General features: G+C 38.8%; 43 protein-coding genes and 1 pseudogene (1 of these 44 running past the window's edge). 22 read left to right on the forward strand and 22 right to left on the reverse strand.

All coding sequences use genetic code 11. From position 1 onward, the window contains the following. Positions 1-123 precede the first annotated feature (123 nt). From IQ236_RS13720 to IQ236_RS13730, 3 genes are all read right to left on the reverse strand, one after another. Positions 124-1,200: a serine/threonine-protein kinase gene (locus tag IQ236_RS13720; protein WP_193869781.1), complete on the reverse strand. Its 1,077-nt coding sequence runs from the start codon at positions 1,198-1,200 to the stop codon at positions 124-126. A 43-nt stretch (positions 1,201-1,243) separates the two neighbouring features. Then, a complete protein-coding gene (locus tag IQ236_RS13725) occupies positions 1,244-2,302 on the reverse strand; it encodes a carotenoid oxygenase family protein (protein ID WP_193869782.1) in 1,059 nt (352 codons plus the stop codon). Positions 2,303-2,393: 91 nt separating this feature from the next. Beyond that, entirely contained in the window at positions 2,394-3,755 is a 1,362-nt protein-coding gene (locus tag IQ236_RS13730; protein WP_228041622.1) for an AAA-like domain-containing protein, read from the reverse strand. A 284-nt stretch (positions 3,756-4,039) separates the two neighbouring features. Here IQ236_RS13730 and IQ236_RS13735 point away from each other — a divergent pair, with 284 nt between their 5' ends. The 5 genes from IQ236_RS13735 (at position 4,040) to IQ236_RS13755 (ending at position 14,889) form a co-directional block, all read left to right on the forward strand. Further along, the gene (locus IQ236_RS13735) at positions 4,040-5,092 is read left to right on the forward strand and encodes a C39 family peptidase (RefSeq protein WP_193869783.1); all 1,053 of its coding nucleotides are present in this window, start codon (positions 4,040-4,042) and stop codon (positions 5,090-5,092) included. Between the two features lie 82 nt (positions 5,093-5,174). Next, positions 5,175-5,687, forward strand: coding sequence for a hypothetical protein (locus IQ236_RS13740; protein ID WP_193869784.1), 513 nt, complete (start codon positions 5,175-5,177; stop codon positions 5,685-5,687). 88 nt (positions 5,688-5,775) lie between these two features. After that, complete coding sequence (locus tag IQ236_RS13745) at positions 5,776-6,417, forward strand: lysozyme (protein WP_228041623.1); 642 nt, start codon at positions 5,776-5,778, stop codon at positions 6,415-6,417. A gap of 73 nt (positions 6,418-6,490) precedes the next feature. Continuing rightward, positions 6,491-8,614 carry a caspase family protein gene (locus tag IQ236_RS13750; protein ID WP_193869785.1) on the forward strand — a complete coding sequence of 708 codons (2,124 nt, stop codon included), beginning with the start codon at positions 6,491-6,493 and terminating at the stop codon, positions 8,612-8,614. 113 nt (positions 8,615-8,727) lie between these two features. Further along, the gene (locus IQ236_RS13755; RefSeq protein ID WP_193869786.1) at positions 8,728-14,889 is read left to right on the forward strand and encodes an nSTAND1 domain-containing NTPase; all 6,162 of its coding nucleotides are present in this window, start codon (positions 8,728-8,730) and stop codon (positions 14,887-14,889) included. 7 nt (positions 14,890-14,896) lie between these two features. Here the strand turns inward: IQ236_RS13755 and IQ236_RS13760 are convergent, their stop codons facing one another. Continuing rightward, entirely contained in the window at positions 14,897-15,157 is a 261-nt protein-coding gene (locus IQ236_RS13760; protein ID WP_193869787.1) for a hypothetical protein, read from the reverse strand. Between the two features lie 574 nt (positions 15,158-15,731). Here IQ236_RS13760 and IQ236_RS13765 point away from each other — a divergent pair. The 3 genes from IQ236_RS13765 (at position 15,732) to IQ236_RS28330 (ending at position 17,039) form a co-directional block, all read left to right on the forward strand. Then, positions 15,732-16,076 (forward strand): hypothetical protein, encoded by a 345-nt coding sequence (locus IQ236_RS13765; protein ID WP_193869788.1) that lies wholly within the window; start codon positions 15,732-15,734, stop codon positions 16,074-16,076. 122 nt (positions 16,077-16,198) lie between these two features. Next, positions 16,199-16,585 (forward strand): nSTAND1 domain-containing NTPase, encoded by a 387-nt coding sequence (locus IQ236_RS13770; protein ID WP_407676154.1) that lies wholly within the window; start codon positions 16,199-16,201, stop codon positions 16,583-16,585. Positions 16,586-16,718: 133 nt separating this feature from the next. Further along, complete coding sequence (locus IQ236_RS28330) at positions 16,719-17,039, forward strand: IS630 transposase-related protein (RefSeq protein ID WP_193869813.1); 321 nt, start codon at positions 16,719-16,721, stop codon at positions 17,037-17,039. Between the two features lie 34 nt (positions 17,040-17,073). Here the strand turns inward: IQ236_RS28330 and IQ236_RS13780 are convergent, their stop codons facing one another. From IQ236_RS13780 to IQ236_RS28430, 5 genes are all read right to left on the reverse strand, one after another. Then, the gene (locus IQ236_RS13780) at positions 17,074-17,253 is read right to left on the reverse strand and encodes a macro domain-containing protein (RefSeq protein ID WP_228041624.1); all 180 of its coding nucleotides are present in this window, start codon (positions 17,251-17,253) and stop codon (positions 17,074-17,076) included. Between the two features lie 189 nt (positions 17,254-17,442). Continuing rightward, positions 17,443-18,117 carry a hypothetical protein gene (locus tag IQ236_RS13785; protein ID WP_193869790.1) on the reverse strand — a complete coding sequence of 225 codons (675 nt, stop codon included), beginning with the start codon at positions 18,115-18,117 and terminating at the stop codon, positions 17,443-17,445. Then, complete coding sequence (locus tag IQ236_RS13790; protein ID WP_193869791.1) at positions 18,096-18,833, reverse strand: hypothetical protein; 738 nt, start codon at positions 18,831-18,833, stop codon at positions 18,096-18,098. The genes IQ236_RS13785 and IQ236_RS13790 overlap by 22 nt, the downstream gene beginning before the upstream one ends. Positions 18,834-18,878: 45 nt before the next feature. After that, positions 18,879-19,139 carry a response regulator gene (locus tag IQ236_RS13795; RefSeq protein WP_193869792.1) on the reverse strand — a complete coding sequence of 87 codons (261 nt, stop codon included), beginning with the start codon at positions 19,137-19,139 and terminating at the stop codon, positions 18,879-18,881. Between the two features lie 119 nt (positions 19,140-19,258). Next, positions 19,259-19,456, reverse strand: a complete 198-nt coding sequence (locus IQ236_RS28430) for a hypothetical protein (RefSeq protein WP_193869793.1) — start codon at positions 19,454-19,456, stop codon at positions 19,259-19,261. A 286-nt stretch (positions 19,457-19,742) separates the two neighbouring features. Between IQ236_RS28430 and IQ236_RS13810 the strand changes: the two genes are divergently transcribed. From IQ236_RS13810 to IQ236_RS13815, 3 genes are all read left to right on the forward strand, one after another. After that, complete coding sequence (locus IQ236_RS13810) at positions 19,743-20,546, forward strand: ABC transporter transmembrane domain-containing protein (protein ID WP_228041625.1); 804 nt, start codon at positions 19,743-19,745, stop codon at positions 20,544-20,546. 139 nt (positions 20,547-20,685) lie between these two features. Then, the gene (locus IQ236_RS27755; protein ID WP_228041626.1) at positions 20,686-20,868 is read left to right on the forward strand and encodes a hypothetical protein; all 183 of its coding nucleotides are present in this window, start codon (positions 20,686-20,688) and stop codon (positions 20,866-20,868) included. A 17-nt stretch (positions 20,869-20,885) separates the two neighbouring features. After that, a complete protein-coding gene (locus IQ236_RS13815; RefSeq protein WP_193869795.1) occupies positions 20,886-21,590 on the forward strand; it encodes a hypothetical protein in 705 nt (234 codons plus the stop codon). 293 nt (positions 21,591-21,883) lie between these two features. On the opposite strand, the gene IQ236_RS13820 is transcribed toward IQ236_RS13815, so the two are convergent. Next, positions 21,884-23,392 (reverse strand): sigma-70 family RNA polymerase sigma factor, encoded by a 1,509-nt coding sequence (locus tag IQ236_RS13820; protein WP_193869796.1) that lies wholly within the window; start codon positions 23,390-23,392, stop codon positions 21,884-21,886. A gap of 57 nt (positions 23,393-23,449) precedes the next feature. Here IQ236_RS13820 and IQ236_RS13825 point away from each other — a divergent pair, with 57 nt between their 5' ends. Further along, positions 23,450-26,065 (forward strand): beta strand repeat-containing protein, encoded by a 2,616-nt coding sequence (locus IQ236_RS13825; protein WP_193869797.1) that lies wholly within the window; start codon positions 23,450-23,452, stop codon positions 26,063-26,065. Positions 26,066-26,067: 2 nt separating this feature from the next. Then, a complete protein-coding gene (locus tag IQ236_RS13830; protein ID WP_193869798.1) occupies positions 26,068-28,725 on the forward strand; it encodes a CHAT domain-containing protein in 2,658 nt (885 codons plus the stop codon). Between the two features lie 36 nt (positions 28,726-28,761). On the opposite strand, the gene IQ236_RS13835 is transcribed toward IQ236_RS13830, so the two are convergent. Further along, entirely contained in the window at positions 28,762-29,535 is a 774-nt protein-coding gene (locus IQ236_RS13835; RefSeq protein WP_193869799.1) for a DUF928 domain-containing protein, read from the reverse strand. Between the two features lie 275 nt (positions 29,536-29,810). On the opposite strand from IQ236_RS13835, the gene IQ236_RS13840 reads away from it, so the two are divergent. From IQ236_RS13840 to IQ236_RS13865, 6 genes are all read left to right on the forward strand, one after another. Then, complete coding sequence (locus tag IQ236_RS13840) at positions 29,811-31,106, forward strand: DUF1822 family protein (protein ID WP_228041627.1); 1,296 nt, start codon at positions 29,811-29,813, stop codon at positions 31,104-31,106. Continuing rightward, positions 31,099-33,453, forward strand: coding sequence for a CHASE2 domain-containing protein (locus IQ236_RS13845; protein WP_193869800.1), 2,355 nt, complete (start codon positions 31,099-31,101; stop codon positions 33,451-33,453). The genes IQ236_RS13840 and IQ236_RS13845 overlap by 8 nt, the downstream gene beginning before the upstream one ends. 145 nt (positions 33,454-33,598) lie before the next feature. After that, a complete protein-coding gene (locus IQ236_RS13850; RefSeq protein WP_193869801.1) occupies positions 33,599-33,955 on the forward strand; it encodes a stress protein in 357 nt (118 codons plus the stop codon). A 320-nt stretch (positions 33,956-34,275) separates the two neighbouring features. After that, a complete protein-coding gene (locus IQ236_RS13855; RefSeq protein ID WP_228041628.1) occupies positions 34,276-35,631 on the forward strand; it encodes an alpha/beta hydrolase family protein in 1,356 nt (451 codons plus the stop codon). Positions 35,632-35,728: 97 nt separating this feature from the next. Continuing rightward, the gene (locus IQ236_RS13860; protein WP_193869802.1) at positions 35,729-38,476 is read left to right on the forward strand and encodes a substrate-binding domain-containing protein; all 2,748 of its coding nucleotides are present in this window, start codon (positions 35,729-35,731) and stop codon (positions 38,474-38,476) included. Next, positions 38,430-39,203, forward strand: coding sequence for a glycoside hydrolase family 19 protein (locus tag IQ236_RS13865; protein ID WP_193869803.1), 774 nt, complete (start codon positions 38,430-38,432; stop codon positions 39,201-39,203). The genes IQ236_RS13860 and IQ236_RS13865 overlap by 47 nt, the downstream gene beginning before the upstream one ends. A gap of 173 nt (positions 39,204-39,376) precedes the next feature. On the opposite strand, the pseudogene IQ236_RS13870 reads toward IQ236_RS13865, so the two are convergent. The 10 genes and pseudogenes from IQ236_RS13870 to IQ236_RS13910 form a co-directional block, all read right to left on the reverse strand. Continuing rightward, positions 39,377-39,915 (reverse strand): annotated as a pseudogene (locus tag IQ236_RS13870) (IS630 family transposase); the annotation flags it as partial. A gap of 273 nt (positions 39,916-40,188) precedes the next feature. Then, entirely contained in the window at positions 40,189-40,344 is a 156-nt protein-coding gene (locus IQ236_RS28205) for an element excision factor XisI family protein (RefSeq protein WP_322744162.1), read from the reverse strand. Further along, complete coding sequence (locus IQ236_RS13875; protein WP_265578690.1) at positions 40,292-40,555, reverse strand: element excision factor XisI family protein; 264 nt, start codon at positions 40,553-40,555, stop codon at positions 40,292-40,294. The genes IQ236_RS28205 and IQ236_RS13875 overlap by 53 nt, the downstream gene beginning before the upstream one ends. 71 nt (positions 40,556-40,626) lie before the next feature. After that, on the reverse strand, positions 40,627-41,229 hold the full coding sequence (locus IQ236_RS13880) for a hypothetical protein (protein WP_193869804.1): 603 nt from the start codon (positions 41,227-41,229) through the stop codon (positions 40,627-40,629). A gap of 300 nt (positions 41,230-41,529) precedes the next feature. Continuing rightward, positions 41,530-42,660 carry a patatin-like phospholipase family protein gene (locus IQ236_RS13885; protein WP_193869805.1) on the reverse strand — a complete coding sequence of 377 codons (1,131 nt, stop codon included), beginning with the start codon at positions 42,658-42,660 and terminating at the stop codon, positions 41,530-41,532. 193 nt (positions 42,661-42,853) lie between these two features. Then, on the reverse strand, positions 42,854-43,255 hold the full coding sequence (locus IQ236_RS13890; RefSeq protein WP_193869819.1) for a hypothetical protein: 402 nt from the start codon (positions 43,253-43,255) through the stop codon (positions 42,854-42,856). A 223-nt stretch (positions 43,256-43,478) separates the two neighbouring features. Further along, positions 43,479-45,764 carry a Vps62-related protein gene (locus IQ236_RS13895; protein WP_193869806.1) on the reverse strand — a complete coding sequence of 762 codons (2,286 nt, stop codon included), beginning with the start codon at positions 45,762-45,764 and terminating at the stop codon, positions 43,479-43,481. Between the two features lie 168 nt (positions 45,765-45,932). Beyond that, positions 45,933-47,564: a tetratricopeptide repeat protein gene (locus IQ236_RS13900; RefSeq protein ID WP_193869807.1), complete on the reverse strand. Its 1,632-nt coding sequence runs from the start codon at positions 47,562-47,564 to the stop codon at positions 45,933-45,935. After that, positions 47,504-48,388, reverse strand: a complete 885-nt coding sequence (locus IQ236_RS13905; RefSeq protein ID WP_228041629.1) for an RNA polymerase sigma factor — start codon at positions 48,386-48,388, stop codon at positions 47,504-47,506. The genes IQ236_RS13900 and IQ236_RS13905 overlap by 61 nt, the downstream gene beginning before the upstream one ends. Positions 48,389-48,792: 404 nt before the next feature. Continuing rightward, positions 48,793-49,947, reverse strand: a complete 1,155-nt coding sequence (locus IQ236_RS13910) for a response regulator (protein ID WP_193869808.1) — start codon at positions 49,945-49,947, stop codon at positions 48,793-48,795. Positions 49,948-50,259: 312 nt separating this feature from the next. Here IQ236_RS13910 and IQ236_RS13915 point away from each other — a divergent pair, with 312 nt between their 5' ends. From IQ236_RS13915 to IQ236_RS27760, 3 genes are all read left to right on the forward strand, one after another. Then, the gene (locus tag IQ236_RS13915) at positions 50,260-50,577 is read left to right on the forward strand and encodes a hypothetical protein (RefSeq protein ID WP_193869809.1); all 318 of its coding nucleotides are present in this window, start codon (positions 50,260-50,262) and stop codon (positions 50,575-50,577) included. Positions 50,578-50,601: 24 nt separating this feature from the next. After that, on the forward strand, positions 50,602-51,063 hold the full coding sequence (locus tag IQ236_RS13920) for a hypothetical protein (protein WP_228041630.1): 462 nt from the start codon (positions 50,602-50,604) through the stop codon (positions 51,061-51,063). Positions 51,064-51,149: 86 nt separating this feature from the next. Beyond that, positions 51,150-52,739, forward strand: a complete 1,590-nt coding sequence (locus IQ236_RS27760; RefSeq protein WP_228041631.1) for a C39 family peptidase — start codon at positions 51,150-51,152, stop codon at positions 52,737-52,739. Positions 52,740-52,939: 200 nt separating this feature from the next. Here the strand turns inward: IQ236_RS27760 and IQ236_RS13935 are convergent, their stop codons facing one another. Continuing rightward, positions 52,940-57,671, reverse strand: partial view of a CHAT domain-containing protein gene (locus IQ236_RS13935; RefSeq protein ID WP_193869810.1) — the 3' portion only. Its footprint extends 203 nt past the window's final position; only the last 4,732 of its 4,935 coding nucleotides appear in the window; its start codon lies beyond the right edge, outside the window — the gene reads right to left on this strand; the stop codon is at positions 52,940-52,942.

The following is a 57,671-nucleotide window of genomic DNA, read 5'->3' on the forward strand; positions in this document are numbered from 1 at the left end:
TTCTCTCATTTCTTTCAGCAATCTTTCTTTTTGCCCTTTAGATAGATGATTTTTCGCTGGCATTTGGGACTATCTCCGTTGAAACGCTTAATTTTCTATTATACAATCAAGCTGCGTAGCAGCTTATTGATCAAATTTCCCGGAAATAAAATACCCTCGTGCTTGTAAGATCGGTTTATGAACTTCATTAACAATAGAGGTTTTGCCAATCCCTGAGTAACCCGAAACAAGCATGATCTCGGTTGTTCCTTGAGTAACTCTGGCAAACGCATTTAAGATAGCTTCCACTTCTTGCTCTCGTCCATAAAGTTTTTGCGGGATAAGCAGTTGATTACCGCGATCGCGCCGACCGAGTACAAAAGTTTCAATTTTTCCGTTCGTTTCGAGTTGCAACAAACATTGTTCTAAATCAAATTTAAGTCCCGCAGCACTTTGGTATCGATCTTCAGCATTTTTCGCTAAAAGTTTCAGGATAATATTTGAAATAGCTTCAGGAATATTTGCTATTTCTGAAGGGGAGACTGGCTGTTTGGCAATATGACAGTAAACTAATTCAATCAGATCGGAAGAATTAAAAGGTACAGTTCCAGTAACAATTTCATAAAAAGTAATCCCCAAAGCATAAAAATCAGTTCGGTAGTCAATATAACGATTCATTCTCCCCGTTTGTTCAGGTGAAATGTAAGCAAGGGAGTCTTCTAGTAATTTATGATTGCTAATTGTTTGTTGCTCTTTGGGTAGAGTTATCGCCTGACTAAAGCCAGTTAGCTTTACCTCATTTGTTTTTGGGTTAATGAAAATATTGCTAGGTTTTATATTTTTATGAATAATCGATAGATTATGAAGTTGAGTCAAGGTTTCTGCTAGAGAAATAGCAAGGGTTAGAAAATCTTTGATAGACAGTTGATTAGCTTGGATTAACTGAGATAGAGGTTGACCGTCGAAATCTTCTAAAACCAAAGCTAAACCATTTTTATAATTCTCCAGTTTATAAGGTCTGATAATTCCTGTGCAAGCTAAATTTTGAGTGATTTTATATTCTTGTCTAAAGCTAGTAAGATCTTCCAGTGTTGGATATTCAATTTGCTGAATTTTAATCAGGACAGACTGTTCATTTTGTAGATTTAGCCCTCGGTAATAAATAATTTTTCCTTCAGCGTATACTTTTTCTTTGATGTTATATCCGAGAACTGTAATCATAATGACAGCCTGAGATTGTTGTACTTTATTGATATAAGAAACGCTATATTTCTTCGTTCTCTTGTAATTTATTGCGCTCAACAAGATAGAGTATGGTATCGGGTGACGGTATAAAGCGGGCTAACTCTTTGATTAGGGGAATTTCAGGAAAGTTAGAGATTACCTGCTCAATTCCAGTCGCAAAGGCTGTATCCATAAGCACTACATAATCTTGAGTCACTCCGATTTGATGTATACTTTGCCGAATTTTGACGGGTGAGCCATTCAGGTTTATTAGCTGCCATTTTTGCAGGGAGTTTACGCCATCCCATCTCATCAGATTGGCAAAGTTATTAGTCCATAAATTCGATTCAAATATTATCTTTTTTAATAAAGCAAGAGCTATTTTATATCTTTCTTGATCCGTTCCTCTGGATGTCTCATCTAATTTTTTATTAAAAACATCAAGGATTTTATCTATTCCTAAAATATTAGGGAGTGACCTGCTATAATTCACCGTAAACATCTCGGATTTATGCGGATCAAAAGCCGGATGTGCCGTGCTTAAAATAGGTTTAAAGGGATATGGAGGTTGATTGATCAGTGGTTCCCATTCTTTCATTTCCCCAATTGGAGTGACTGCTTCGAGAGTTTCTGTGTCAATTTCATAGGGGCGACCTGCATCATAAGTTACGAGTAAACGTTCATGGGGATCTCCCGGAAATTTTATAGGCAAAAAAGCTGTATTTAACTCATTGCGAAAGCCCAGCAAGTCAGAAAATCTCACAAGGCCATAATTCCGAAATTTTAGCAATTCATTATTATTATCATGGGTTACTTTGTCAGCCCAGTAATCGGGTGACTTGGCAATTTTTCGCTTCAAACTCACTTTTCCTTTCTGATCAAAATCAAGCCGATAAATCATTCCGTCACCATTCATAAATGTGTTGCCATTTTTATCTGGCAAACCTTTAGAACTGACAGTACCAACGGGTGCAACAATAAAAATGTGACCCTGCAAATCATCTGGCAGATTTCCATCAAAGATTTGCATTTCGATAGCAGATTCATCCCGATAGGCATTCATAATTGATCGCGGGACTTTAGGAAAATCACTAACCATAGCTTTATCCTTTAAAACTACAAGGCTAACAAATGTGTTTTAAGTTAAGTGAGAAAAGGTGTATCATATAACTTGTAGCTAATCAGCAATCTCATCTTTTTCTTAAGGTTTGCTGGAAATACTCTCGGTACAACTGATAACTGGGCATTGCTTTATTGCCATCTAGTTGAATTAACCCCATGCTGCTTAACTTGTAAGCTAGGATAGGTTCTAATGGTACGGGGTCAGGAGTAGTCATAGCCGTATTAAAAGCGATCGCTAACTCCTGCTGTTCTTCCAAAATTGCTTGATGACGCCGCAAGTGGCTGGAATAAACCCCAGTGGATGTGGGCGCAGTTTGCAGCAGTTGGGTGAGGGTTACATCCCCACGACTTAGATGATAGATAGCTGTGTGTACGAGTGCTGGATGTCCTCCTACCATACCCATCAGAAGTTTTGCGTCTTCTCCATCAGCCCAGTTAAGCCCATAGCGTTTGGCTAACTCCTGCACTTCTTCTAAACTGAAACTGTTTAACTGAATGGGTAGTCCCACATTAAAAGGGGACTGCTTAAGCTGTAGGGGGACATAGATTTCTGTGGAATGAACTACAATTAGGCGCAACTTCTTCCAAACAGGTAGCCTTTTCGCTTCTTCATACCAAGAACGCAGTAAAGAAAAAAAATCTTTCGCCACTTCAGGATATTCAAAAATTTGGTTGACTTCATCCAACGCCAGAACAAGAGGAGAATCGATGGTTTCTAGCAAATAATTTCGTAAATAGAGAGTGCAACTAATTTTGCTGCCAATATCTTCATCCCAATAATTATCTAAGTTAGAGTCTTTGCCAAGCTGACGGGTAATACTGGCGCACAGCCAGCGCAAAAATCGATTTACATCTTTCAAAATCGCTTGGTCAACTTGCTGTAGATTGAGATTAACGGTGCGATAGTCCAAGCGATGGGCATAGTCTAGAACTCTAAGGAGTAGAGATGTTTTACCCATTTCTTGAGGTGCTTTAATTCGCACCAAGGCTCCTGGTTTACAAATTTCTGCATAAACTTGCTCTTGAATGGGGGAACGTTCTATATAAAATGGGGAACCCAGAGCAACGGCTCCACTGGGAAAGCAAGGTGATAAATCCGGCAAAGTCGTTGCAGAAAAGCTGACTGGATTTTGACGGGGTAACGTTTTCTCAGGTATGCCCCAGGTAGCAACATAAGATTCCAAAAGTGCCCGACAGTTTTTTTTAGTAACCCGTTCGTTCGTAATTTCCGAAAGTCGTCGGAACAACTCCGGCGCAACCACATTAGTAAAGTAACCGGGGCTGTAGCCCGCTTCTTCAGCAACGACGTTATAGGTCTTGTATTCCCAAATGCCTCGCAGTATTAGATCTTCTGCCGTATTCAGGGGAGGGTTTTGACTCTCAATCAGCTTACGGTTCACGATTTTAAGAACAAAATCTAAGTTCATCATAGGCTTGTAGATTGGCTTAAGGGTTATTGGAATATTCTTTTGTAGGCAAGTATATACTGATGGCGGATTTTATCATGAGCTTTTCAGTGATGTTTTTTATGAGATTTATAGGTTGAATAAGTTCGAGGTTAAAAGCTATCTTGTTTACAAATCAATTTAATTCCTAAAAAACAATTCAATTAAAAATAAAATTTTTAATTGAACGGGAAATGATTTAATTTCTAATATCTTTAGTCAATTATCAGTCAGTGCTAATTTTTTAAAATTCAAACTGAGGATACAAAATGAATTTGCAATCTTTCTTGGAAGCTAATCTAAAATATGACTTCTATCATCTTCAACAAGATCAAGATCTAAGCTCACAAATTCAGGAAATTCTGATTAATCAAGGGTTTCTTTCCTCCAATTTAGAAGATGTCTTTGGTACTGTTTCTATTGCAGCTTTGCAGCGATTTCAAAACCTAAAACGCTGTTATGAACCTGAATTTTTAGGAAGCAGAACGGCTCAAGAATTACTGGAATCTGATCAAGTATCAGCACGAGGCGGAGAAAGTGCGGCACTCATTCAGATTAAAATTATCAAAGATACTCTCCTAAAAACAAAACCCTTACAATCTAATACCCTACTAGCAATCGAAAAACAGGAGATCAAAGTCGGTAAAACCCTTAAAATTACATCATTTGAGGTAGAACGGGGTCATTTAAAAATTACCTTAGCAGATACACCCATTAACAACAGTTGGACTTGGTACGTTTTTGGAGAACACGCCGAGATTTTAGAAGGCAATACTAAAGTTTATCCAAGACGGGATGAGATTAAATTACCTGTTCCTTACAAATCTCAAAATGATAACTTCCATAACCCGACGGGTTCCTGCAATGTTACCTCGATCGCAATGTGTTTAGAGTATCTCAAAATCTCTCGAAAACAGAGTCAGGGACAGTTTGAGGATGAGCTTTATCAATATGCGTTAGATCAAGGATTAAGTCGTCATTCCGGTGATGATCTGGCTGTGATTGTTCGTAATTATGGAGCTAAAGATAAGTTCACGACAACAGCAACCATTGAACAAGTAAAAGATTGGTTAGTGAATGGAAATCCAGCCGTTGTACATGGCTTTTTTACTCGAAGTGGACATATTATCGTCTTAGTTGGATATGACAGCAAAGGGTTTATTGTTCACGATCCCTATGGAGAATGGTTTGCAGAAGGTTATGATATCAATGACCCCTATGGCAACAATAAAAAGGGTGAATTTCTTCATTATTCCTACGGAATGATTAAAGATACCTGCATTCCCGACGGACAGTTTTTTGTACATTTTATTTCCCGTTAGATAGCTTGGCTGCTATTTTACAGTTCTTCATTGTCTTGAATAGAACTAATTCATTTGATCCCAGAAACCGAAGGAAAAATTGATGATTATTACTAATGAATTCGCCCAAAAACTCATAGAACTGGATGAAGATACCCTCAAGGCACAACTCGCCATTCAGGAACAAGAACTCGCCAACGAATCAACCTCTCGTTCTGCTTCATCTTTAGATAGTTTAGAAGCTGCCTTAACTGCAACTCCTAAAAGCGGGTTTGATCAAGAAACGATTAATGCAGGCGATCGCTTCTTTCAAAAATTAAACGTCAAAGCTTATCAGTTGATGTGTAGTGATCTATTTGGTGATCAGGAATTGAAGCAAAAAATCCAAGCCATTTACCAAGAAAATTCCGAGAAAGCTACGGTTTTATTAGCACCTATTTTAGCCAGTCATTTAGGATTAGCATCTTCTATTGCTGTGATTTTGGCTGTGCTAATTATAAAAACCATTTCTTCAGCCACCTCTGGGATTTCATCAGCGACCTCTGAAACCGTTTGTGAACTGTGGAAAACTAAAGTTGATAATTCGACCCCCCAACTAACCGAAACCGCTAGTTAATCAACTGGTTTTGACTAGAAGTAGCAATACACCCAGTTAATCAAATTCTCAATCACCCTTTCAGACAACAATAACCCAGGAGAAAACAATGGAACGTATGCTAGAAATTTTTCCCAATGGCACTATTTATGAATATAAAAATGGTTTAGCCGTTAAAGCCATTTCAACTGAGGGAGAAATCAAATTACTGCAAAAAGCCTTACAATTCTCACTCGCTGAAACCTTTACGATTGCTTCTGTTGATCAAGTTCCTCCCGTTGTTACTGATGTTGGGACTCGTGGCGGAATGGCAATTAATTCTCAAGGAGTAAAGCTCATTAAATCCTTTGAAGGAATGGAATTAGAAGCCTATCAAGATGCTGTTGATGTGTGGACAATTGGATACGGACACACCAAAACCGTAGAACCTGGAATGATTATTACAGAAGCAAAAGCAGAAGAATTACTGCGTCAAGATTTAGAAGAATTTGAAGAAGCCGTTACAGAAGCAGTGGAAGTTTCGATTAATTCTAATCAATTCTCAGCCTTAGTTTCTTTTTGCTTTAATCTCGGTGCTGGTTCTCTGTTTCAATCAACCTTATTAAAGCTGTTAAACCAAGGAGATTTTCAAGGCGCGGCGGATCAATTTCCCCGATGGAATAAAGCTGGGGGTCAAGTTTTAGAAGGACTAACTCGACGCCGAAAAGCAGAAAGAGCCTTATTTTTAGGGCAAGATTGGACAGTTTTTTAAATCTTCAAGTTTTCCCTCAACTCACTAATCAACATTAACCCCATTCTTAATTAAACCCTAAAGGCTGAAAAATATGGCTAACACAAGCAACTTAACTTCCTCTAATTTCCACGCTTTACTCATCGGAATCGATTGTTACCTCCCTAATAAATTATCTGATGGTAGTTACTACAAGAACCTGAAAGGATGTGTCCGAGACATCAACAGCGTAGAGGCTTTTTTGAAAAACAGACTAGAAGTACCCGAAACGCAGATTATCAAACTAACCGCTTCTCATACTCAATATTCTTTTGAACCATCGGAACCCAAAGAATTGTGGCCTACTTATGAAAATATAGTCGCCAAGTTTAAGGAAATTACTGAGAAGGCTCAACCTCAAGATCAAGTGTACATTCACTACTCCGGTCACGGAGGACGTGCGACAACCATTTATCCCAAACTCAAAGGAGAGAATGGAGTTGATGAGTCTCTAGTTCCTACGGATATTGGTAACTCGGAAGCTCGCTATGTCCGCGACCTTGAGTTAGCAAAACTCCTACAGGATATGGTAGAAAAAGGATTAGTGGTTACAGTTGCTCTCGATAGTTGTCATTCTGGCGGAGCCTCCCGAAACCTTGGAGATAATTGTGATATTCGCCGAGCAGAAGGGGGTGAGATTGACACAACACCACGACTCACAGAAAGTTTAGTCGCTTCTGCGGATGAATTGGCTCAAACTTGGCAAAGTTTGGCACAGAACAACAAGAATATTCGCAACGTTACCAGTAGTGGTTGGCTACCTGAACCCAAAGGTTATACTTTATTCGCCGCTTGTCGAGACAATGAGTATGCTTACGAGACAGATTTTGATGGAGAACGTCATGGAGCGTTGACTTACTGGCTATTAAGGTCTTTAGAGAAATTTGGAACAAAAGTTACTTCCAAAATACTTCACAATCACATTTTTGGTAAAATTCACAGCCAGTTTGAAAAACAAACACCGATGTTGCAAGGCGAAAGCGATCGCAGTTTCTTCGGAAATGACTTCGCCTCCCCCGACTTAACGGTATCGGTAATCGAGGTTGATTCAGAGAATAAACAGGTTAAGTTAAACGCAGGTCAAGCGCAAGGTTTGCGTAAAGGTGCAGAATTTGCTATCTATCCTGGTATCGCAGATTTGACTCAGATCGATCAGCGATTAGCATTAGTTAAAATTACGAAACTCGGTGGCGGAACTTCCTGGGCGACGATTACCGGAATGTTTGGACAAAGCAAAATAGAGGATATTGATTCGAGTTGTTGCGCTTTATTGCTGTCTCCTAATACCCAACTTGTGCGTAAGATTCGTTTATTAATACCCCAGGAAAAAGACCCATCTTCAGAAACAGCATTGCAAGCTGTTGAATTGGCAATGTCAGAAGGTAAGGGTTGGGTGGAATTAGTTTCATCGTCAGAAACTGTTGATTATCAGGTATCTATCAAAGCCGATGAATATGTAATTTTCGATAGTGCTGGAGAACCCGTTGCTAATTTGCGACCAGCGATTAAAGTGGGTGATCCAAATGCGGCGATTACCGTAGTAAAACGCTTAGTGCATTTGTCTAAATATCGCGCCACTATAGATTTAGAAAACCACGATCCTCAGTCTCCTCTGAAAGGGAAAATCAAAGTAGAATTATGCGCTTTACCCGCTAATTACGAACCGGGCGATCCACTGGAATTAAAACCCTTTAACACTTCGGATAACATACCCACTCTTGATGTCGATCAATTCGCTTGTTTGCGGATTCGCAACGAATCTTTTCAAACTCTCAATATTACTATATTGGCAGTTCAACAGGATTGGAGTATTCAAAAAGGCTACCCAACGGGTGCAGCTTTTGAACCTTTAGATCAAGGGCGTGAAATTCTTTGGCCAATTAAAACCAGTCTTCCTAATGGTGATCAGGAAGGGTCAGGGTCAGATTTTCTTAAAGTTTTTGCCACAGTTGATGCTACTAGCTTTGACTGGTTAGAACTACCTCCATTAGATAAACCCATTCAACCTAAAAATGCAGGAAAAGCAACCACTCCCCTCTCCCAATTCTTAGCAGCTTACTTTGCGAGTGAAGATGCTCCGCCAACAAAAAATGTTAATTCTGCGGTTTCTGCTAGTTATGAATGGACAACAGAACAGGTAACACTGGTTGTGAAAAAAGGGATCAGCAGTCAAAACTAATTGCCAAAGCTTCAACGTAGAACTGTTTTGTTAGGTGCATCTAAATAGGGAATGATTTAACAACTGTTAAGATGCACCTTCTCTCTTTTGTAAATTTAGGTCAGGATCAAACAATGAATTGGAATCTAAACAGAACAAATTTTGATCGCAACATCGCTGTCGTTATCGGGATCAACAATTATCAAAATGGAATTCACTCCCTTAAAACGGCTGTTAATGATGCTAAAGCGATCGCCGATCTTTTAGAAAAAGAATACAACTATCAAGAAGTTATTCGGTTGTTTCCCCATGAGGCTAAACCAACAGCTGAAGCAACATTGGCAGAACTCAATCAACTTTTGTTTGAAACACTACCCAAAACAATTAAACCGACACAAAATGATCGCTTACTATTCTACTTTGCTGGACATGGAACTGCTCGTAATTTTGAAGATGGGCCCGCAGGATTTCTAGTTCCTCAAGATGCTAAGTCAGAAAAGGAAGAGACTCATCTACGCATGAAAAAGCTGAATGAAGCGCTGTCTAAACTTGAATGTCATCATTTGTTAGTAATTCTCGATTGTTGCTTTGCAGGAAATTTTCGTTGGTCAAGTAGTAGAAATGTTATTTCAGCGTTAGAAACAATTCACCGAGAACATTATGACCGCTTTATTCGCTATCCAGCTTGGCAAGCTATTACCTCTGCTGCTCATGATCAAGAAGCTTTAGACCATACTGATGAACAACGCGGAATCGATCCTGATTCTCTCCATTCTCCTTTTGCTAAAGCTCTGATTAATGGCTTGAAAGATATGAAGGCAGATTTTACAGGAGATGGGGTAATTACAGCAACGGAACTTTATTTGTATTTGTCGAAGAATTTGCTCAATAAAGATGGTTTGAGTGAATTACAAACCCCTGGACTTTGGCCGTTGCAAAAGCATATTCGAGGTGAATTTATTTTTACTGTACCCGGTTTTGTACCAGAGAAATTAAAACCTGCTCCCCCACTGGATGAAAATAACAATCCCTACCGAGGTTTGCAATCCTTTGACGAAAAACACGCACGTTTCTTCTTTGGCAGACAACAGCTAGTTAACCAATTATCCGTTCGAGTGTCTCGACCAGTATCTCGACCCGAACAACAACTAACAGTTGTTTTAGGAATATCGGGTTCCGGTAAATCAAGCTTAGTAAAAGCCGGATTGATTTCTCATTTACGTTCGTTCGATATTACTCTCATTTATGCTTACATAATTACTTTGGCAATTTTGAAAGTCAATCGCGATATTCCTCTCAAATTTCTGCCTATAACTTATGCACATCAATGGGAGATTTTAAAACCAATGCGTCCAGGTAAATCTCCCTTTAATGCCTTAGCAAAGGCAATTTTTCCGCTCGTGAAAACTCAATTAACAGAGCAGTTAAACCAGGTTATTTTCCTCGATAAGGCTTTACAGGCAAGGAAAGAAGAAGAGGCTCAGAAAAAATCAGAGCAAAAAAGGGAAACCCTAGCTACAGCTTGGAACGATGCTACACTATTGGAAAAATTGTTACTGCTGGAAGAAAGTTTTAACGATTTTGTACAATTATGCAATTCTTCTGAAGAGTCAACGCAGTTAAAAAACCTAAGAACTCAAATTCAGAATGAACTCAATCAGTTGGCTAATAACTTAAAGGAAAATCCTGAATATATTAGCCAGATTTTGTCTAGTTGGAGTCAAACCAATCCGAATCGCAAACTCCTACTGACAATTGACCAATTTGAAGAGTTAATCACGATGAGTCCCCAGGTAAATCCTGCTATCAACCAAACTGAACAGAAAGAGGATATTCAGAAGCAGTTTTTAGCACTGCTTATCAACGCTTTAAAGAACTGTCCGCAACTTCATATTGTGTTAACTTTGCGTTCTGACTTTGAGCCTCGGTTTATTGAATCTGCACTTAAAGAATATTGGGCAGAAGCACGTTTTCCAGTTCGAGCTATGAATTTGGATGAGTTACGGCAGGCAATTGAGCAGCCAGCAGCTGAAATGGCATTATACTTCGAGCCAGCTAACTTAGTTAATCAGCTGATTGATGAAGTGAGTCAAATGCCGGGGGCTCTACCGTTGTTATCATTTACCCTCAGCGAACTTTATATTAAGCTGCATCAAGCATGGGTAAAAGATGGTAAGCAAGAACGTGCCTTAACTGTAGATAAAGAATTCTACAAGCAGGGTGGTATAGCAGGTTCCTTGAGTCGCACAGCAAACGAAATCTATAATAGTTTACCGGATGATACTCACAGAGACACCATGCGTCGGGTGATGTTGCGGATGGTGGCGCTCGAAGGTGGGGAACCAGTGCGGCGACGGGTGCCATTATCAGAATTGAATTACGCCAACAAGCAAGAGCCAACCCAACTAAATGAGGAAGAAAATCAGCGAGTAAAAGTAGTCCTAGAATCTCTTGATAAGGCTCGCCTCATTGTTAGTGGACAAGAGACGGGAAAACCTTATGTAGAGCCTGCCCATGATTTTTTAGTTAAAGGGTGGGATAAATTACAGAAATGGCTAGAGGAGAAGTATCAAGATTTGCTCTTGCAACGGCGACTCACGCCTGCTGCTTTGGAGTGGGATAGCGTTAAAAATAAGTACAAAAAACAGCCAAAAGGGATTCTAGATAAGACTGGTTCGGTTTTGGATTGGTTAGATCGACGATTCTGGTTCCCAATCGAAAACAATCTGAATAAAGTTCCTGCTCAATTTGCCCGACTTTTACTGCGATCGCAGAATCAGCCAGAGCGTTCGAGAGAGAAACCTGTACAATTTTTATGGAATGCGAATCCTTATCTCGATGTATTGGATCAAGAACTCAATTCCGATAATAACTGGTTAAACCAGATAGAAGCTGAGTTTGTGCAGCAAAGTGTTTTGCAAAAACGCCAGAATATTAGTTGGCGGTGGCGGATTGCGATCGCAGTTATGCTGGGATTGAGTGGGTTAACCATTGCCGCTCTGATAGGACAGCGAAACGCCCAGATAGGTCAAGTTAGTGCCTCTAGATCATCTGCTGAAGCAAACTTTCGTATCAATGAACAGTTAAATGCTTTGGTCGATAGCCTCCGTAGTAGTAAAAATATTAAGCAGATATTTTTACCTAGCAATGACCTACATAGTCAAGTGGAACAAACTCTGCGAAATATGTCCTATAGCGTAAAAGAGATCAATCGATGGGATGCACCTTCAGGTATTGTACATAGTATATTTTTAAATAGCGAAAACCAGTTATTTATTATCGCATCAGAAGGTGAGAATAAAAAAGTTAGCTTGTGGAATAAAGATGGAAAATTAGTAGCTGATTTACAAGGACAAGAAGATCTATTTCCGGGGGGTATTAATGTCAGTCCAGATGGCAGCAAACTTGCTACTGCAACCCAAGATGGAACAGTTCGATTGTGGGATTTACAAGGCAATAAGTTAAGAGAATTTGAAGCACACAAATGTAGCGACGCGAATTATTGTCTTGAGCGCGTCAGTTTCAGCCCCGATGGCAGCACAATCGTTACTGTTGGAAATGATCAGTCTGTACGTTTATGGAATTTACAGGGGGCAATGATAAGAGAATTTTCACTCCCAAAAAACATACAGATAGTTGGAATTGGTTTTAAATCCACTGATAAACTACTAATAGCGACATTAGGTGATAAAGATGCCCTGACGCTCTGGGATTTCTCAGGTAAACAGCCTCAAAAACTGAAAAGCTTCACAAACAGCTACAGGGATTTAAGGGAAGTTAGTTTGAGTTCCAATGGCAAGCAAGCGATGATGTTTTATGGACAAGAGTCAGAAAACGCCGCCCTGTGGAACTTTTCGGAGTCACCCGAACCAGAAAACATACCAGGAAGAATTAGTCAGGGAGGCAGTTTTAGTTTAGATGGTAATCAATTAGCTATGACGGGAGTTGATGGTACTGTCAGCTTGTTGAAGCCTAACAGCAGCGAGGTTCAGAGCAAATTCAAATTGCCTCAAGGCAGAGTGAAGATGTCCACTTTTACTTCTGATGGCAAGCAACTGGTTACTCTTGGGGATGACGGAAAAATCAGGTTATGGGATTTAGAGAAACAGCCGTTATCCAAATCCCCATTGTCTCAAAAGGGAGTAGAAAGTATTAGTTTTAGCCCCGATGGTCAGACAATTGCTACTACAGATTCAGAAGGTGTTGTGCGCTTGTTGGACTTACAAGGCAACCAGATCAAGAAATTTACAGGGCTTCCCAAAGTCACAAGTGTTAGTTTTAGCCCCAACGGTCAGACAATTGCTACCACAGGAGATGGTGGTATGGTGCGCTTGTTGGATTTGCAGGGCAAGCAAAAAAACGAATTCAAAGCACATCCCAATAAGGTCACGAATGTCAGTTGGAGGCAGGATAGTCAGGAAATAGCCACTATAGGTGATGGCGGTGCTAACAATCCAAATAACGAAAGTCAAACATTAGACGACACTCTAGTCCGATTATGGGATACCAAAGGAAACCAGTTAAAACAAAATATATCCACTAATACTGTCCGAGGTGTTAGTTTTCAATCCAACGGCAAGCCACTATTACTTAGTTTTGTGAGTGATGGAGACGCAGGTGCAGCTTTTAGAAATGTTGATTTATTAGACTTTTCGGGAAACTCAACTAACTTGATCCCAGGACGGCAAGATGGAAATGAGTTTAATTTGGTCAAGATTAGCCAGGATGGTAGCTTACTTCTGACTGCTTCAGGTAACATCATCAGTTTATGGAACTTGAATGGCGAAAAATTGATGGAATTTACCTCAGATAAACAGATCAAAAATCTTAGCCTTAGCCCTGATAACATTATGCTGGCTGTGATTGGAGAAGATGGTACTACTGAGTTGTGGCGGCTGGGAGAATTCGATGAACTACTCTCTAAAGGTTGCGATCGCGTGCGTGACTATTTGCAGAATAATCTCAATGTTAGTGAGGGCGATCGCCATCTCTGCGACGGTATTAATGAACCTGAAAAGCAAGGGAAAATGAGCATGGGTGACAAAATCCTAGTACCAACCCTAACAAATTCTAATAAGCTGGCTGGAGTCGAAGCGATCGCTGTTGGTAATTTTGAGCAAGCTGTAAAAGACCTAAGCACTTACCTGAAGGAAAACCTTAATGACCCAGAATCCCGAATCTACCTAAATAATGCTAAAGTTGAAGCTCAACAAAAAGAAAATAAACAGTTACAATCATACACGATTGCAGTATCAGTTCCTATTAGTAATGATGTCAACGGTTCCTTAGAAATCCTGCGAGGAGTTGCTCAAGCTCAAAAGGAAATTAACGAAGCTGGGGGTATTAATAAAGTCCCATTGCGGATATTAATCGCTGATGATAACAACAAACCCGATACTGCCAAGAAAATAGCCGAAGAATTGGTCAAAAATCCTGATGTACTAGGAGTAGTAGGACATTATGCCAGTGATGTCACTCTAGCAGCAGGACAGGTTTATGAAAAAGGAAAACTGGTAGCAATTTCCCCAGTTACTACCTCTGTGAAGCTAACAGATTTTGGTAAATACATCTTTCGGACTGTTCCCAGTGATTCTGTTGCAGCAAAATCATTAGCAGAGTATATGCTGCAAACTTTAAAGAAGAAGAAAGCAGCCATTTTTTATAATTCTAAAAGTGGTTATAGCGAATCTCTCAAGTCTGAGTTTATCAAGTTTCTTCGTGAAGAAGGAGGAGAAGTATCAAGCCAGTTAATATTTGATTTATCTGCTCCCAATTTTAATGCAGATCAAAGTGTAGAACAATCTATTGAGAGTGGTGCTGAGGTGCTAATATTACTGCCAAATACAGCAGAACTAGATGATGCCCTTAAAGTCGTGAAAGCAAACAAGCAACGGCTTCCCCTCTTGGGTGGTGACGATGTTTATACACCTAAAACATTAAAAGATGGTGGAGCAGATGCAGATGAAATGGTTGTTGCTGTCCCCTGGCACATTTTAGCCTCTCAAAACGATTTTCCAGAAACTTCGAGGGAGCTTTGGAAAGCAGATGTTAACTGGCGAACTGCAATGTCTTACGATGCTACTATAGCTTTAATTGAAGGACTTAAAAATAATCCTACCCGTGAAGGATTAGCTCAAAGCCTGCGTTCAAAAGACTTTACAGCAAAGGGTGGAACAGGGGAAGTTAAGTTTAATCAATTCGGCGATCGCAATCAGAACATCCAACTTGTCAAGATTCAACCTAATTCCAAATCTCGCTCTAAATATGGGTACGATTTTGAGCCTATATCTGAGTAAGGTTACACTATTGCACATCATCAAATTCTACTAAATCTCGGCTATAAAATTGCAGAACTTCACTCCCCAAGTTCAGCACAATCAACCCAGAAGTTCCTGTGCCTTCCACCCGTCCCCAATACCCATTCCAGCGCTGATCAGAGGGAGCAAAGGTTAAGTTCGGGTCAATGTTAACAATGGCGTAGTCCCCCGATACAAACAAGCGGGGGTCATCAAGACTGGCTTCTTCGGCGAGCAGTAGGGCAGCTTCTTTGGGAGTCCGAGCCACACCTGTAGCTATTAAATCTAAGATTTGTTTTTGTTGTTTTCGAGGCAGTTTCAGTCAGGAATAAGCCGCTTGAATACTGACAGTGTTGAGATACGAACCATGCCTTTGACATGAAGATTCTCTACTATAACAGCTGGGCTATCACTGACTAACTTATAATTAAGTTTGTGCAGAATCTCGTTAAATTTGTCCCGGTTCCTTTATGTCGAATTTCTCTCTCCCAGTGGAAACCGTTTTTACTTAAATGTTAGATTGGCTATAAACTTCACTCTTTCTCGCTGAATATTTTTAATAGATCCATGCCATTAGAAACCCTACCCGAAATCTCCTTAAATTACTATTTGATTGCCTTTGATGCCCAAGGCAACGAACGTACCGAACCCAATGGATTATTAAGCCAACAATTGGCTGCTCTCCTAAGTCATGAACCGATTACGGATGTTTTTATCTTCAGTCATGGATGGTTAGGTGACATTCCCTCCGCTAAAAACCAGTACAACAACTGGATTAAAGCAATGGCATCTCAACACGCAGACCAACAAAACATTCAAGTAACAGTCCTAACGGATTGCGGGTGCTACTTTTTGTTGAAGATGAAGAACTCAAAACTCTTTACTGGCAAAGACTTTGCGCTCCTGTTGAAGGAAATTGGCAATTTTTAGCACTGCATCAAAGGTTTCCGTTTTCCCTCTATCTCCCCAGCAGTACAGATCGCTGTTTTCCCCCCATTGGTAAGCAAGATTTAAGGGCTATTATTGTTGTTACCAGTCCCCAAGATTTAGAGCGTTACAGCCTACATCCTTTTGATGTTCAAGCAACAGTAGAAAGTGTGAAAACGGCATTAGGTAATATACCTTGCGATATTTTGGCTTTTGCTGAAAATAGTATTAATATACCTACTTTAGATAACTTTTGTTAGCAGTTAACCCAGCAGCATTACACCCTACTCCATATCGTTTGTCATGGTAAGTTTATTAATGGAGACACTTCTCTATTTTGGTCAACAAAAGATAACTGTGTTGAACGGTTCACCGCTTCAGAATTCCTAGAACGGCTCAAACGCTTGCGAGGAAGCAATGCTGTCCCGAAGCGACTCACGTGAGATTACGGTTTGAGGCGGGATTAAGAGATTTAATGCTGCAAGATGTGGTAGGAGAACCTGGGGCGATGCCGTTGTTGCAACACGCTTTATGGCAGTTGTGGAGACGGCGACATGGGCGCTGGCTTCTCTGTGATGAGTATCAGGAGATTGGAAAAGTGCAAGAGGCGATCGCAAAAACAGCAGATGATTTTTATCATAAATTGTCTCCTCAAGAACAAGAGCAAGTTAGGAATATTTTTATCCGTCTGACTCGCTTAGATGACTGTTCTGTGCGAAGTGAACAGCATCGAGATACAAGGCGACGGGTATTGATGGGGGAGTTATAGCGCTACGCGCTATGGTTAGGACGAAAGTATGATAAGATGCACTAATAGCTAAATAAGGAAATATAGTTATGCCTGCACCTTATAGTTACGATTTACGCTCAAAGGCGATGGCGCTAGCCGCGCCTGCTGGCGCATCGCAGCAGTTAAGAGAGGGGAAAAGAAAACACAGGTAAGTCGTTTTTTTAAGATTAGTCGCAATACATTAGATCTATGGCTAAAAAAAGAAAGCGAAACAGGAGACTATCAAGCCACGAGACCTGTAGGAGTAGGAACTCAACCGAAAATTCAGGATCTGGAAAAATTTAGAGAATTTGTCAAAGAAAATAGCGACAAAACCCAAAAACAAATGGCGGAATTATGGGGGTCGGGAGCGACCCAACAAAATATTAGTTATGCTTGTCGAAAACTGGGTATAAGTCGAAAAAAAAACTTATGGGTATCAGGAAAGAGATGAAGAAAAAAGGCAAGAATTTCTTCAAAAACTAACATTAATAGAGAATAACAGAAAAGTTGATGTAGATGAAGCGGGATTTGATAATCGTGTCTGGGTATCGCAAGCGAAATTCTAAAGCAATACCTGCTCCCATGACTCCAACACAGTTAACTGTGTTGACTAAAGTTTGACACTGTGATGTAAATAAGTTTCCTTTAATAATTTCAATGCTCATTTGTGTAAATTAGCCAATCTCGATCATTTTCTTGAAAATAGACGCTCATGTAAGTATTAGGTTTCCACTCTAGTTTAATACAACGGTAAGAAATAATTTCAATTGATTCTCCTAAAGAAATTTTTGAGATATCACTAAAATCTGATAAAATTTGTCGGGATAAAGGTGGATCTGGACTAAAACGAAGTTTTAATTCTCCTTGAATCTTGTTACTATTAGCATAATTCTCAATATCAACCGTAATAAACGAATTATCCTGTTGAATTCTGACAGAAGGATTATTATGGTAGAACAAGCTGTCCAATTGTGCAACTTCCGGCTCATAAAAAAATTGAAGGTAAGCATCTTTTCTAAATCTCGATCAAACCCTCTCTGGCGATATTGTTTTTCAGGATAATTCGGATGTTGGAAACAACCGATGGGTCTACCCGCATGGATAAATAAAAGCTGATTTTTTTTAACAATGATAATAAACTCTTTTCTGGCGGTTTCGGGTTGTTGTTCCTCGGACATTTGCATCCACTCCATAACCGCATCATCAGCATTTTGAAATAATTCAAAAGGAATGCTTTGGGGACGGTATCCATGTAGACTAATTTTGGCTCTGACCGCTTGCAACAAATCATCTCGAAGGGATTCTGCTTCAGCCGATTCTGTTTCTAATAAATTCGATAAATCAAACACTAATTGTTCAATTTTCCGTTCAATATTTTCTACGGATTTTTTCTGCTGTTTTAAGTCCGCCTTCTGATGTCGTAAATCATCCCATTGGCTTAAAATATCTTTAATAATTGGACTACGTTCATGTATTCCTAACATTCTCATTACATAGGGAGCACCTTCTAACAAAAAAGTTTTTGCCACTTGAATATCGAAAAGAAGTAACCATGAAGAAACAGGGTGTAATTTTTATCCCCATTGCAGTCAATTTCCTCATGAGCTTCTTGTTCTGCTTCTTCTTGTTGTAAATGATTATCTTCACTCGCCAAGGGAAGAAAAACAGACCACTGTAGAGTTAACCTTGCTTTCGGTTTATTTCCTAAAGGTTGCTGAGTAAAGACAACGGCACAATGGGGAATTGATTTATCAGGAACACTTTCATTATCTCCATCTTCATTAATTGAAGATCTTTTACTCCAAAATTGAGATTGCTGTAAATCAGTCCAGAAATACTGAGAAATATTATTAGGATTTTGACCCAGTAATAATGTAAAATCCTGGGCAGGTAAAACTCGTTCTATCCCTGCAAAACTAATTTTTATATTCTCTGAGCTTAAACTAACTTTTCCTTGTAATTTATTTTCTTTAGACTCAATATTTTCAATTTTATTATTAGGATAGATACAGCGCGATAATAAACTATTATCCAATGACACAGAAAATTGCTGTTTCAGATGCCCAGAATTTTCCGATATAAAAAATCTGATAGTTTTAAGATGTTTTAGGAGAGGTAAAGGATGGTTATCAGATTGATCTAATCCTTGAACAATACCAAAATCTAAGGTAGTTGCACCCCCATCATTAGCATTTTGAATAATTTCTTTAATAATTGGAAAGCCCTGTTTATATCGTTCCTTCAAAAGGCTTTTAATCGTATTTACAATAGTGCCGGGTAATGTGTAACATCAGTGGAGATATTCGCTCCAATTCGAGGGTAAACCTAATCCGTTCTCAATACACGCCTCTGTTCCTAATGTTTTTGGGATGGACAAATCTGCAATCACCAGATTGGGTAAATGTTCCCTGACTTGGGTGAGAGCATTCTGGACGGTTTGCGCCCAGAAGATTTGGGCATCTGGAAAGCGATCGCTCACTAAACCAATTGTTCCATTTAACAACAGGCAATGATCGTCAATAATCAAAATTTTTAAAGGTTGCTCTGGCATAAGATTTGCAGATGGCTTGTAGGGACTTGGCGAAAATAGAAGGTTCGTGTCATCAGGTGCAGCCTGTCGCTACAATACTTGATATATAGGGATTCTAGCCTCTAAATCCCTTTTCTCTCTTAGCTTCCTTTTTGTCCCAAATCCATAATTTTTTCAAACGATGAATTTGCATAAACTGAATAAAAATTTTCATACCACATATTTTGAGTTTTATTCCCTTTTTTCCGATCTCCTGTTTCATCTACTACTACGGTAATTGCTTTTCCACCTAATGCTTTCTTGATTTTATTTAATCTTCGGCTTCTTAATTTTTTCACTGAATGTTACAGGTCAAGGGGTATTAATTCGACCCCGCCATCTTGTGCAGTTTCAAGCACCCAGTGCAGGTCAACTTTTACATCTAAAAATTGAGTCGGGAGATGTAATTAAAAAAGGGCAGGAAATAGCGATTATTGACCAATCAAACCTCTCTTGTACAGGTTTTTGTTGAATTAGAACCTGATAAAAGTAATATTAGTGGTTATAAATGGTCGTCTTCTACGGGGCCTTCTCTAACAATTTCTGCGGGAACTACCGCCCAAGTTCGAGTCCAAATCGGACAAGTTGCACCCATTTCTTATATCATTCCCCTGTTTAGATCCTGGAGTTGCAGATATTTTATCAGGAAGACTCGCTACAACCGTGATTGATAGTTTTATGATGGTATTTTATGCTGTAATCATGGGTTTTTATGATAAAATATTAACAAGTATTGCGATTGTTTTTGCTGTTTTAAACTTCTTTACCTTGCAATTTTTATCCCGTAGTCGTATTGATATTAATACTAGACTTGCACAAGAAACAGGGAAAGTAGTTGGTGTTGCAGTTGGTGGAATTCAAGCCATTGAAACCGTTAAAGCCAGTGGTTTAGAATCCGATTTATTTGCTAAATTTGCAGGTTACTATGCAAAAATGTTGAACGCTCAACAAGCATTAGCATTACCCACTCAAATTCTATCTATATTACCTACATTTTTAACAGCTTTAGCGACTACTACTATTTTAATTGTGGGAGGATTCCGAGTGATGAATGGTAGCTTAACAATTGGAATGTTAATTGCTTATCAAAGTCTAACTCAGCAATTTTTAATCCCTGTTAATAATCTCGTTAATTTTGGCAGTACCCTACAGGAATTAGAAGCAGATTTAAACCGACTGGATGATGTGTTGCAAAATCCGGTTGATTTAGAAGTTGAAAGAGAAAATAATCCTCAATTTTTTACCTTTAATCAAGACTCATTTCAACTTGAAGGGTATGTAGAATTTCGTAATGTTAGCTTTGGCTATAATCGCTTAGATCTGCCTTTAATTGAAAATTTGAGTTTCAGTTATTCACGACTTCATCTTAAATCTTCCAGGGGGATATAATGCTGTTTTAAAAGAAGGGGGAATCAACCTCAGTGGCGGACAGCGACAACGTTTAGAAATTGCAAGATCCTTAGTTAGAAATCCGGCTATTTTAGTCTTAGATGAAGCCACCAGTGCTTTAGATGCAGAAACAGAATTAATGATTGATCGCAACCTACGACGACGGGGTTGTTCTTGTATTGTTATCGCTCATCGCCTGAGTACAATTCGTGATTGCGATGAAATTATTGTCTTAGAAAACGGCAAGGTTGTACAACGGGGAACCCATGAACAATTATGCCAAGAAGAAGGAACTTATGCTCGTTTAATTCACACAATGTAAGGATACAAAAAAACGCAATGGCTAATTTTAATAAAATTCAAGGTAATCAACCCCTATTGTTAAATAATCCGCAAATAATATGGATTGTTAAATCTGGTTATTTAGCGGTGTTTACGACTCTTTTTGATGAAAATGAACCTTTAGGGAGCCGTCGATATTTATTCAGTGTTAATGCTGGGGAAGTATTATTGGGTGCAACTCCAAAAGATAGGCGAGGAATTCTAGCGATCGCACTAGAAGAAGCAGAATTAATTTCTATCAATATAAATGATTTTATTAATCAAATTCAAGTTGGTGATCGCTCTAACTCAACTCTTTTATCCAATTGGATCAACCATTGGCAAGAATTAGAAATTCAAGATTTCCCCCTAGAGTTAAACCTAAAAATTTCCGTCTCAAAAATTGCTCAATTTCATAATTTTTTATTCGATTATTTAAACTTAGCAGAAATTCAGAAAAAACAAGAACAATTTAAACGATTTCAGGAACGAGAATATTTGAATAAGCAAGTCAAAAAAACGGCTTTAGGAGAGTTAACGGCGGTATTACATCCACGCGAAACTGAATTATTTATAGAAGGAACACCTCTACTTATGGCTGCGGGTGCAGTCGGTCGAGCCATGGGGATTACTATTCATCCTCCCGCTCAATTTGACTTCTTAAATCGGGTGAAAGATCCCTTAGAAGCGATCGCATCCAATTCAGAGTCATTTAATTCTTGATTGATTTCGTTTTCCACCTCATTAGCGGTTAATTCTAACATCGAGGTTGATGGGGGTTGAAAGTTGGTTTCCATTGTTGATTTCCTTGAGTATGTAAGTGTGCTGTTTCCAGAGAAGTTGTTACCTAAACTTAGGTTAATAACTCCTCTACTGATCTAATGGGTAGGGCTGCGATCGCTTTATGCAGGTGTTGGACAAATTGAGGATAAATTTTTCTCAAATAGTACCAAAGCTTTGATTTTAGCTGTTAAATAATTTATACATTTATCTAAACAAACAATTGATAAGCAATCTTAATGTTTTATAGAAATTAGCACTTCTTCTACAAAATTAGAGATTTTGTTTTTCGCTAGAAAAAGCGTATCTTTGTTCAAATTTAACTCAACTTCTAAATTAAAAATAAAACGGTTTATTAGAGTTTGCTTTACTCTGGAAATATCATCACTAATGTTATTTATTTTTGAAGTAAAAACCAACAATTGATTACCCTCGTTCATTCCATGAATAGCATTTTGCAAAATTGAAGTTACTAACTGTTGACAATGCAACTGTAAACATTCATCTAACGCTGCTTTGATGATTTCTAAACTTTGTTCATCCTGAATGGCTTGGCTCGGATTAACTTGATTCCATTCAATGACAAATTCTTTTAAAAGAGTCTTAGTATATCGGGCTAAATGTCGAGCAACTTGATACTGTTTTTGTAAGTCTGTATACTGACTTTTAACAACTGTAGCAATTTCACTTTGAGTTAACTCTAAACCTTGCCATAGAATCAATATAATTTGTCCAACTTCGGGAAGATTTGCAAACAATTTAGAAATTATCAACTGAATCTGCTGTGTTTCTTCCTGCTGAATTACAATCTCTAAAGGTGTTGGATTAAGATCAGAAATATTATCATACTCTTCAAGGGGAATAAACTGCTTAGTTCGATAGTTTCTAGCGGCTTTGATACAAATTGCCAGCATTTCTTGAATGGTATCTTCCTGAGCTACTTTTTCTGATAAATTTAGCTGATTTATTCGCTGATTATAAGACTCAGCAATTTGTCTTAAAATTTCTGGATTATCCAACTCTAAATTACAGTTATAACCCTCTTTGTGATCCGGGTAAATTTCATTAAAATATTGCCAAACAATTTGATATAAATCCAGTTTAGATTGCTGAATTCCATAAGATAATAACGATTCTTTTAATTCTTTAGCATTTAAAACCCTTAATAACCCATAATCGCTAAATTTTTCTCTTTTTACTTCTAAATCTTGTTGATAAAGTTGATCTCTAATCAACCGAAATAATACGGTTCTAGCATAACCCTCAATATTACTGCGAGGGTGCTCAAGATTAAAATTTTTGAGAAGTTTAGCGGGAAGATGGGCGAAGGAAGAAGCCATCTGAAAATATTCTTCAACGGGATATTTATAGCGAATAAATTTATATTTATGATAACTTTTTTGAGCAGCCCAAAGACAAGCTTCTTGTAAATAAGCGGATAAATGTCTAGCTATTATTAAACTTGGGATTTCTAAAGCTTTAGAACGGGTGGTAGTAATGGAATCAGTATAATTGTAGAGTTTTTTATTATCAAACTCAGTAAATTCTTGGCATCCCTCTTGAGATAGATTTCTAAAAATTGTCAGAAAATGTCTAGCCCAAAACTCGGCTTTAGCCTCTGGATCTGACTCCACTAGGTATTTCATCCGACGTTCTAATTGGGCGTCAGCTTGCCAAATCGCTTTATGGTCGCCAAAGCTGAGAAAAGTCGAGAATTTCTGGACAATATCATCTCGTTTGTTCATAAAATTCACTTTTTTAGCTAATATAACTCTAAAAGCTGATTCTACCCAAGCTATTTCATGAAATTGCCTCTCGTTCGCCTTTCATTTTTCAACAGCAGTATCCTTTTTTACCTGTTGTATTCCCATCCAACAACAGCCCAAATTATCCCAGATGCTACTTTACCCATCAATTCCAGGGTGGTGCAGCAGGGTAATACCCATATCATTGAGGGAGGAACAGTCGCCGGGACAAATTTATTTCATAGTTTTGAGTCCTTTTCTATTCCGACAAATGGGATCGGATTTTTCAATAATTCCACTGATATTCAAAATATTTTTAGTCGGGTAACGGGTCACTCTATCTCCAATATTGATGGGTTAATTCAAGCTAACGGTATCGCTAACTTATTTTTAATTAATCCCAACGGTTTGATATTTGGGCCGAATGCCAAGTTAGACATCGGAGGTTCATTTTTCGGGAGTACCGCTAATAGTATTTGGTTTGCGGATGGCTTAGAATTTAGCGCCACAAATCCTCAAATTACCCCTTTATTGAGTATCAATGTCCCCCTGGGGTTACAATACGGCACAAACCCTGGAAGAATTATGGTGCAAGGGCCAGGCCATAATCTGAATCTAAAAAACGAGGGAACCCCAGAAACAGAACTCACTAGAGATAATAGACCCGATGGACTACGAGTTAATGACAATCAAACGTTAGCGCTCGTTGGCGGGGAAGTCAGATTACAAGGAGGAAATCTCACCGCCGAAGGGGGACGAATCGAAGTAGGAAGTGTGAATTCTAACAGTTATATCACTCTCACTCATCCCAGTTGGGTTTTAGGTTATGAAATGGTACAAAATTTTCAGGATATCACCCTACTACAAGCTGCTTCCCTTGATGTTAGTGGTGCAGCCAGTGGCAATATTCAGGTACAAGGAAGACGGTTAACCCTGAGTGAAGGCTCACTTATTTTAGCTCTGAAAACAGGTAGTGATTCAGCCGGAACCCTCACCATAAAAACCTCTGAAGCGGTGGAAGCTACAGGTGTTAGTCCCAGGGATATCGCCAGTGGTATCTTAGCCATTGTCAGTGCTGAAGGAACAGGAATTGGCGGAAATATTAATATGGAAACAGGGCGATTAATTCTCCGAGAAGGAGCGCAAATTGCTGCGGGGACAAGAGGGGACGGACAGGGAGGAACGTTAACGGTTAAGGCTGCTGAGTCAGTGGAAGTTAGTGGAACGCAACGCATTGCTAATTTTCCCAGTGGTTTATTTACGAATGTTCAGCCAGGAGTGACGGGAGATGGTGGCGATTTAACCATTGAAACGGGACGCTTAATCGTTAAGGATGGGGGAGTCGTGGCGGCGGGGACTTTTAGCCGAGGGGACTCTGGTAATGTCATGATCAGAGCATCGGAGTCGGTAGAAGTGAGGGGTTTTGGTGCTGATAGCACCTCAGTTAGTGGAATAGTTACCCAAGTTTTCTTTCCAGAAACAACGGGAAATGGGGGGAATTTAACCATCGAAACGAAACGCTTAATTGTTGAAGATGGAGCCGTCGTGGCGGTAGGAACATTTGGCGTGGGGAACGCTGGGAATTTGATGGTGAGGGCATCCGAGTCGATAGAAGCACGCGGCGAAACAGCCGATGGTCTCCTTTTTAGTGGTTTATATGCGAGTAGTTTGGGAGAGAAAGCGACGGGAGCGCCAGGGAATATAACAATAGAAACGGGGCGGTTAATCCTTCAAGATGGCGGGACAGTAACTGTACGCAGTGAAAGTTTGGAACCCGCAGGTACACTTAATATTAAGGCTGATTCGATTAATTTAGACAATTTGGGCAGTATCAATGCGAATACTCAAGGGGGTGGGGGGAGTATTGAATTGCGATCGCCCATTCTCACCCTTAATAATAGCAGTATTACGACTAATGCTACCGGAGGAGATAGTGGAGGCGATATTAACCTTCAAGGAGAATTATTATTACTGCAAAATAACAGTACCCTCACCACTAATGCGTTAGGAAGTAATGCAACAGGTGGCAATATTAATTTAAACCTAAATAACGGCTTTTTAGTCGGTTTAGAAAATAGCGATATTACCGCAAATGCTGAACAAAGTAGAGGGGGTCAAATTGCGATTAATGCACAAGGGATTTTTGGCGCAACTCCCCGCACGAGATCACAATTACAAGCATCCTTAAAAACTGAAGAAGCCAATGCTCTCGACCCTCGACAATTACCGACCAGCGACATCACGGCTATTTCCCAACAAGGAGGCCCTCAACTCGAAGGAATTGTAACCGTTAACACGCCCGATTTTGACCCCAGTTCGGGATTAGTTGAATTACCCGTTGATGTTCTTGATCCGACACAATTGATTGCTAGAGGTTGTCCCGCGACTAGAGGCAATTCCTTTACTGTTACTGGGCGTGGCGGTTTACCAACTTTACCGACACAACCCCTCCAAAGTAATAATATTATATCCGTTGATTGGGTAACAGTCAATCCCTTAGATCAACCCGAAAATAAACAAAATATAACTTCACAACCCCTTGATCCTCATCCCCTTGTGGAAGCTACAGGTTGGATAATTAATGATAAAAATCAAGTTGTCTTAGTGGCTTCTAAACCTACCACTACCATTAATAATTTTTCCCCAATTCCTGAGTCTTGCTTAACCGAATAATCATGAAATTTAGAATTAGAAAAATTATACTCGCTTTTTTAACGGGACTCTTCATCGCTTGGGGTTTGATTTTGTTTCCGGCTTTCCCTCAGTCTAATCCTCAAATTTTAGTTGAACACAGTCGAGAACTTTATCAAGCCGGACAGTTTTCTGAAGCCGTAACAAGTTTAAAACAAGCCATTCATGATTTTAAAATACAAGGAAATAAACAGGGACAAGCGATCGCCTTAAGCAATCTTTCCTTAGTGTTCCAGAAACTCGGGCAATTAGAAACTGCCTATTCTTATATTACAGAAAGTATAAATTTATTAACTCATCCAGAATTTCCTCACTCTCCAACTATTTTAGCACAAAGTTTAGAAATTAAAGGTCAATTAGAATTAGAAATGGGTGCATCGGAACAAGCATTAACAAGTTGGAAACAAGCTACTAATATTTACGAGAGTATTAATAATTCTATGGCTAAAATTCGCACCCAGATTAATAGTGTTCAAGCACTGCAAACCTTGGGAATGTACCGCCAAGCCAAATCAACATTAGAACAAGTTGAAGATAACTTACAGACCCAACCTGATTCTATTATGAAAGCGATCGCGCTGCGGAGCCTTGGGAATGTTTTACAATTAGTTGGTGATTTAGAAACAGCTTTAATCGTTTTAAAAAAAAGTCAAGAAATTGCTGAATATTTACAATCTCCCACGGAAATAGCATCAACCTTACTGAGTTTGGGAAATACCCACAAAGCATTAGGGAACAGAGCGCAAATCCCTGAATATATTACAAGCATAGAAACAATTACACCCTTATCTTGTCCTCAATCCTCTATTAATAATGAAGCCTTAATCCACTATAATAAAGCTATTCAATTTTACGATAAATCCGCTCTATTTTCACCTAAAAATTTCTCAAAAATTCAAGCAGAAATTAATCAATTAAATAGTTTATTAAAATTGCAAAAATGGACAGAAACACGAAAATTATATTTGGAAATACAGTTAAATTTAACCAATATATCACCCTCAAAAGATTCTATTCATGCTCAAATTAATTTAGCTCATAATCTCGCGTGCTTCAAACAATTTACGGCTACAGATATACCCTCTTGGCAAGAAATTGCTCAAATGCTTACTGTGGCTATTCAACAGGCTAAAAATATTGGAAATCAACGATTAGAAGCTTATGCAACGGGTTCATTAGCCGGAATATATCTTAAAAATAACGACATTGAGCAAGCTCAAAAAATAACCCAAAAGGCTCTACTATTAGCGCAACAAATTAAAGCTGAAGATATTGCTTATTTGTGGTATTGGCAATTAGGGTATTTATTAAAAATTCAAGGCGATATCAAAGGTGCAATGATAGGTTATAATGAAGCTATCAATATTCTCAAATCCTTACGCAGTGATTTAGTTACGTTAAATCCAGATCTTCAATTTTCCTTTAGAGATAATGTTGAACCCGTTTATCGTCAATTCGTTGATTTGCTTCTACAACCTGAGAATAATATCCCCGTAAGTCAAAAGAATTTAAAACAAGCTCGTGATGTCATTGAAGCTCTTCAATTAAGTGAATTAGAAAACTTTTTCCGAGAAGCTTGTTTAGAAGCTAGACCCCAACAAATTGACGAAATTATTGATAAAATCGATCCCACCGCAGCCGTCATTTATCCGATTATTTTATCCAACCGTTTAGAAATTATTCTGAAATTACCAACCGACAACGAATTTTATCATTTTACCACCTACAAACCCGAAACTGAAGTTGAGAATAATCTCGAACAATTACAGCACTATTTACGAGAACCAGATCGAACAAATGACGTTAAAAAGCTATCTCAAGAAGTATATCGTTGGTTAATTAAACCCTTAGAAACTGAATTAGAAAAAAAACAAATCAAGACATTAGTATTTATTTTAGATGGTTCTTTGCGAAATCTTCCTATGTCTGTGCTATATGATGATAAAAAGCAACAGTATTTAATCCAAAAATATGCTATTGCTATCGCTCCCGGTTTACAATTGGTTAAACCTCAACCATTACCGAAAAAAGAATTATATGCTTTAATCGGTGGTGTGAGCGAAGAACGTCAAATTGCAGATAAAAAGTTTACCGCTTTAGGAAATGTTAAGCTAGAATTACAAGAAATTAAATCCGAAATTCGTCGGAGTCAGCAACTTTTAAACCAAAGTTTCACAGAAATTGATCTAAAAAATAAAATAGAATCTCATCCTTTTTCCGTTGTTCATTTAGCGACTCATGGTCAGTTTTCATCTAATCCAGATGAGACCTTTATTTTAACTTGGGAAACCCTGTTAAAAGCCAAAAAATTTGACCACTTACTGCGCTTGCGAGATTCAATTAATTCTACAGCCATCGAATTATTAGTCTTAAGTGCTTGTCAAACGGCGGCGGGTGACAAACGAGCTACGTTAGGTTTAGCAGGAATAGCTGTGCGTGCGGGTGCGCGGAGTACCCTAGCAACATTATGGTCAGTTGATGATAAGTCTACAACTAAATTGATGAGCTTATTTTATCAACAGTTGGCTAATAGTAATGTAGGGCTTGCTGAAGCATTACGACGTGCTCAACTGTCGTTATTAGATGAGTATGAAATCCCTTATTTCTGGAGTCCCTACATTGTGGTCGGAAATTGGCTATAATTATTCGTAGGGGAGGGGTCATCCCGCCCATAGCCGCTATCTATCAACCTCTCCAAGAATTGGTTTTTGAATCAGATTTTCTAAACCCACATCTCTCAATAAATTAGCCCAATCTTGATTAAAATTAGTATCTTGTGGGGTGGTTAGACGAAGTTTAGCCAACTCTGTTATAGCGGAATACCAAATCCCATTTTCAGCATACAACATAATCCGTTGACGGGGTGAAGTTGCTGTTTGCAACTGCCTGTCTAATTCGGGTTGTAACGTTATCCGTTTTACCCATCCTCGAATAAAAACAGGAGTGGATAATTTCTGTTGACTACAATAAATTTTGACGTACCATTGATACATTTTGTTAATTTCTAACGGGGTAGCCCCTGTCAGATTTAAACTCATAATACCAGGGTTTTGAGGTAAGGAAAAATTAGTTCGGTAGACGTCATTATTGTGTTCATCTTGTAAGGAAAATTCTGCTGAAGTGGCTTCACTGGATTTATAAGGAACATAAAACCATAAAGTGGGATAAGGTTCAACAAAAGACCCCATATTCCGACTAGGAACTAAAGCGGTGAGTGGTACATCCACCGGAGGACAGTCACCCCGACTTCCGGTTCCTTCTCTATCGGCGGGTCTTCCTCGACCTGAACCATCGGAGTCCTGTTCTTGAAAGCGAATTTGGATGCTATCGGAACTCTCACTACTTGATGGGGTCGGTTTTGCGAATCCTTCTAGGGGATAGTTAAACAAGCCCAGCAATGTTAGAGTACCGATAAAGGCAAGTTTAATCAGATAGAATAATTTATTGTTCATTCTCCCTATCCCCTTCTATACCCTTTAGTAGGTTTAAGTGTGATCATATTATGTAATAATTTCAGTATAAATGCTATTGTAATTGCCTTTAGATTAATACTTTTTATGCCCTCATCCTTAAAATTTGCGTAAATACTCCGATGCCAAAATATAGGTAAAAAAACTGCATAATCTCCCCGCTTCCCAACCCATAAATAAAGTAGAACAGGTGTGCCTAAAATCAAAAGGGAGATTAAAAAAGATGACAATGTTATTTTAGGAGGCGAATTGACGCGATGAGTAACGAAGAAAAAATGACCCTAAATTTTGACGAGCTAACAGCAATGTATCCTGAACAAATCTGGATAGAGTTATCATCTGAAGAATTAGAAAGAGCTTGGCAGCAAACCGAAAAATATTCTAATCCTACTTCCCATTGGAATGCCTATCTAAATTATATAACCCTCTATAATTTCATCAATTGGGTGAAAGCAGATCCTGATATTCAAGACCCTCTTAAAGTTTGGCTAACAGAAGAAGATTTACCCAGTTTTTGGGAAATCATTAACGGGACAAAGTTAACGTTAGGTGAAACTCAATTTGTTATAATTTCCACCGATAAAACCAACTTTTCCGAGTTTAGGATACCTCAAGAATGGGTTGATATTCCTAACTGGATATCTCATTATTATATAGCGGTTCAGATTAATTTTGATGACAACTGGATGCGGGTGTTTGGGTACACAACTTATGATACAATTAGGAAGCAGGGAAAATATGATCAAATAGATCGAACTTACACTTTAGATCCAGAAAATTTAACAGAAGACCTCAATACAATGTGGGTTGCTAGAGAATTATTTCCTCCTCACCTCTTAGAAGTTCAATCCTTACCTGTTTTATCAACTACCCAAATAGAAGCGGGAATAGAAAAATTAAGCAGACTCACTCAATCTTCTCCTAGACTTGCTCTAAATTTTGAAGAATGGGCGACACTCATTTCTAATCCAGAAACTCGTCAGCAATTGTATCAACAAAGGCTATTAAATATCCCCAAAGAATCGGGATCTGTTAACAATTCAGTTGATCACATTGAGAGCCAGGAAATCAAAGCTAATAATTTAAGCCTATGGTTGCAAAATATCTTTGAAGCAGGTTGGCAATCTTTTGATAACCTATTAGAAATAGAACCCCAAAAATTAGCCTATCAATTGAGATCTAATTCTACTTCGCACGAGTTACCCATTAAAACTGCCAAGCTAATAGACTTAGGAATGGAACTCAAAGGAATTGCTGTTATCCTATTAGTAGCGATTACACTAGAGACTGAAAAAAAAGTAGCAATTCGAGTTCAATTACATCCGGCTGATGGTGAAACTTATTTACCCCCTTATCTGAAATTAAGTTTGCTCTCGGAGGAAGAAGTAATTCTTCAAGAAGTTCAGGCTAGAAGCCATGATAACTATATTCAACTGAAACGATTTAAGTCTCCCGCCGGAAAAAGTTTTTCGATTCAGCTTTCTTTAGGGAATGCTAATATCAAAGAAAATTTTGTATTTTATCCAGCCTTTTCACCTGAAAATAATGAATAAATTAGTAATATTAAATCTGGGAAAAGGAGACTTAAACAAAGGATTTCCTTCTGTGAATGCTCAATTATTTGAAGATAGCAATCCTATCGGTTTTCAATTAACCGGAAGTTTACCTGCTTTCCCAGAATTAATAGAACTTAATAAGCGTTGGCAATTACTTTATAGATTAATTTATGAGTCTTTTTATTCAAGTTCTTGTTGGCGGGGAAATGAAATTAATGAAGAAATTGAAATCGAAGCAGATGATATTACTAATATTTCCTTTATAGAATTTAGTGAGTTATGCCATGAATTACAACTCGAACTCAATTCCTGGCTAAAATCTGAACCCTTTCGCAAAATAGATCAAAAACTACGCACAAGATTAGCACCCACAGAAGAAATTCGAGTCATTTTACAAACAGAAGATGATTGTATTCGTCGTCTTCCTTGGCATCTTTGGAATTTTTTTGAAGATTATCCCCATGCAGTCATCTGTTTAGGCGCGACAGACTATGAACCCGTTAAACGATTCGTTAAACGCGCTAATCAAAACATTAGAATTTTAGCAATTTTAGGCAATAGTCAAGGAATTGATACTCAAAAAGATCGGGTTATATTGGAACAATTAACGGGTGCTGAAACCGTATTTTTAGTTGAACCCTCACGTCGAGAACTAGATCGATGGTTGTGGGAACAAGAGGGTTGGGATATTCTATTTTTTGCCGGACATAGTTCAACTCAAGAAGATGGAGAAATTGGAAAATTTTATATTAATCAAAGTGAAAGTTTAACCATTGCTCAATTAAAAAATGCCTTAAGAGCAGCGATTAAACAAGGTCTTCATTTAGCTATTTTTAATTCCTGTGAAGGGTTAGGATTACTGTGTCAACTAGCTTCTTTGCACATTCCCCAAATGATTGTGATGCGAGAACCTGTCCCTGATTTAGTGGCTCAAGAATTTTTAAAACATTTTTTATTCGCCTTTTCTAGGGGAGAATCTTTTTATTTAGCAGCACGAGAAGCGGGAGAAAGATTACAGGGTTTAGAAAGTGAATTTCCCTGCGCCAGTTGGTTACCTGCGATTTGTCAAAATCCTGCTGAACAGTCACTGGTTTGGTTTCAAAAACCTAAAACAATTAAGCCTATTTCTCACTCTATTTTACCGACTCGACACCATTGGTCTGCAATTTTTACAACCGCGATCACTGTAACAGTAGGAATCATTGGAATGCGATCGCTTGGGGTTTTTCAGTCTTGGGAATTACAAGCCTTTGATTTATTAATGCGATCGCGCCCACAAGAACAACCCGATCCACGGCTTTTAATTATTACCATAACAGAAGCCGATGTGCGATCGCAACCCCCCCAAGAAAGAGGAGGTGCTTCTTTATCTGATCGGTCTTTAGATCAACTTATAACGAAACTAGAACAATTTAAACCCCGTGTCATTGGTTTAGATATCTATCGAGAAACTCCTGTCAAAAAAGACTATCCTAAATTAGCAAATTGGATGAAAAATAGCGATCGCTTTATTGCGATTTGCAAAGCGGGTGAAGACAACTTAAATGCAGGTGTACCCTCTCCCCCAGAAGTGCCAATTCAACATCTAGGTTTTAGTGATGTTGTCCCCGATCCCGATGGCATTTTACGTCGCCATTTACTAGCCATGACCCCGGCTTCTCCGTGTAAAACCGATAAATCTTTAAATTTCCAGTTAGCGACTCGTTATTTAGCTGATGATGGCATTAAACCTAAATTGACTTCGGATAAAAACTGGCAAATCGGTGATATTATCTTCAAAAATTTAGACTCTAATAGTGGTGGTTATCAAGGAATTGATAATTTAGGACATCAAATATTAATTAACTGGCGTTCTTCTGATTCTGTTGCGCTACAAGTGACCCTAACTGATGTTTTAAATAATAAATTAACTCAGGATTTAGTTAAAGATCGAATTATTTTGATCGGGACAACCGCCGAAAGTTTTCAAGACTATCGAGATACGCCTTACAGTGCCGGATACTGGCCCCATCAGCAGATGTCCGGGGTGGTGGTTCAAGCCCATCTGGTCAGTCAAATTCTCAGTGCTGTTTTGGATGATAGACCGTTGTTGTGGGTTTGGCCGAAAAGTTTAGAGTTTTTGTGGATCGGCTGTTGGTCGCTCCTGGGGGGTATTCTGGCTTGGTGTAATAGGTCGCTGGGACGTTGGGGTATTGCGATCGTTACTGGGGTTAGCCTCTTATCTGGATTATGTCTGGGTTTATTAATTGTGGGGGGTTGGGTTCCCCTGGTTCCGTCCGCCTTGGCTTTGGTGTTTACAAGTTGCTGTTTGCTGGCTTACAGGCTTAATTCTCACAATTTTTAGACAATTTTGGGTTGAACTGCATAAATTGATGTCAGTCTCACCCATTAGATCAATAGACGGGAGCAAACGTCATGCAGGTTGTCCACTGTTGTACTTACTGTTGCTATACCTCAATAATAAATATCAAGTTTTGAAGGAGAAAAACATGGCTATTGGCTTAAATGTTGATGTTGATGTTCTTGGAATTGCTGACCGAATTGCCTCTGCTGTCGATGGAGGTTCAGATCGCTCAGGATTTGTAAAAGGTCTAATGGAAAGTGCTGTTCACCAAGCAGGCGATCAATACAATGTTATGGTTTTTAATTTAGGGAATGATTACGAGCGAAGCTTTAATGGAATCCAATTTTTTGCAACCGCACCCTATCAAAATTTAACTTTTGGTATTTGGATTTTTGAAGATGGAGATTTTATAAATAAGGGAGATGGAGGATGGATTAATTGGGCTTTCTCAGGAGTGTTTGACCGAGACGATAAGTATGTAAAATTTAAAAAACGTTTCTAAAATTTTAAGTAGGTGGGCATAAATAACGTTAACAAAACAAAAGCTAAAATACTTATCCCAAAGTACATACATGATTTTGGATTTTAACTTTAATTATAACCGCCTACTTAGTCTTAAAAATATAGACGGAGTTTACTAAAAAATTCAATTAATTTTTTGACTTCGTTGAGTTACTAGCCAAAAGCCAACATTTTTCACCCAATTCTATCTACTGGAGTAATTCATGACTTGTAAGATGCGATCACCTATCGTCGTCGTAGATGAGGTTGAAGCTAGCTCAGAGTAGCTGAATGATTGCAGTTTATTTGACGAGAAAACTTATGACTAGCTTATCCTCCATCAATGCTGATCCATCTGCAACAACAGAGCCAAACTCAATCTCCGACAAGATTCTCAATGTTCATAACCAGTATCGGGTATTTGGACAAAATAAACAAAAGGATAAACTTATGAGTTTCGATGTTGTCTTTGTGCATGGTACTGGTGTACGAGAACCAGCCTACACCAGATCTTTTAATACTATCTCTGACAAGCTAAAAGCTAAAGATAGTAATCTACGACTCCATCGGTGTTACTGGGGGGAGTCGTGTGGAACAAAGCTAAACAAGGGTGGCATAACAATCCCTAACTTCGATACTCCACGTGATGCTATAGACGATAATTTGAGCGACGAAGAAGAGATTACGCTCGGATTGTGGAAACTGCTTTACCAGAATCCCCTAGCCGAGTTGCAAATCTTATCGTCAAAAATAGATTCTCAGCAAAAAGAACTAGAAGTTGATCCTCCTTGGAAACCTTCACCAAGTGAAGAGTTACGCCAGCGTATTAGAAAACTTCACTCATCATCTAGTTTGTACGAGAAGTTGGAGCAAGCAGGTATAGCGAAGGTTTTTAATGAAGCCTGTACAGTTGTGGTTCAAAACAGAGATTATCAAAAGGTTATTAAGTCAGCACAATCCTTATTAGACGCATTGGACGAATACAGCCTTGCCATCGCACGAGCTATAGTTGCTAAGAGCGTGGTTCTACTTGAGAGTGAGTACGATGACCCGACGTTATCACTCAATGATGATTTACGCGACGAAATCGTTCTTCAGATTGCTGAAAAATTAGGTGATAACACTCCCTGGAGAATCCATGAGATACCCAAAAATGTTCTGATAAATTCCTTTATTGGCTTATGCTTTAATCACTTACAGGGTAACCGTCATACCGAATCTGAGAAATACAGTAAAGGTATTGGTGACATCTTAATGTACCAGGCGCGGGGACAGAAAATCCGCGATTATATCCGTGACATTATCACACCTCTTCCCGGCCCCGTTGTCTTAATTGGTCATAGTTTAGGGGGGATTGCTTGTGTTGATTTACTTTTAGAGAAAAATCCCCCTCAAGTACACCTATTGATAACAGTAGGTTCACAAGCTCCATTGCTGTACGAATTAAATGCACTGGTGGGGATGGAATATAGCCCTAATGCAACCTTACCGCCAAATTTTCCTCGATGGTTGAATATTTATACCAAGAACGATCTCCTTAGTTATGTAGGGGGGAAAATTCTGGCTGGCGTTGAGGATGAGAAAGTAGAAATCAAAGAGCCGTTTCCTAAGTCTCATGGTGCTTACTGGACGAATGATGAGATGTGGGACAAGGTTCTAGAAAGGATGAGGAAGTAGAAATAAATCAGAGAGTTGTTTCCTGAACCTCATGGTGCTTACTGCACAAAAAAAGATGAAATGTAGGTCAAAATTTTTAGAAAGGATGGTGTAGTCAATGTCTGAAGTAAATCGCGATACAACATACGCTCTTTTAGTTGGGATTGAAAAGTATGATACGGGAAGCAGTTGGAACTTAGATGGGCCTGCAAACGACGTTTACAAATTTGCTAAATGGCTGCACAATAACAAAGTACCTGCTAAGAATATCTCAATTGTCCTCTCTCCTCTTGACAAGAATAAGAAAATTGCTCAAGACATAGAGTCTCTTATTGGCGGAAAATCACTTCCTCCAGCAACAGCGGACAATATAAAGAATTTTTTTGAACCAAAGAATATTAATTCTAAAAAACATAGCCTGTTTTTATTCTTTTGGGCAGGGCATGGCTGTATTAATAATCAAACAAATGAGCGCTGCTTGTATTTTGCTGATGCAACATCAGCACATTTCAAGTACATAAGCATCAATCAAGTGCAATCTGCAATGAAGACTGACTTGTATAATAATATTCCCAAGCAGATCTTCTTCATCGATGCCTGCGCTTATTACAAAGATTTAAACGAGCGCAATATTCCACTAGAGTATCGTATTCATGACTCTCCCAAAATAAATTCCTTAGCAAAACAGTTCGCACTGTTTGCTGCCCAACCTGGAGAAACGGCTATCAACCGAGAAACCAGTTGCGGGCTTTTCTCCAAGAATTTACTCACCATATTGGAAAACCTGCCCGATAAAAAACAATGGCCACCCGATATGGCAACTGTTACAACTGAAATTAAGAAAGTTTTTGCTGATTTGAGAGAGAAAGATCCTAAGATCAAGCAGATCCCTGTCGTCCAGTGGAAAGATTGGGAAGACAATGAGACAACAGTAAGCAATCTGTCAAAACCCGACCATCCTGTTGCCAGAGAAATGCGATCGGACAAAGCAGTAATTTTAGATTTTGATGGCATTGTTGTTGATACTGAGAAGTATCATTTACGAGCTTATAATATTCTTATACTCAAGTGTAAATATCAAGAGGAATTCAAAGAAAAAGTAATAACATTGAGCGATAATCACTGCGATTTAGAAAAACTGGGAGACTGTATTTCTTGGAATGATTACAAGCAAGAATATATAGAACTTCCAACAAAGGAAATATTTGAAAAGCTAATTACAGAGCGTTCTAATATATTTCAAGAGTACAAAGAGCTTAATCGAGAATCTCTAATGGAGCAGAAAAATATAATCTATAAGGCTTTAATCCAAAAAACCTTAGAAGATAAGAATGATGATCGACTTAAATTAAAAGAATTATTTGGTGCTAATAACTCTGAATGGAATTCTTTAGAAAGAAGAGGGATATATGAATACTTTAAAAGAGGACTAGGAGATTTAGAGCCAAGAAAAGGTTTCGAGAGCTTACTGAAACTGCTGCAACAGTTTAATTGGGATGTTAAAATTATTTCTCTTTCCACAAGGCAAATTATTGGTTCTGCTATAGAGCAGGTTGCTTCAGGGTTGAGTACAAAGGAGTCCAGAGATTACTTCAAAACAATTCCACGTTATACAATTGATTATTTAGATAGATCTAAAAATTCAACGATTAATAGTGATTCTGAGAATGAAAGTATTGAAATCAAAAAGCGTCTCTATGAGCACATACGCGCTCAGAACAAGCACTGGAATAAAGACCGAATAATTGCAATTGAAGATGGGTATAGAGGGCGGCAGGCTGCTGAAGAGGCAGGTTTCCGCAGTGTCTTTGTTCCTCTACATTCAGCTAACACAGAGGGAAAAGATTTTAATGAATTAAGTCAAATAAATTGTGCAGAACTAATGAGGAGAATAACACCCAGAATTTTTCATGTTTCAAAATCTAATCATGCTTATTCCAAAGCTATTTCTGACTTATTAGATTCAAGTCGCCAAGATCAGAAGTATCAAGTAAGTGACTATGTTTCTATACATATTGATAAAGCTGATGAGGTTGAAAAGCCAGAGGCTCAGGTTGAAAGATTGAAACATTTATCTTACTATGCAGCGACTCAATTTTTGCCAGATTCTTTAATTATTACTCCTGCTCAAAATAATGGCAATCTGGCAGAAAAACTTGATAATCTTGCTAGTAAAGGAGTAAAAATTATTACCCTTGATACAAGAGTAGATAGACTCAAAGCCAAAGACAGCAAACCTACTAGCCCTTGGGTTCATATATCGCCAGACTTCTCTGAAGGGGGAAAAATTGCTGCACAATTGATAATTGAGGCTCTAAAAGAAAAGAAAAAAGGTAAAGGAAAAGTCGCTATTTTCGCAGGCCCCGAAGATCATGCTTCTACAGTTGAAAGGCGTCAGGGTTTTCTGGGTACAATTATTAAAGAGGCTCCTGATGTGCAAGTTGTAAAAATAGAATATTGTCGCTTTACCGACGCAGACAAAGATATTATTAAAAACAGTGTTAAAGCACTACTTCAGGAAAAAAGGTATGGGCTAATTGAGGCTATCTTTTGTGAGGCTGATATTTTGGCAGATCAAGTTTTGGAAGCGTGTAAATTGCTGAATGCACAGCCTCCTATTATTGTTGGATTTGATGGAATCAAGGAGCAAATTGCCCAAAAAATTGTCAACAAGGAAATTTATGCCTCGATCAATGTAAAAGTTGATGAACAAGTCAAGAAAGCATGGAGAATTGCTATAAGTGGGAAAGATTGGGACTTAGATCCACCGCAATGTCTAATAAAGCCAGAAAAATTTACTGAACGAGAGGCTAGAGATTATGTTAAATGTAACGAACTGCGATCAAAACCTATCGATTCCTTTTGATAATCTTCACTCTGGGGTGTTGGTTGAAGATCAACTCTTCTGTGCAGAAATTCAAAGGATTTTACGGGCGAATCATCTATTAGAAATAGTCGATGGGATTTACGGCTCAAAAACCCTAGCAGCCTTAAGAAATTTTAAAGCTAGTCGTCAACTTGATGGTGGTGATGTATTAGGGCCAACAACCGCTAAAGCTTTACTCGATGCCAAACCGGGTGTTGGACTGTTACCCCATTGGCAGGGTGGTGATAAACAAGCAGCAGTTGAGGCAATTATTAAAGAAGCGAATCGCCAAGGGATTACTTCTCAAGATCAAATTGCTTATATTATTGCAACGGTACAACACGAAACAAATGATAGTTTCCAACCCGTAAAAGAATCTTATTATTTGGGTGAAATTGAAGGGGAAAATGACCGCAAAACCCTACCTTATTATCCCTACTATGGACGGGGTTATGTACAACTAACTTGGGATTACAATTATCGGCAATATTCTGATGTTTTAGGGCTAGATTTAGTGAATGATCCCGATCTCGTCATGCGTCCCGATATCGCACTCTTTATTCTGGTTCATGGCATGAAATCAGGTACTTTTACGACTATCAAATTGGATGACTGTATTTCAAACGGGCGTATGGATTTCATCGAGGCGCGTAAAATTATCAATGGCAATGATAAGGCAGAACAAATTCAAAGTTATGCCATAAGCTGGCAAAATCAATTAGGTTAAGATTTAGGGCGATCGCATAGCCAGCCACCTAAGACATCAAAATTCAATGATTGTTCTGAACTTCAAGCTTAACTGTTTTGATAAGGCGGTGCGATCGCCCTAAATTCTCCCCTGAGACAATTTATATTTGAATTGGCATCTTTAACCCTTAGATCAAATTTAAAGTTATAGCGCTACGCGCATACGTTAGGACTATTTCTAAATGCAGCATCCACGCATTCTCTTACAGTCGGAAATTCGTTTAATCTTTGTTTCATCCATGTCTTTAATACAGCCCACCAGTTTTCAATCTTGTTCAAATCGGGAGAATATGGGGGCAGATACCAAATTTCACATCCGGCTTCTTCGACAAGTTCTTTGATAGATTCCCCGCCCTGAAGCTGGCATTATCAATAATAATAATATCTCCGGGTTCTAGCACAGGCAGCAAACAATTCTTTAACCAAGCCTCAAATAAATCTTTATTACATGACCCTTCAAAGGTTAAAGGAGCCAATAATTTCCCTTCTTTCAATGCTGATAGCCAACTAACTCTTTCTCTTTTTTTACCTGACTTGAGAGCATAACATCTTTCCCCTATCGGGCTGTAGCCATACGGGTAATCTTCACGATTATCAAATCCTGCTTCGTCTACATAAACTTTTCTGCTCCTCTCTATTAGCTCTAGTTTTTGCATAAATTCTCGTCTTTTTTCTTCATCCCTTTTGGGATATACAGACCTATAAATTAACACAAACTTTAAACAGCATTCTTCCTTACAAAGGCATGAATATTACGGGGGTAACAGGGCTGGGCGAGGGGCAAAAAGCCACTCTCAAAGCATTAGGCGCGATTCAAGAAGATGTAGAGATGAGGAATGCTGATTCCAATTTAATCGGAAATTAAATTTTCTTAAATATTTGGGATAAAACAGCCCTGGAGAGAGCTATAAAGTTTGATTCAATCTACCTTTTAACCATCTTGTTACCCCGTCATTCTTCTGCTTTTAGTCCACAGCATAGTCGCTCATTTCCCGCATGAAAGGAGGATAAAAACCTAACACAATATCGTGTTTGGGTACGCCCAAATCGACTAAATCTGCCCCAATATCATGCTCCGTTGAATTGTAAAAAATCCAGATTTTCTCCCAAGCGAATATCAAGATGTATTACACAATGATGTACCCAGCGTTTATGCTGCCAACCTAGATGCACAATTTGATAATGATTTCGCTGGGTATCAAAAATAGTCTCCACCTCAAAATCACCATAAGCCGGCTTAACTTCTGCGTAACCCATCAACAATTGCTGCACAATTTGCTGATGGTTTGTTAATTTATCCGTTACTCCTTCCATCGTAAAATTTGCTCCCATTCAATAATTTTCTCCTCTCCTCGCTCTGAGCTAGAGATGTAGTTCCAACCTATGATACCAAATCCCAATCCTCAGCCATTCTGCACCATCCAAACCAGAAAACCCAAAATTTGCTCAACCGGAGGGAGTGGATAATCAGTCAAGTCAATCGTCACTGTTTGCTCTTCTAGTTTGAGAAACCGCCAAACTGTACCGCTTGTCACTGTTCCGTAAATCGTTGAAATCGGTTGCTGCTTCTGTTGATTAAACCGTTGTGCGGCTACCATCTCAGCTAAACATTGTCCCAGTCCGGGTTTCAAATCTTCCTTCTTCGCTTCCACCAAAACCACAGCAGGTGCTTTAATAAACAATTGCTCTGGAGAGCGACTAATTAGAAAATCGACATAACCTGTTAAATCAACCTCGGGCTGGACGTTGAATTCTTCACCGGAAAAAACACTAATTTGTCCCTTAAGCTGACGTTTGACTTCTAACAAGACAGGATTGATAATTGCTTCAGAACGGGCTTTTTCACTCCCCACTGCGATCGCCCAAGGTAACGATTCTTTTAACGTCTCTTTGAGCAAAGGAGTTGGATTGACTGAGGAAATCTCTGGGAGAAAGCGATCGCCTTCCACAATCGTGAGTTGAAAATCATCTACCGCTTTACTCAGTGTAAATTTACTATAAGGCATAAAAGTTTTCCCAATCTGTTGATAAATTTAAAACACCTCGAATTTGACACTCCCCTAACAGATTGTTGATGCTCTAAATTATACAACTCCTTGACAAGCTAATCGAGTATTGTTTTTAGGCTTATTCCTTTCCAAATTGACCCGTTAGAAAGGGTAAATTGCCTGTTTTTAACAAACTACCCCCCCTGTTAGTCGGAAAAGTCGGATCTTGAAAGTTGGAAAAGCAGGAAAAGTCGGATCTTTGCACACAGATAGATGTCAAATTGTCTTATCTATGGTATGCTTTTAAATTCAAAATACTTAGTTAGAGTCAATAAACCGTTGAATAGCCTCTCCAACTGGAATCCATTGGTTTTTATAATAGACTTTACCACAAGCGAGATAGCATTCAGATGCCTCGATTAAGTCTCCACAATTATCAGGATTGTCGATATCTTCGTTAATTTCTTTATACTTATTTTTAATTTTGAAAATATATTTGTTATAGCTTTTTTTAAGCAAAGTTCGCAGATAACCAGTTTTTTTATCTGCTTGCAAGTGCTCATTCAAATCAAAATTTAAACGCAGATGATCCGCCCCTGCACTTTCCATAATTTGGTAACAAATATCCTCGGAATTCTTGGCAGCAGGATTCATAAAAATATCGGCTAAATGACTAGCCCAGCCCAGTTGCCCCCACTCTTTGATTTGATCATATTTGTAGGGGCGAGTTGTATTGCCCGTTCCAATGGAAAGGACGGCAATATCACTCAATGCTAATCCGTTTTGTTTTTCAATTAACAAAGCATGGGCGATCGCAAGTAAAGCTGGATTATTAGCCGAGACTCCTCCATCAATATGGGGAAGACTTTGTTCTGCATTATAAGGAAGTTCATAAGGGGGAAAAAACGTTGGTGCTGATGCTGAGGCAGTGCAGATTTTCCAGAGTTCTATCGGGTCATACCAGGCTTGTTCAACCGAGGAATAATTATTGACAAACCACGTTGTATTGCGGGAATAAACGTCATAAGCTGGAATCAAAATATTGGGTTTATTAATCTCGCTAATTTTGGGGGACTTATGTAACTGCGAGTGAATCAATTTTTTCTGCAATACTTTAGCCAAACCCTGCTCTCCTTGCTCATGGGGGTATAGCAGATGATTTCCCATCGCTTGACTGACTTTTCTCCATTTTCGCTGCTGACGAACCGACTCTAAAAAGATATTTTTTCCCTCTTCCAGGTAGATGTTAATCATTTGTTCAGCGTTCATCTGACAGGCAATCCCCGCAGCTAGAATTGAGCCAGTGGATGTGCCTGTAATTAAGTCAAAATATTCATGTAATTTCCGACCTTTTTTTTCTTGTAGTGTTGTCTCTACCTGCTGAAGAATTGTTGCAGATAAAATTCCTCGAATCCCACCACCATCTAAGCTGAGAATTTTGAATGTCATAATTATTTCTACTCGTCACTAAAGGAGTGAGGACTCACTCATATTCTTTCTAGGCTAAGGGCGAACGCAATCCTTAGCCCTAAGAGTGATAAGAAAGTAATCACATTTTACGAAAAAGAGAGGTGTTCCCCACTCCTGATTGCTTAAAATTTATTCCGAAAAGCACTCGACATTATTCTAACTAAATCAGCCATTAGTAGAATAGAGTAACTAATTTACCGAGTGCACCTGTTGCTGATTTTGCTTCCTGTTTCAGCACTGTTAATGGCACGGCACCGCCCAGTTTTTCCTTAGCTTTTTGATCGCATTGCGAACCTTGAAAACCTTCCACATTAGGATTCGTACATACATATTCTGCTAAAGCAGCTAGGGTTCGGCTATTATTGCATAATTCACCCTCAAAAGACCGAATAGAGAAAATACCCTTGTAGGCATCTCCCTTGCGACAAAAATACTCTTTACCTCCAACTTTTGCTGTTTCATAAACTTGAGAAATCTCGTCAATAATACCCGCCCGAGCATTGTCAGCGAAAAAACCACACCAGCTACTGATAACCAGCAACAAAACAAGAGCCATGCGAATTACTGATTTCATTTTTATACTTCCTCCAAATTAGAGTTCTCAGATTTGAATTTATTCATTATGCTGTTAAGACGATTCCAGACAGCAATTACTGATTTTTTCAAGTTAAATTTAAAGATCTTAAATGTAGATTAGGGTGGGCATTGCCCACCCTACATATAGCAACCCCAAATAGGTTGTAATAATTCACAACTGATATGAAACAGCCAGAAGTCTTATTCCTGTTCCCTGTTCCCTAACAACTCCACTGGTTAGTTCCACTTGCCCAGTAACTAGAGCCATTTTTATCATAAGTTACCAGATTTCCATCATCCTGCATGATTAGTTTGCTTTCTTGGAATTCAGTTCCGTACTTATTAATTGACCAGATAGGATGGTCGTTCCGGTCATAGATAACCAAGTTGCCATCATCTTGCAAGCGAGTCTGTCCTATCGGTTTACCATCAGTGCCTGATGCCCATAAAAGACTTTCATATCTGTAAACCACCAAGTTGCCATCTTTCTGATATTCAAGTCGGAATATTCCGTTGCTTGATATTAGTTTTTCACCAGGGTTTAAAGACTCACCTGCGGATAATCGGTCTTTAGTTTCGCTCTCTCGGCGAACGATTACAACGTCTTTTTTAAGGCAGTAAACTTCTGGATTTTGAGGGCGATTATTGCTTTTAGCTCGTTCACCGTGGAAGGTTCCCGCATCGATAGCTGAGTTTATATCCCCAGGCTTAATAGCCCAAAGAGTACAATCCTGTGTAGCCCAGGTTCCCTTATCATCCCAGATTGAATATCCGGCCAGAGCCGCACGAGAAACCAAGTTTTTACGGACGCAGACTAAACCTTGAATTTCATCCTCAGAAGGAGGATTATAGTCATCAGTCCGCAAACGCATGATGTAACCCAATGCAACATAATCTGTGGGCGGAATGGGTTTCCAGCAGGAGTAATTTTTTCTGTTACCAGAACCTTTGTCAGTCCAAATTGGCTCAAATCTAACTGGCCGTTTCACTGCATCAGGTTTAAGAGGTTTGACGATAATTGTTTGTCCAGTAGGTAGATTATGATCGCCCTGAGCATAGTGACCTACCCAGTACCAGCCAGAATCAACATTAGGTTTGTAAACTGTTAAATCCCGGCTGGCGCCACTACCGGAGTCGTCACCTTGTTTCACCAAAGACCCAGATCCCACATACTGGACTTCGATTTCGGGGGCTGTAGAAAGCATGGTCTCGCATTTCTGCTTTAATTCTTCGTCTAAAAAGTCAGTAATGGGTATAAGGTCTTCGTACCCGACTATTTGCCATTTATCAAGGGTTAACGAGCTTATCCATTTTGTACCCTCCTTAATTAGGGCTTCATCTCCCCCTTTTAAAGTGAATGTGGCTCGGCTGGCGGTCTGATTACTACTCTGTGAAGTTTTCTCTTGGTTCTCACTTTGGTAAGCAGCACTGGCGCTGGCGGTAAATCCTGCTTTATCCAACTCTGCACTAACGCCGACTCCAAATTTATTAACTTCAGCAGTTTTATCCACCTGCCCCTCAAAGGTTTCTGTCTTTTCGGCTATGATTTTACCGCCGATAATATATGTAGTTGGAACAAAGTAGCCGTATTTTTGAAATACTTGCCTTAATTCGTCAATCTGTTGAGCGTGTTTAATGCTTTGTTTAAACTCCTCAGTTAACTGTATGTTTTCCTCTTCTAAAATTACTTTCGTCTTCTGTACGAGGCGCTGTGATACCATAAACAAGTCAGTTTGTTTACTTTGTGTAAGCGATTCTGAGCTAGTTTGGTAACTCCCACTTAAACCAAGTTTTGCACTTAATTGGGGAATAGGTATTCCAATAGAGGCACTGACACCCTTAGAGAGTAGCTTATAAGCTTGTTTTTCCCATTCTGTAGAGTAAGCTTCACTTTGTTCGCTAATTTGAACTTCGTTTTCTATATTATTTTCTAATATAGGTTGACTTAGTTTAACTCCTGGTCGATTAACAGGCTCTAGCCCTTGCGATGTAACTTTCAAAGCTTTAGGAAACTTAAAACTCTCTAGCAGTGGCTTTAATTCCTTCCACCCCTGCTTGAAATAAACTCCCTTATCATCAGTTGTACTACTTTCACCATCCTGAATCAGATTTGTATCAGGTGCCTTCCCCCAGCTTGGTTTTTCGTTTGGGTTAAGCTGCGCCTCGGTTAGCTTCTGCTCTTGTAGAGCAGTTGTGGCTGCTTCCTTAGCCTCTTTTGCTGCCACCTTTCGATCTTCTGCTGTCGTTTTGTCTTCGTCGGACTGCTGCTGTAGGCTGACGACTACCTCTATAGTTTCGTCCTTTTTAAACGTTGAGAGTTTATATTCAGCTTCGTCCCCTGGATCGATCCCAGATCCGTTTTTGAGAAAGTAGAAGTTACTATCTACCGCCTCCCACTGCTTTTCCTTAATTTTTTTCCGCAGATCCTCAAGGGTTGATTGTTCGTTTTCGAGCAAAAAGATTCTCGATTTTCCCTTTTCAACTGAAACTTTAACTTCGATAGACATGAGTTACTCTCCTAAGAGTGAATAAAAAAAAACTTTGGCTAATATCTAACACCCTAAAAACGGTTACTAAAAACAGTTTCTGAATTTTTCGAGTTATAGCGCTACGCATTACGGTTAGGACATTTCTAAATCCAGCAAACCCTTTCACAGCTTACTGTTCCCTGTTGCCTAGTGCGTCCTGCTATACCTAACCTGCAACTGCTTCAGTATCTCCTCAACCTCCCCCCGAAACGGATAGAGCAACTGCTGATTTAAACTCCGTTGATACGCCTCCACCGCCCCCCTGATATCCCCTAATCCTTGTAATGCTTTCCCAAGCCAATAACAAACCGTAGCGGGCTCAAACTCCATCAGTGCCAACGCTTGCTGACAAGCCACTTCCCACCACTCCCGACTCTTTGCCTCATCCCCCAGTACCCGATAACTCTCTCCGAACCACACCGCCACTAACACAGATGGCAAATAATCCCCCGCATCTGGCAACAACTGCCATCCTTGGGTCAACGCCTCGACGGCCTCCTGGTGTTTTCCCGCCAGTGCCAACACCCGCCCATGCCGAAACCAAGCATCCGGCAACTGGGGCTGAAGTTGCGTCGCCCGTGCAGAAACACCACACCCCCGGTCAATTTCCTGAAGATGTTCCACCAGCACTCGCCCTGCTGTCGTCCAAACGCTCCAGCGTTGAGGAAAACGCCCCAGCATCTCTTCTACAATTAAAGCCAGCGAGATAGACATCCCATTACTCCCCTCTGGTGCAAGGAGATGGGTTAAAGGAGGGATAAAAGGTAAAATCTCGCACAACGCCCGATAAATTTCACAATCTTTGGGGTAGAGACGATAAGCGTTCAGCATGGCTGATGCGGCCTGTTGATAATCCCCAGTGTGGAACAAGCACCGCCCATAGGAATACCAACCCCTGGGATGATTCGGGTGTTTCTCAGTAAACTGTGCCAATACCCCGACTCCTGTAGCCCAATCCCCTTGGAAAATGTGATAATAGGTAACCAACTCGCAGGTATCTACGCCATCGGGAGCGAGTCGCCGAGCCAAGTTAATGATTTGTTTGGTCTGCTTCCCCGGTTCTCCGAATACCAACCTCATCCAGCAACGATTTTCGATCTGTCGTTTGAGTACCCGGAAATCTTCAGATGCCAATTCGACCAAGCGGTCTAAACAGTCTTGGGCTGCCCCAATCTTACCCAAGGCGAGAAGGGCATCATAGCGATCAATCAGTGCGACCAGATCATCGGGATCAATTGACACAATTGTCTCAAATACTCGCAATGCTGCAACCCTATCTTCTCTCTGCATCTGCAACCGCCCCAAAGCCAACCAGTGAGCAACGTTGTCGGGTTCTAGGGAAGTGGCTGACTCAAAAGCTAGTATTGCTTCCTGAACGTCATCCCGACAAACTGCAATTAATCCACTGATATGCTGTCGAGTCGCCTCATGGTGTATCAAAGACAAGGCATTCTCATAAACGGCTACGGCATCCGTCTTTTGTCCCATTAACTGCAACATTTTCCCCAATTTCAACTGCACTTCAAGGAATTGGGGCTGTCGGTCAATGACTTGTTGATACTCTTGAATTGCCTGTTGCCAACAACCTATTGTGTATAGCAGATTCGCCAATTCTAAGCGTTTTTTCCATCCAGAAGGATACTGCTGCACATACTGACTTAATGTTTTGATTTTCTGGTTCGTTCGGGTTGGCTTTTCGTCTAAAACTAAATCAATATTTATCTCCATCCCTGAAGACCGAATGATGGATAGGACGGATGAGATAGTTTTTTTACGCATGTCGCTGTTAATTGATAATTAATGACGGCGAAAATGCACCCGGGATCTCTCGATATGGGAGAGTCTATTTTTAAATCATCCCCTAAAAAATTACTATTTTTATTAGAGGTTTTGGCGGAAATTAACGGAAAATTTTCTATCCCTGACAAGTACCTTCTCAAGCACTTTTGCAGTCTATCTCGTGCCTGTTGGATGCGTTTGTAAGCATTATCTTGGGATATGGCGAGTTGTTGAGCAATATCTGGATAGGAAACTTGCTCGTAGTAACGTAAGATAAAAGGAATGCGAAGTCTTTCAGGAAGAGTATCTACAGCACTACGAATCACCTGTCCTAACTCATCACGAAGAATAGCTGATTCGGGACAGTCAAAGTTAGAGATAACTGCTTCCTCTTCTTGAACGGCTATTGTTTCAAGGCTCTCGATTCTGATTGCTTTTCTGCAACGCGCACGATGGATATCGACGCAAAGATTATGGGTAAGGCGGGTCAGCCAAGCACGGAAATTTGTAATTTTATCCGCCGAGTTTGGTAATTTATCTCTGGCTTTTAACATTGCTAGACTGAGGGCTTCTTCAGCCTCAATAGGATTTCCTCCCATCCAACTTAGACAGCGATGATACAGGTATTTTTGATGCTGTTGCCATAATGGCCAAAAGGCATTGTCATCGCCTAAAGAAAGACGTTTTAATAAGATTGGTTCTTCTTTCCCAAAATCTAAATCTATATCTTTAGATAGATGGCGAGAATTAGGAGCTAAATGGTAAGATGACATAAGCATCTGGGTGTGGTTTAAGTTTTTGCCAGTCAAACGGTTTTTCATCATGTTCAGTTGATGATTCGTGCTGAAAAAGCACTTGATTGATTGAGGATTGTGTGAAGTTGAGTTAAGTTTTATCAAAGCTTTCTTCAATAAAATTGAAAACCGATTGAATCGTAAAATGCACCAAATAATCTTGTAGAGCTAAGAAAAATTTGCTTCACAAGACTGCATTAGCTTTTCCAAATTTCATTGTTACAATATCATCCTTCGTTTCCCCTGTCTCTGTCAATAGCTGAAAGTCGGATCTCTAGGGCTGGAAAAGTTGGCTTTTTTGAGAAATTGCCGGATTTTATAGTTTGGCTTGGGTATTAGTAATAATATCAAGTTAAATTCCGGTTTTAACCCCCAATCAACTGAAACTTATAACAACCCTGCAATATAAACTCAACTCTTCCAAAAATAGGAGTTTATTCTAAATAGATCCCTATCTGCCTTTTAAATTCAAGGATTTTCAAATTTGTGATGTTGCGAATGGTAATTGAACAACCGTCTCCAAATTTTATAGCAGTCAAATAGTACCAGTTCTGCTCGTCATGATTTTCCCAATAAAATGTTTGCTCGATCATTTCTCCTGTCTCAACAACACTGATTAGGGAATCAAACAAGGTCGGAATTAGTTGATTAAGCAATTTTTTGAGGGAGGTTTTACCCATGAGGGCTTCTCGTTTTTGACCTAATAACTTTGCCAAAACAGGATTCACCACTAAACAGCGAAAATCGTTAATTTCTTCAGTCATTAGATCTCTCACGGTTTGTATGGCGGCAATTCCATCGTGTGAACTATTGAATAAATTTGCTAGTAAAGCACGAGATTTATAGAGAATTTCTACGGTTTGTTGATGTTGTTTGATTTGTTCTTTCAACTGTTTTTTTTGTTGTTGGATAGTCAGTTGAGTTTGAATTCGACCAATCACTTCTTCGGGTTGAAACGGTTGGGTGATCAAGTCAACGCCACCGACTTGAAAGGCTTTAGCTTTATCGATAATTTCATCTAACCCACTTAAGAAAATGACCGGAATTTCTGAAGTCACTTCATCGGCTTTTAGAATTTGGCAGATTTCATACCCATCCATTTCCGGCATTTTAATATTGAGTAAAATGACATCGGGTAGGTGCTTGTGGATTGTTGTTAATCCCATCTTCCCATTGGGGACGCTGCAAACTTTATAACCCCGTTTACTTAATACTTCGGTTAAAAGTTGCAAGTTTGGGATGAGATCGCCAATAATTAAAATATTCCCTTTGGAGGTTAAACTTTCATCTGTATCGTTTTCTACTATTTTTTCTTCAGGGAAAGTTTGGGTGACATAAAGCTCTTCTATGAGTCGTCTAAAGTTATTTTTGGTGATTTTTTCCCTGAAGGTATCTGAAAGGCGTTGCCATAATCGGGAGGCTAAATCTTTAATATGACCAATACTTAGATATAAGGTTTCAGCAACGTTGCTGTAGGTTTCGTTATTCCAGGCAGCTTTGAGGATGTTTTTTTCAGTGAGAGTTAGTTTTTTACCGATTTTAGACTCTAGGGTTGAGTCTACAAATCGCACTGCTTCTTCAAAAGTCATGGGAGGGTTATCTGGTATTAAGGGTTTTCTAACTTACACCCTGATACATGATCTCTATTAAATCAATAATAGACCAATATTATTTCATTGTCTCTCTATCTCGATTAAATGAAGGCGATCGCTCTGTTGACTACGCTTCATGTTCAGTCAACCGGATTAGGCTTGAATCGGGTTGTATAGAGGGCTTTAAGTCCGATAAAACATCTTTAAGTCTAAAATTTCAGAACGTGTCTTCAATAATCGTTTTAGTACCAGAAGTCAAACAGGGTTGATTAACCCAGTTTAGTCTTGTCGAGTTAATTAAAAAATTCAATGAGTAGAACTTGGTACGCTTTGCTTACAACGTATATGGTCTTGTTTTTTATTACAGGCTATATTACTTTTTTCTATAATAATATCTTTGCAACTAGATCAGAGAATATTGCTAAAATTACAAAGGTATATGATGATCAGGAAAAATTTAAACTCGTCGAAGAGCTTTTGCAAGACGATGCTAAAACTTCTCAAGATGAGAATAATATAAGTTCACAGTCTTTTAATGTTGTGCTGGGGGCTATAGTGTCTTTTTTATCAACTACTTTAGCTCAAAAAAATAATCATAAAAAAAATGATTATAACAACAAAATATAGAATAAGTTAATAAAAATAAATTTTATGGAAAAACTATCTGAGTTTCAAGACAAATATTCTGAAAAAGAAGAACTCTTAAATCCCCCAATAAAAGCATCAAATCAAAGAGAGTTTTATCAGAATAAAAGCTCAATTGTCGGATCTCCTTGGTATACTATTTTAGTAATTTATAGTATTTTATTAAGTTTTACAGGAGGAGTAACATTTTTTTATAATAATGCTTTTGCTAGCCGAGAAGAAAATATTAAAAATTTAGATTCCATGAAAACATCAGAGCAGTTAGCTACTTATAAAAAATTATTAGAATTTGAGATTAAAAATATGGAAAATGTCAACAATATAGCCAATCAATCTTTTAATGTTATCTTAGGGTCTCTCTTAGGATTTTTATCCGCAACTCTAACGACTTTAAGCTCCAAAGATGATGAAATTGCAGACTCCCACGATTCTATACTTGAATCAAAGTTAGAGCCTCCTGAAAACTAACTCAAAAAAATCAGAATTTCTAGCCTAAATTCGTCATTGTATTGAGATTGATAATACTAATTAGAGCAATTGACGGGGTAATAGGTATGAAACAAATTACTGCAAAAGTGAATACTAAGTTAAAAAAACTTCCGGTTGAGTCATCTCAACTTAAACCTGAACAAATCGTTATCGTTCCGGCGGGCAAAACCTATGGCTTGGAAGCAATTGAACCTGCTGATAATGGACATATTAAGGTTTTTTTAGCCGCAAATAGTGGCACTTTTTATGCGTTTACTCAACATTGGGAAGGAATACAATTAAAGGAATCTCAAGAATTATTTCTTCCAGATCAAGCTGTTAAATTATTAATTAACCAAGAGGAAGCCGAAAGAATCTTTGACAATCCCATTACAAAAGATGAACTGAACGATCTTAATGGTTGCTTAAACCGTTATGAAATTAATACTCCCCCTAGACTTTGCCATTTTCTCAGCCAAATTGCCCATGAATCAGGGGGTTTGAAATGGTTAAAAGAGCTTGATGAGGGTGACTATTTGGAAGGACGAAGTGATCTGGGAAATACTTGTTCAGGTGATGGATCTAAATATAAAGGTGCTGGGGTACTTCAGCTAACCGGACGAAATAATTATCAAGCCTTTTGTCAGGCGATTGGTGATGCCAACATTATGCAGGGTTGTGATTATGTTGCAGAAACTTATCCATTTACCAGTGCAGGCTTTTGGTGGTACAATAATAGCATGAATGAACTTTGCGATCGCGGTGCAACGGTTGAAGAAATTACACTACGAGTTAATGGTGGCTATAACGGCTTAGAAGATCGTCAACAATATTATCAAAAAGCCTGTGAAGTTATTAATTCACGAGAAAAAAGTCAAACCCCTACCCAATCTAAACCTGCTTTAACCCTTAAATTTGTTCATACCACTACTCTGAGACTTGCCATAGAAGATGTTACAGAACTTTCCATAGAACAACAAGTTGATATCACAGAAGGTAATATTTTTGAGGTAGCTTCCTATGCGTACCAAACCGGAGATTACCTAAAAGTTGCCTTTTTAGCTGAATCTTTTAAGGGAAGAAATACTTGGTTTGTTCACACTCAGGATGTAGAACTTTGCAATCCCCAACTTCAAATCAAACCCAAGAAAATTTTACTTCCTGTTCCTTGGTTTCCTCAAACTGATAATTATCGAGATCCTGAAAGAACTTGTAATTCTTCCTCCTGTGCGATGTGTTTAGAGTATTTCCGACCTGGAACTTTACCTGGAAAAGATGGAGATGATATTTACTTAGAAATGGTCTTTGAATATGGCGATACCACGGATCATGAAGTTCAAACTCAAACTTTATCGCATTTTGGTTTAAATAGTGCTTGGCATACGGATCTCGATTTTGAGGATATTTATCGGGAACTAGAAGCAAATCGTCCTGTTGTAATTGGTATTTTGCATCGGGGGACAACGGAACATCCTTCTGGGGGTCACATGATTGTTGTACGAGGGCGAACTGAAGAGGGAGATTTCATTGTTAATGATCCTTATGGTTCTCTCAATGATCGTTACACAGGTGCGGTAGAAAATGGCAAAGGCACCATTTACAGTCAATATGAAATGACCTATCGCTGGACAGCAGAGGGGCCCGGAACAGGTTGGGGTAGATTATTTCAACCGTAGGTCTAGGAAACTGCAAACACAATCCTCAAAACTGTAGGCAAACAACTATGAAGGATAGTTCTTGTAATTATCCTTCATTAGTTATTGAAATTTCCTATTGAACAGGTTTGATGTCATTGCCACATCTCCTTGAATACCAGTATTTTTTGTACTGATGTTCTAACCTTACTTTTAAAGAGTTTAGAATATAAAATTCATGTTTAGCGCCATTCCCCCTGCAAAGTAAATGCAGCCCAATAGTAGGGTGATTTCCATTGGGTTTCTGTTTGCATTTCTAACTGTGCCCTTCTAAGTGCTTGTGTAGGTGATAACTTTTCTTTGAACAACAAACGATAAAATCTGGTCATCAATTCAGCCGTCGCCGCATCATCAACATTCCATAAACTCACCAAGACTCTAGGTGTACCCGCATACATAAATCCCCTCGTTAATCCCACCAAACCTTCGCCACGAACTTGTTTCCCGAGTCCCGTTTTACAAGCACTCAAAACCACTAAATCCGCCGATAAATTCAGGTTAAAAATATCATGAAGACGTAAAAACCCATTGATAGGATTTCCTTGTTGATCAATCATCGATAAAACAATCCCAGAAAGTTCAGGATTAACACTATTTAATAATCCATGAGTTGCAAAGTGAATCACTTTGTATTGATTCAGTTGAGGAGCAGTAGCGATCGCTCGATTTGTGGCAAAATCAAAGGTAGAAATACTCCCAGATTTCGGTACAAGGGCGAGAATGGCTTCCGCTTCAGTGCGAGTTCCCGGAAGTCGTTGCCAAACCCCAATATCCAATTGTCGAGCAGAACGATTAATATTATATTGTTCCCAAGTTTCGCTTCGGGTAGACATTGGGGTTTGTAATCGAGTATCATCAGAACTGAAAACCGGATCAGCAAAAATCGCAAGACTTTTCGGTGCAGGTTCTCGTTTTTCAGCATCTTGACGGAGAAGACTTAAAGTTGATGCTGAAGGAAGATTGACGATTTCGTGATTAAGAACTAAGGGGAAATAATCTGTTTTTTTTGATGAATTAATGGGTACAGAAAGAGCATTTAAGGGAAGATAATGTAAAATTCCATCACTAACAATTGCTAAACGTTTATTCTTCAGTTGAGAAGCAACAGGGGCTAAAATCATCTGAGAAAGAGATTCAGAAGCTTTGGAGATATTCTCAGAAGTAGAACGTCGGTTAACAACCCCAGTAAAAAATAGCCGTGTGGCTTGTTCAATTAATGCTTTTGGCGGGAGTTCATAGCTGGTCATACTCTCTTTCGTCACAGCCCAAAGAAAACTCCGTTTCTCGCCTAAACTATATTGTAAAAGTAGTGTATTCTCATCCAGAATTTGTTGCTGAATTTGTTCTAACGTCAGGGGTTGAGGTTGCGTCAGCGCGGCATAACTTGGACTGGTTTCGCGGATTTTGGTTTGAACTTCTTCATATTTACGCAAAAGATATTGTCGTTCTTGTTCGATAGTCGTCTGTTCTTCTTCGGTATCCTTTTCACTTTTATAAACTTCCACTCGTCGTTGTTCAACAGCATCTAATTGTTGCTGTAAACTTCGTTCTTGAATCACCAATTGCGGATCAACACCTTTACGAATATCGGTATTAGCTTCATTGAGAAGTTCAAGGAGGCTTCTGGCTTTAGAACGTTCACTGATATTGAGCGCTTCAGCATCGTATCCTTTAGAGGGATTTTGTTGATGCAGTTCCATTAATAAGTCGATATAGAACTCATAATAGTCTTGTTTTGAGGCGAAAAACTCAAGGCGTTCTTCTAATGAAAATTTACGACTTCGTGTTTCTTCAATTAAAGAAATTGCAATTTTAATCTGAGTTAAAGCTTCCTCAAGATTTCCTCTTTGTTGTTCAACAACAGCAATACCTAATCGATTTTCGGCTTGTAATTCAGGATAGTTATCCCTTTGTAAGTTTAGAGATTTATTGAAGAACTGCAAAGCCTTTTCAAATTCTCCTAACTTAGAATAAACTTTCCCCATTTCTCGATAAAGAGAAGGATTCAGTTTTTGATTAGAATCTATAGCTTGTTGTAAAAATTTCACTGCTTTGTCGAATTCTCCTAATTTCGAGTATATCCGTGCAATATTGATAGAAATCCAGAGGGAATCTGAAGCGGATCTAGCGTCATTTTCTTGGGAAAGTTTGAGTGCTTGCTGGTAAATTTCTAACGCTTTTTTTAAATTGCCAAGTTGTTGATAAACTTCACCGATTTTATTGAGAATATTAGTTTGTTGTCGATAATTCCCCAATTCTTGATAAATCTTTTTAGCTCGATTGTAAAATTCTAAAGCTTTTTCCTCATCTTTGAGTTGGGAGTAGGTATCACCCATTTGCGTGAGAATCGAGGCTTCTTGACTTTGATTATTAATGGTTTGAGCAACTCTTAAGCCTTGATTAAAATAATCTAAAGCTTGTTGATAGTTTGTGCTATAATAATAAATTCTAGCAATGGAAATTAAAGTATCTGTTTCACCTTCCGAAAAACCGCTTTTTTGGTAAATTCTTCTCGCTCGATTGAAAAACTCTATTGCTTGTTTTGATTCTCCTAGTTTAGCATAATCTTCACCAATCCGAATCAGACCAACAACTTCTCTATCCGACCCTAAATTTTGATAGATAGTCCCGTATTGATTAAAAGAGTCTAAAGCTTTTTTGGGGTCGCCAATTTGATAACAAAGTTTACCAATTTCTCGAAACATTTCCGAACGTCTAACAATTTTTGATTGGGGGAAATTTTGAGCATTCGTTAGGGATTGTTTACAGTATTCTATAGCAGTTTCTGAGTCTCCCATATAAGCATAAATTCGACTGATTCTGATCAACAGATCAAGGGTTCGTTCTTCTCGGAAGTTTGCATCTGCTTCTTCCTCGTAAATTGCTAAAGCTTGCTGATAGAAATCTAAAGCTGTTTGAAACTCTCCTAATATCGTGTAAGTTTTACCGATTTCATAAATTGTCCATGCTTCCCCTGATTTATCACCCTTTTTTTGATAAACATTGCGTGCTTGGTTAAAAGTTTCTAAGGCTTTGTTTGAGTTTTCTAATTCATAATAAAGCTGACCAATTGTTCTCAAAATTGAGGCTTCTTGTTGATAGTTTCCTGATTTTTGAAGAATTGGAATAACTTGATTGTAGAATTCGATTGCTATTGTTTTATCTCCTAATTCTTGATAATCAGAAGCAATTTGTATGAGGATTTTTACAGATTGTTCAATATCACCCTTTTCTTGAACAACGTTTCCAGCTTGCTGAAACACTTCTAATGCTTGCTGTTTTTTCCCTAATTCATAGTAGAGTTTACCAACAAGTCTCAATGTATAGGCTTGATCACTGAAATTATTCATTTCTTGATAAATAAGAACAGCTTTATTGTAAAATTCTACTGCTTTTTCTGGATTTTCTAATTTTAGATAAAAATCCCCCAGTTGAGCGAGTGTTTTTGCTGTTTTCTCCAGATTTCCAATTGTTTGATAAATTTCTAAAGCTTGATTAAGGCTATTCAATCCTTTTTCAAAATCTCTCAAACGCGCAAAATAAATCAACGAGATTTTATCCCGTAATAAATTAGCTTCCGCCTCCAGATTTCCCATTTCTCGATAAACCGTAACCGCCTGATTGAAATATTCTAGCATTTTTTCCGAGTTTTCTTGCTCTCCATAACGTTCAGCAATTTTAATCAGAAAACTCGCTTCGCCTTGGTCATCTTGCCATTTTTGATAAATCCTTTGTGCTTGATGATAAACTTCTTTTTCTTGAGCTTCATCTTTTAATTGAGAATAAATAGTTGCCAAGTTAAATAAAATAATCGGTTGGCGATAGTCAAATATTAATGCTTGTTGTTCATCACCGATTTTAGTATAAAAATCACTTACTTTCTGAAGCGTTCCTAATTCTTGTTTGTAGAATTCCAAAGCTTTATCTACCTCTCCTAATCGGAAGTACATTAACCCCAACCGATCTAAAATTTTAGCTTCTCCAACTGCATCACCAATTTCCTGATAAATGCCTAATGCTTGAGTATAAAATTCTAATTGTTTTTCACGATTTTCTAGGCTATGATAGTAATCAGCAATGCGGGTTAGGGTTATTGCTTCTCCCTGTTTATCACCAATTTCTTGATAAATCTTTAAGGATTGATTGTAGAATTCTAAGGTTTTTTCTTGATTGTTTGACCCCCAATAATCAGCCGCAACACTCAACAGCTTTGCTTCGCCTTGGTGCCCCGTCACATCCTGATTATCGAAAGACTCATTATTTTTCTGGTAAAGAGCTAAAGCTTGATTAAATAAATCCCATCCGACTTGCTCATTTCTGTAGTTAATAAGATGCAATTCACTCAGATGACCTAATACTAAGGCTTGTCCTTTTTGATCACCGATTTGTTGATAAATTGCTAAAGATTTTTCAAGCAATTTCTGTTGATCTTCTTCATCATCATGTAAATAGCGACTTCTCGCCATTGCATTGAGAAGACTGGCTTCTCCCGATAAGTGATTCATTTCCTGGTAAATTTTCAGAGATTGCTGATAAAACTCTAAAGGGATTTTAGAATCTCTATGCTGTTGAGTTAATCTTAATTGGGATAGCCGAGAATCGATGAAAAGATCATGTTCAAAACTAAACTGTTCTTCTTCTTTCCCTTGTTCTAAGTTCGCAATATAAGTATTTCCAATTTCACTGAGGATTAATGCTTCTTGGAGGCGGTTTCCAAGTTCTCGGTATAGGCTTAAAGCTTCGGTGTAGCGTTCTAATGCGGGGGCGGTTGCACCTATATTTTTGTAAATTTCAGCCAGTTTAAGTAAGGTTAATGCTTCTTGAGATTTATCTCCTAATTGTTGCCATTTTAATCGTGCTTCTGACCATTTTTTGAGTGCTTCTAGTTGAGATGGAATGTTTTTTTTCTGTGTC

This window comes from Planktothrix mougeotii LEGE 06226, from assembly GCF_015207485.1.
In the GTDB taxonomy this organism is placed as follows: Bacteria; Cyanobacteriota; Cyanobacteriia; order Cyanobacteriales; family Microcoleaceae; genus Planktothrix.

Coding starts and splice junctions, on each gene's coding strand:
- IQ236_RS13720 (WP_193869781.1), bottom strand. CDS start 1,200: ATGATTACAGTTCTCGGATATAACATCAAAGAAAAAGTATACGCTGAA.
- IQ236_RS13725 (WP_193869782.1), bottom strand. CDS start 2,302: ATGGTTAGTGATTTTCCTAAAGTCCCGCGATCAATTATGAATGCCTAT.
- IQ236_RS13730 (WP_228041622.1), bottom strand. CDS start 3,755: ATGATGAACTTAGATTTTGTTCTTAAAATCGTGAACCGTAAGCTGATT.
- IQ236_RS13735 (WP_193869783.1), top strand. CDS start 4,040: ATGAATTTGCAATCTTTCTTGGAAGCTAATCTAAAATATGACTTCTAT.
- IQ236_RS13740 (WP_193869784.1), top strand. CDS start 5,175: ATGATTATTACTAATGAATTCGCCCAAAAACTCATAGAACTGGATGAA.
- IQ236_RS13745 (WP_228041623.1), top strand. CDS start 5,776: ATGGAACGTATGCTAGAAATTTTTCCCAATGGCACTATTTATGAATAT.
- IQ236_RS13750 (WP_193869785.1), top strand. CDS start 6,491: ATGGCTAACACAAGCAACTTAACTTCCTCTAATTTCCACGCTTTACTC.
- IQ236_RS13755 (WP_193869786.1), top strand. CDS start 8,728: ATGAATTGGAATCTAAACAGAACAAATTTTGATCGCAACATCGCTGTC.
- IQ236_RS13780 (WP_228041624.1), bottom strand. CDS start 17,253: ATGAGCATTGAAATTATTAAAGGAAACTTATTTACATCACAGTGTCAA.
- IQ236_RS13795 (WP_193869792.1), bottom strand. CDS start 19,139: ATGCCAGAGCAACCTTTAAAAATTTTGATTATTGACGATCATTGCCTG.
- IQ236_RS27755 (WP_228041626.1), top strand. CDS start 20,686: ATGATTGATCGCAACCTACGACGACGGGGTTGTTCTTGTATTGTTATC.
- IQ236_RS13815 (WP_193869795.1), top strand. CDS start 20,886: ATGGCTAATTTTAATAAAATTCAAGGTAATCAACCCCTATTGTTAAAT.
- IQ236_RS13820 (WP_193869796.1), bottom strand. CDS start 23,392: ATGAACAAACGAGATGATATTGTCCAGAAATTCTCGACTTTTCTCAGC.
- IQ236_RS13825 (WP_193869797.1), top strand. CDS start 23,450: ATGAAATTGCCTCTCGTTCGCCTTTCATTTTTCAACAGCAGTATCCTT.
- IQ236_RS13830 (WP_193869798.1), top strand. CDS start 26,068: ATGAAATTTAGAATTAGAAAAATTATACTCGCTTTTTTAACGGGACTC.
- IQ236_RS13835 (WP_193869799.1), bottom strand. CDS start 29,535: ATGAACAATAAATTATTCTATCTGATTAAACTTGCCTTTATCGGTACT.
- IQ236_RS13840 (WP_228041627.1), top strand. CDS start 29,811: ATGAGTAACGAAGAAAAAATGACCCTAAATTTTGACGAGCTAACAGCA.
- IQ236_RS13845 (WP_193869800.1), top strand. CDS start 31,099: ATGAATAAATTAGTAATATTAAATCTGGGAAAAGGAGACTTAAACAAA.
- IQ236_RS13850 (WP_193869801.1), top strand. CDS start 33,599: ATGGCTATTGGCTTAAATGTTGATGTTGATGTTCTTGGAATTGCTGAC.
- IQ236_RS13855 (WP_228041628.1), top strand. CDS start 34,276: ATGACTAGCTTATCCTCCATCAATGCTGATCCATCTGCAACAACAGAG.
- IQ236_RS13860 (WP_193869802.1), top strand. CDS start 35,729: ATGTCTGAAGTAAATCGCGATACAACATACGCTCTTTTAGTTGGGATT.
- IQ236_RS13865 (WP_193869803.1), top strand. CDS start 38,430: ATGTTAAATGTAACGAACTGCGATCAAAACCTATCGATTCCTTTTGAT.
- IQ236_RS13875 (WP_265578690.1), bottom strand. CDS start 40,555: ATGGGAGCAAATTTTACGATGGAAGGAGTAACGGATAAATTAACAAAC.
- IQ236_RS13880 (WP_193869804.1), bottom strand. CDS start 41,229: ATGCCTTATAGTAAATTTACACTGAGTAAAGCGGTAGATGATTTTCAA.
- IQ236_RS13885 (WP_193869805.1), bottom strand. CDS start 42,660: ATGACATTCAAAATTCTCAGCTTAGATGGTGGTGGGATTCGAGGAATT.
- IQ236_RS13890 (WP_193869819.1), bottom strand. CDS start 43,255: ATGAAATCAGTAATTCGCATGGCTCTTGTTTTGTTGCTGGTTATCAGT.
- IQ236_RS13895 (WP_193869806.1), bottom strand. CDS start 45,764: ATGTCTATCGAAGTTAAAGTTTCAGTTGAAAAGGGAAAATCGAGAATC.
- IQ236_RS13900 (WP_193869807.1), bottom strand. CDS start 47,564: ATGCGTAAAAAAACTATCTCATCCGTCCTATCCATCATTCGGTCTTCA.
- IQ236_RS13905 (WP_228041629.1), bottom strand. CDS start 48,388: ATGATGAAAAACCGTTTGACTGGCAAAAACTTAAACCACACCCAGATG.
- IQ236_RS13910 (WP_193869808.1), bottom strand. CDS start 49,947: ATGACTTTTGAAGAAGCAGTGCGATTTGTAGACTCAACCCTAGAGTCT.
- IQ236_RS13915 (WP_193869809.1), top strand. CDS start 50,260: ATGAGTAGAACTTGGTACGCTTTGCTTACAACGTATATGGTCTTGTTT.
- IQ236_RS13920 (WP_228041630.1), top strand. CDS start 50,602: ATGGAAAAACTATCTGAGTTTCAAGACAAATATTCTGAAAAAGAAGAA.
- IQ236_RS27760 (WP_228041631.1), top strand. CDS start 51,150: ATGAAACAAATTACTGCAAAAGTGAATACTAAGTTAAAAAAACTTCCG.